Source organism: Actinomadura barringtoniae, assembly GCF_017573505.1.
GTDB lineage: Bacteria > Actinomycetota > Actinomycetes > Streptosporangiales > Streptosporangiaceae > Spirillospora > Spirillospora barringtoniae.
Genome location: NZ_JAGEOJ010000002.1, coordinates 629,860 through 686,612 on the forward strand (window position 1 = coordinate 629,860; position 56,753 = coordinate 686,612).

Annotated in this window: 52 protein-coding genes (2 of these 52 only partly in view); 19 read left to right on the plus strand and 33 right to left on the minus strand. The window is 71.0% G+C overall.

The genetic code is table 11. The features are described 5' to 3' along the window. The 3 genes in view from J4573_RS06735 to J4573_RS06745 are tightly spaced (at most 24 nt apart) and all read left to right on the plus strand, a layout consistent with a single transcriptional unit that may run on beyond the window. Positions 1-466, plus strand: the 3' portion of a protein-coding gene (locus tag J4573_RS06735) for a MerR family transcriptional regulator (RefSeq protein WP_208254356.1). It extends 176 nt beyond the left edge of the window; 466 of the gene's 642 nt are visible here — the last part of the coding sequence; its start codon lies off the left edge, out of view; it ends in the stop codon at positions 464-466. 5 nt (positions 467-471) lie between these two features. Continuing rightward, entirely contained in the window at positions 472-987 is a 516-nt protein-coding gene (locus J4573_RS06740) for a nitroreductase family protein (RefSeq protein WP_208254357.1), read from the plus strand. A 24-nt stretch (positions 988-1,011) separates the two neighbouring features. Beyond that, complete coding sequence (locus J4573_RS06745) at positions 1,012-1,884, plus strand: LLM class flavin-dependent oxidoreductase (protein WP_208254358.1); 873 nt, start codon at positions 1,012-1,014, stop codon at positions 1,882-1,884. Here J4573_RS06745 and J4573_RS06750 read toward each other — a convergent pair. The 3 genes from J4573_RS06750 to J4573_RS06760 form a co-directional block, all read right to left on the minus strand. Continuing rightward, positions 1,881-3,071 (minus strand): chitinase, encoded by a 1,191-nt coding sequence (locus J4573_RS06750; RefSeq protein WP_208254359.1) that lies wholly within the window; start codon positions 3,069-3,071, stop codon positions 1,881-1,883. The two genes, J4573_RS06745 and J4573_RS06750, sit on opposite strands and share 4 nt — an antisense overlap. 116 nt (positions 3,072-3,187) lie before the next feature. Further along, on the minus strand, positions 3,188-4,537 hold the full coding sequence (locus tag J4573_RS06755) for a sensor histidine kinase (RefSeq protein ID WP_208254360.1): 1,350 nt from the start codon (positions 4,535-4,537) through the stop codon (positions 3,188-3,190). After that, positions 4,534-5,253: a response regulator transcription factor gene (locus J4573_RS06760; protein ID WP_208254361.1), complete on the minus strand. Its 720-nt coding sequence runs from the start codon at positions 5,251-5,253 to the stop codon at positions 4,534-4,536. Before J4573_RS06760 ends, J4573_RS06755 begins: the two co-directional genes overlap by 4 nt. A 27-nt stretch (positions 5,254-5,280) precedes the next feature. On the opposite strand from J4573_RS06760, the gene J4573_RS06765 reads away from it, so the two are divergent. Then, positions 5,281-5,799, plus strand: a complete 519-nt coding sequence (locus tag J4573_RS06765) for a hypothetical protein (protein WP_208254362.1) — start codon at positions 5,281-5,283, stop codon at positions 5,797-5,799. Positions 5,800-5,812: 13 nt separating this feature from the next. Here J4573_RS06765 and J4573_RS06770 read toward each other — a convergent pair whose 3' ends face one another. Genes J4573_RS06770 through J4573_RS06790 form a run of 5 tightly spaced genes read right to left on the minus strand, consistent with a single transcriptional unit; the run spans position 5,813 to position 12,401 of the window. Then, positions 5,813-6,661, minus strand: a complete 849-nt coding sequence (locus tag J4573_RS06770) for a TIGR03619 family F420-dependent LLM class oxidoreductase (RefSeq protein WP_208254363.1) — start codon at positions 6,659-6,661, stop codon at positions 5,813-5,815. Then, on the minus strand, positions 6,658-8,205 hold the full coding sequence (locus tag J4573_RS06775) for a hydantoinase B/oxoprolinase family protein (RefSeq protein ID WP_243772505.1): 1,548 nt from the start codon (positions 8,203-8,205) through the stop codon (positions 6,658-6,660). The genes J4573_RS06770 and J4573_RS06775 overlap by 4 nt, the downstream gene beginning before the upstream one ends. A 55-nt stretch (positions 8,206-8,260) precedes the next feature. Continuing rightward, positions 8,261-10,336: a hydantoinase/oxoprolinase family protein gene (locus J4573_RS06780; RefSeq protein ID WP_208254365.1), complete on the minus strand. Its 2,076-nt coding sequence runs from the start codon at positions 10,334-10,336 to the stop codon at positions 8,261-8,263. A gap of 11 nt (positions 10,337-10,347) precedes the next feature. After that, complete coding sequence (locus tag J4573_RS06785) at positions 10,348-11,283, minus strand: acyl-CoA dehydrogenase family protein (RefSeq protein ID WP_208254366.1); 936 nt, start codon at positions 11,281-11,283, stop codon at positions 10,348-10,350. After that, on the minus strand, positions 11,280-12,401 hold the full coding sequence (locus tag J4573_RS06790; protein ID WP_208254367.1) for an acyl-CoA dehydrogenase family protein: 1,122 nt from the start codon (positions 12,399-12,401) through the stop codon (positions 11,280-11,282). The genes J4573_RS06785 and J4573_RS06790 overlap by 4 nt, the downstream gene beginning before the upstream one ends. Positions 12,402-12,450: 49 nt before the next feature. On the opposite strand from J4573_RS06790, the gene J4573_RS06795 reads away from it, so the two are divergent. Continuing rightward, entirely contained in the window at positions 12,451-13,239 is a 789-nt protein-coding gene (locus J4573_RS06795; RefSeq protein ID WP_208254368.1) for an SDR family oxidoreductase, read from the plus strand. A 14-nt stretch (positions 13,240-13,253) separates the two neighbouring features. Here J4573_RS06795 and J4573_RS06800 read toward each other — a convergent pair whose 3' ends face one another. From J4573_RS06800 to J4573_RS06815, 4 genes are read right to left on the minus strand one after another with little or no spacing between them, the layout of a single operon-like run. Next, positions 13,254-13,787: a maleylpyruvate isomerase N-terminal domain-containing protein gene (locus J4573_RS06800; protein WP_208254369.1), complete on the minus strand. Its 534-nt coding sequence runs from the start codon at positions 13,785-13,787 to the stop codon at positions 13,254-13,256. A gap of 38 nt (positions 13,788-13,825) precedes the next feature. Next, positions 13,826-14,728, minus strand: a complete 903-nt coding sequence (gene sigJ / locus J4573_RS06805; protein ID WP_208254370.1) for an RNA polymerase sigma factor SigJ — start codon at positions 14,726-14,728, stop codon at positions 13,826-13,828. A gap of 37 nt (positions 14,729-14,765) precedes the next feature. Continuing rightward, on the minus strand, positions 14,766-15,152 hold the full coding sequence (locus J4573_RS06810) for a DoxX family protein (protein WP_243772506.1): 387 nt from the start codon (positions 15,150-15,152) through the stop codon (positions 14,766-14,768). Positions 15,153-15,187: 35 nt separating this feature from the next. Next, positions 15,188-16,861 (minus strand): tannase/feruloyl esterase family alpha/beta hydrolase, encoded by a 1,674-nt coding sequence (locus J4573_RS06815; RefSeq protein WP_208254371.1) that lies wholly within the window; start codon positions 16,859-16,861, stop codon positions 15,188-15,190. Positions 16,862-17,081: 220 nt separating this feature from the next. Between J4573_RS06815 and J4573_RS06820 the strand changes: the two genes are divergently transcribed. Next, positions 17,082-18,416 (plus strand): MFS transporter, encoded by a 1,335-nt coding sequence (locus J4573_RS06820; RefSeq protein ID WP_208254372.1) that lies wholly within the window; start codon positions 17,082-17,084, stop codon positions 18,414-18,416. Positions 18,417-18,545: 129 nt separating this feature from the next. Continuing rightward, positions 18,546-19,196 (plus strand): TetR/AcrR family transcriptional regulator, encoded by a 651-nt coding sequence (locus J4573_RS06825; RefSeq protein WP_208254373.1) that lies wholly within the window; start codon positions 18,546-18,548, stop codon positions 19,194-19,196. Here the strand turns inward: J4573_RS06825 and J4573_RS06830 are convergent. From J4573_RS06830 to J4573_RS06855, 6 genes are all read right to left on the minus strand, one after another. Further along, positions 19,193-20,182 carry an NlpC/P60 family protein gene (locus tag J4573_RS06830; protein WP_208254374.1) on the minus strand — a complete coding sequence of 330 codons (990 nt, stop codon included), beginning with the start codon at positions 20,180-20,182 and terminating at the stop codon, positions 19,193-19,195. The two genes, J4573_RS06825 and J4573_RS06830, sit on opposite strands and share 4 nt — an antisense overlap. A 108-nt stretch (positions 20,183-20,290) precedes the next feature. Continuing rightward, positions 20,291-20,935 carry a PaaI family thioesterase gene (locus J4573_RS06835; protein ID WP_208254375.1) on the minus strand — a complete coding sequence of 215 codons (645 nt, stop codon included), beginning with the start codon at positions 20,933-20,935 and terminating at the stop codon, positions 20,291-20,293. Positions 20,936-20,977: 42 nt separating this feature from the next. After that, complete coding sequence (locus J4573_RS06840) at positions 20,978-21,622, minus strand: tetratricopeptide repeat protein (protein WP_208254376.1); 645 nt, start codon at positions 21,620-21,622, stop codon at positions 20,978-20,980. 79 nt (positions 21,623-21,701) lie between these two features. Further along, complete coding sequence (locus tag J4573_RS06845; protein ID WP_208254377.1) at positions 21,702-22,442, minus strand: ABC transporter ATP-binding protein; 741 nt, start codon at positions 22,440-22,442, stop codon at positions 21,702-21,704. Further along, complete coding sequence (locus J4573_RS06850; protein WP_208254378.1) at positions 22,439-25,108, minus strand: ABC transporter permease subunit; 2,670 nt, start codon at positions 25,106-25,108, stop codon at positions 22,439-22,441. The genes J4573_RS06845 and J4573_RS06850 overlap by 4 nt, the downstream gene beginning before the upstream one ends. A 15-nt stretch (positions 25,109-25,123) precedes the next feature. After that, positions 25,124-26,362, minus strand: coding sequence for an ABC transporter substrate-binding protein (locus J4573_RS06855; protein ID WP_208254379.1), 1,239 nt, complete (start codon positions 26,360-26,362; stop codon positions 25,124-25,126). A 268-nt stretch (positions 26,363-26,630) separates the two neighbouring features. Here J4573_RS06855 and J4573_RS06860 point away from each other — a divergent pair, with 268 nt between their 5' ends. After that, on the plus strand, positions 26,631-27,728 hold the full coding sequence (locus J4573_RS06860) for an alcohol dehydrogenase catalytic domain-containing protein (protein WP_208254468.1): 1,098 nt from the start codon (positions 26,631-26,633) through the stop codon (positions 27,726-27,728). On the opposite strand, the gene J4573_RS06865 is transcribed toward J4573_RS06860, so the two are convergent. Continuing rightward, complete coding sequence (locus tag J4573_RS06865) at positions 27,712-29,130, minus strand: serine/threonine-protein kinase (protein WP_208254380.1); 1,419 nt, start codon at positions 29,128-29,130, stop codon at positions 27,712-27,714. The genes J4573_RS06860 and J4573_RS06865 overlap by 17 nt on opposite strands. A gap of 97 nt (positions 29,131-29,227) precedes the next feature. Here J4573_RS06865 and J4573_RS55960 point away from each other — a divergent pair, with 97 nt between their 5' ends. Further along, positions 29,228-30,007 carry a DUF4870 domain-containing protein gene (locus tag J4573_RS55960; protein WP_208254381.1) on the plus strand — a complete coding sequence of 260 codons (780 nt, stop codon included), beginning with the start codon at positions 29,228-29,230 and terminating at the stop codon, positions 30,005-30,007. A 3-nt stretch (positions 30,008-30,010) separates the two neighbouring features. Here J4573_RS55960 and J4573_RS06875 read toward each other — a convergent pair whose 3' ends face one another. Next, positions 30,011-30,832, minus strand: coding sequence for an LLM class F420-dependent oxidoreductase (locus J4573_RS06875; protein WP_208254382.1), 822 nt, complete (start codon positions 30,830-30,832; stop codon positions 30,011-30,013). Between the two features lie 150 nt (positions 30,833-30,982). Here J4573_RS06875 and J4573_RS06880 point away from each other — a divergent pair, with 150 nt between their 5' ends. The 3 genes from J4573_RS06880 to J4573_RS06890 are packed head-to-tail and all read left to right on the plus strand — an operon-like array spanning position 30,983 to position 33,920. Continuing rightward, entirely contained in the window at positions 30,983-31,816 is an 834-nt protein-coding gene (locus J4573_RS06880) for an alpha/beta fold hydrolase (protein WP_208254383.1), read from the plus strand. After that, a complete protein-coding gene (locus J4573_RS06885; protein ID WP_208254384.1) occupies positions 31,813-33,063 on the plus strand; it encodes an LLM class flavin-dependent oxidoreductase in 1,251 nt (416 codons plus the stop codon). The genes J4573_RS06880 and J4573_RS06885 overlap by 4 nt, the downstream gene beginning before the upstream one ends. 8 nt (positions 33,064-33,071) lie before the next feature. Then, a complete protein-coding gene (locus J4573_RS06890) occupies positions 33,072-33,920 on the plus strand; it encodes a TIGR03619 family F420-dependent LLM class oxidoreductase (protein WP_208254385.1) in 849 nt (282 codons plus the stop codon). Here the strand turns inward: J4573_RS06890 and J4573_RS06895 are convergent, their stop codons facing one another. After that, a complete protein-coding gene (locus tag J4573_RS06895; protein ID WP_208254386.1) occupies positions 33,921-34,583 on the minus strand; it encodes a cyclase family protein in 663 nt (220 codons plus the stop codon). It abuts the gene before it with no gap. A 46-nt stretch (positions 34,584-34,629) separates the two neighbouring features. Here J4573_RS06895 and J4573_RS06900 point away from each other — a divergent pair, with 46 nt between their 5' ends. Together J4573_RS06900 and J4573_RS06905 are read left to right on the plus strand one after the other, a co-directional pair. Further along, on the plus strand, positions 34,630-35,457 hold the full coding sequence (locus tag J4573_RS06900) for a HipA family kinase (protein WP_208254387.1): 828 nt from the start codon (positions 34,630-34,632) through the stop codon (positions 35,455-35,457). Beyond that, positions 35,454-35,861: a DUF3037 domain-containing protein gene (locus J4573_RS06905; protein ID WP_208254388.1), complete on the plus strand. Its 408-nt coding sequence runs from the start codon at positions 35,454-35,456 to the stop codon at positions 35,859-35,861. Before J4573_RS06900 ends, J4573_RS06905 begins: the two co-directional genes overlap by 4 nt. Here J4573_RS06905 and J4573_RS06910 read toward each other — a convergent pair whose 3' ends face one another. The 11 genes from J4573_RS06910 to dxr form a co-directional block, all read right to left on the minus strand. Beyond that, positions 35,862-36,770 (minus strand): hypothetical protein, encoded by a 909-nt coding sequence (locus J4573_RS06910; RefSeq protein ID WP_208254389.1) that lies wholly within the window; start codon positions 36,768-36,770, stop codon positions 35,862-35,864. Between the two features lie 150 nt (positions 36,771-36,920). Beyond that, on the minus strand, positions 36,921-37,796 hold the full coding sequence (locus J4573_RS06915; protein ID WP_208254390.1) for a helix-turn-helix domain-containing protein: 876 nt from the start codon (positions 37,794-37,796) through the stop codon (positions 36,921-36,923). 112 nt (positions 37,797-37,908) lie between these two features. Beyond that, the gene (locus tag J4573_RS06920) at positions 37,909-38,757 is read right to left on the minus strand and encodes a GNAT family N-acetyltransferase (protein WP_208254391.1); all 849 of its coding nucleotides are present in this window, start codon (positions 38,755-38,757) and stop codon (positions 37,909-37,911) included. 76 nt (positions 38,758-38,833) lie between these two features. Then, the gene (locus tag J4573_RS06925) at positions 38,834-40,450 is read right to left on the minus strand and encodes an alpha/beta hydrolase (protein WP_208254392.1); all 1,617 of its coding nucleotides are present in this window, start codon (positions 40,448-40,450) and stop codon (positions 38,834-38,836) included. A gap of 204 nt (positions 40,451-40,654) precedes the next feature. Further along, complete coding sequence (locus J4573_RS06930; protein WP_208254393.1) at positions 40,655-42,241, minus strand: alpha/beta hydrolase; 1,587 nt, start codon at positions 42,239-42,241, stop codon at positions 40,655-40,657. A 212-nt stretch (positions 42,242-42,453) separates the two neighbouring features. After that, entirely contained in the window at positions 42,454-44,109 is a 1,656-nt protein-coding gene (locus J4573_RS06935) for an alpha/beta hydrolase (RefSeq protein WP_208254394.1), read from the minus strand. A gap of 238 nt (positions 44,110-44,347) precedes the next feature. Continuing rightward, a complete protein-coding gene (locus tag J4573_RS06940; RefSeq protein WP_307796517.1) occupies positions 44,348-45,979 on the minus strand; it encodes an alpha/beta hydrolase in 1,632 nt (543 codons plus the stop codon). Between the two features lie 348 nt (positions 45,980-46,327). Next, a complete protein-coding gene (locus J4573_RS06945) occupies positions 46,328-47,941 on the minus strand; it encodes an alpha/beta hydrolase (RefSeq protein ID WP_208254396.1) in 1,614 nt (537 codons plus the stop codon). 181 nt (positions 47,942-48,122) lie between these two features. Beyond that, positions 48,123-49,307: a flavodoxin-dependent (E)-4-hydroxy-3-methylbut-2-enyl-diphosphate synthase gene (gene ispG, locus J4573_RS06950; RefSeq protein ID WP_208254397.1), complete on the minus strand. Its 1,185-nt coding sequence runs from the start codon at positions 49,305-49,307 to the stop codon at positions 48,123-48,125. A 119-nt stretch (positions 49,308-49,426) separates the two neighbouring features. Continuing rightward, on the minus strand, positions 49,427-50,620 hold the full coding sequence (locus J4573_RS06955) for a M50 family metallopeptidase (RefSeq protein ID WP_208254398.1): 1,194 nt from the start codon (positions 50,618-50,620) through the stop codon (positions 49,427-49,429). Between the two features lie 11 nt (positions 50,621-50,631). Next, on the minus strand, positions 50,632-51,822 hold the full coding sequence (dxr, locus tag J4573_RS06960) for a 1-deoxy-D-xylulose-5-phosphate reductoisomerase (protein ID WP_208254399.1): 1,191 nt from the start codon (positions 51,820-51,822) through the stop codon (positions 50,632-50,634). Positions 51,823-51,984: 162 nt separating this feature from the next. Between dxr and J4573_RS06965 the strand changes: the two genes are divergently transcribed. The 5 genes from J4573_RS06965 to J4573_RS06985 all read left to right on the plus strand — a co-directional run bounded on the left by J4573_RS06965 (position 51,985) and on the right by J4573_RS06985 (position 55,789). Next, positions 51,985-52,974 carry a trypsin-like serine peptidase gene (locus J4573_RS06965; protein WP_208254400.1) on the plus strand — a complete coding sequence of 330 codons (990 nt, stop codon included), beginning with the start codon at positions 51,985-51,987 and terminating at the stop codon, positions 52,972-52,974. Positions 52,975-53,026: 52 nt separating this feature from the next. Next, on the plus strand, positions 53,027-53,893 hold the full coding sequence (locus J4573_RS06970; protein ID WP_243772511.1) for a trypsin-like serine peptidase: 867 nt from the start codon (positions 53,027-53,029) through the stop codon (positions 53,891-53,893). A gap of 158 nt (positions 53,894-54,051) precedes the next feature. Beyond that, positions 54,052-54,975: a S8 family peptidase gene (locus tag J4573_RS06975; RefSeq protein ID WP_208254402.1), complete on the plus strand. Its 924-nt coding sequence runs from the start codon at positions 54,052-54,054 to the stop codon at positions 54,973-54,975. A 30-nt stretch (positions 54,976-55,005) separates the two neighbouring features. Beyond that, positions 55,006-55,509 carry a DUF1269 domain-containing protein gene (locus J4573_RS06980; RefSeq protein WP_208254403.1) on the plus strand — a complete coding sequence of 168 codons (504 nt, stop codon included), beginning with the start codon at positions 55,006-55,008 and terminating at the stop codon, positions 55,507-55,509. A gap of 31 nt (positions 55,510-55,540) precedes the next feature. Continuing rightward, positions 55,541-55,789 (plus strand): lipopolysaccharide assembly protein LapA domain-containing protein, encoded by a 249-nt coding sequence (locus J4573_RS06985; RefSeq protein ID WP_208254404.1) that lies wholly within the window; start codon positions 55,541-55,543, stop codon positions 55,787-55,789. Between the two features lie 74 nt (positions 55,790-55,863). Here J4573_RS06985 and J4573_RS06990 read toward each other — a convergent pair whose 3' ends face one another. Next, positions 55,864-56,753 carry the 3' portion of a sensor histidine kinase gene (locus J4573_RS06990; RefSeq protein WP_208254405.1) on the minus strand. The gene runs 475 nt beyond the window's last position, so only the last 890 of its 1,365 coding nucleotides appear in the window; its start codon lies beyond the right edge, outside the window — the gene reads right to left on this strand; the stop codon is at positions 55,864-55,866.

Consider the following 56,753-nt stretch of genomic DNA (forward strand, 5'->3'; position numbering starts at 1 on the left):
GAGCCTCACCCAGGCGCGGGACGTCCTCGCGGTCGCCGAAGACCCCGCGTTCGGCCGGACCGAACGCATCGGCGCCGCCCAGTACCTGCTGCCACCCCACATCCAGCCTCCCGAGGACGAGGTGGCCCGGCGCGAGTGGGACCAGACCCGCGCCCAGCTCGCCGAGATGCTCCACGGCCTCACGTGGCGCTTCGACGACAGCAGCCCCTCCCTGGACTCCCTGACCAAGGCGGTCCTGGCCCTGCGCTCGCTCGGCTACGGCGACGCCGACCTGCTCCGCCAATACGCCGAACTCGTACGGCAACTGGCCGCCGCCGAATACGGCGGCGCCATCCATCCCCTCACCGACCTGGACAAGGCCATGGAAGGCGTCATCGTCTACACCCTGCTCGCCGAGCCGGTCCTGCTCGCGCTGCGCCGCCTCGCCCACGAGGACACCGCCAGACGCCTCCACGACGGAGAATGATCCCCATGGACCCCGTACTGAAGGCGCTCGGGGCGTTGCGGGCCACGCGGTGGTTCACCGGCGAGCCGGTCGCCGACGAGGCGCTGCACGCGATCCTGGAAGCGGCGCGGTGGACCGGGTCGGCGCGCAACCGGCAGCCGTGGCGGTTCGTCGTGGTCCGCGACCGCGCGCTGCTGACCGGCCTGAGCCGCCTGGGCGCGTACGCGGGCCATCTGGCGCAGGCGCCGCTCGCCGTGCTGCTGGCGGTGAACGCGCAGGACAGCCGGGACGACGCGGAGTTCGACGCGGGCCGGGCGGCGCAGACCATCATGCTCGCCGCGCACGCGTTCGGGCTCGGCAGTTGCCCCGCGTCGTTCTTCCCCGCGGACAACGTCGAGCGCGCCGGGCACCTCGTCGGTGTCGGAGCGCCGTGGCGGATCCGGACCGGGCTGTCGGTCGGGCATCCGGCACCCGCTCCTCTGGGAAGGTCGGCCATTCCTACGGGGCGCCTGGCACTGGACGAACTGGTGATCGATCGTTGAGGAGCCTCGTGATTCCATGGCTTCATGAGTGAGTCACTCTTCGGGCTCGGCATCTCGACGTCCGCGGCGCCCGGGGCCGATCCCGTCCAGGACGCGCAGGCGGCCGAACGGCTGGGGTTCGACTTCGTGTCCGCCTCCGACCATCCGTGCGGCTCGGTGCCGACGCACGAGACGTGGACGATGCTCACGTGGGTGGCCGCGGCGACGTCGCGGATCCGGCTGGCGACGCGGGTGCTGGGCGTGCCGTACCGGCCGCCGGCGATGGTGGCCAAGATGGCCGAGACGCTGGACCGGCTGTCGGGCGGGCGGTTGATTCTGGGGCTCGGCGGCGGTTATGCCGACGAGGAGTTCCGCGCGTTCGGGCTGGGCGTTCCGTCCGCGCGCGACAAGGTCGACGGGATGGCCGAGGCGATCGAGATCGCGCGCGGCCTGTGGACCAAGCCCGCGTTCTCTTACGCCGGGCGGCTCTACAAGACCGAGGACGCCGACCTGGAGCCCAAGCCGAAGGACCACATCCCGATCTGGCTCGGCACGTACGGGCCGCGCGCGCTGGACGCGACCGGGCGCCTGGCCGACGGGTGGATCCCGTCGCTCGGCTTCGCGCCGCCCGACATGATCCCGCCGATGCGCGACCGGATCCTCGCCGCCGCCGAACGCGCGGGCCGCGACCCGGGCGACATCACCTGCGCCTACAACGTGGCCGTACGGGTCGGCGACCATCAGGCGCCGGACGTGAACGTGGTCGCGGGATCTACCGGAGAGATCGCCGAGCGGCTGCTCGGCTTCACCGAGCTGGGCTTCACCTCGATGAACTTCATCCCGTCCGGACCGGACCCCCGCGGCCAGGCAGAGCTCCTGGCCACGGAGGTCCTCCCCGCGTTGCGGGCCGCGGTCTAGTTGAACGCCTTCATGAAGGCGAACGGCTGCTGGTCGATGCTGCTGCACGTGGGGTCGGCCTGGTTCTTCGGGCCGCCGGGGCAGGCCTTGTCGCGGGTCGCCGACCACATCGCCGTCCAGGCCAGGCCCTTGCTCTTGGCGAACGCGGCGACCTTCGACGCGTCGGCCACGGTGAACGTCTCGGTGTTGACGTCGTTCACGCCGATCATCGGCGTCACCGCGACCCGCTTCCAGGCCTCGGCGTCGCTGAGGCCGAGCGCGCCCTTGATCTGCCCCTGCGTGGCGGTCGCCGCGTCGATGGCGTACTGCCCCATCTTCCCGTTCGGGTTCGGCGCGGCGGAGTCGCCGTAGTCCATCGCCATCACGTTGACGGCGTTGACGGCGACGCCGTTGTCCTTGGCGTTCTTGACCAGGTTGACCCCGTCCGGCGTGAGCCCCGAGGGCAGCACCGGCAGGGTGAACGACACGTCCAGCCCGGAGTGCTTCTTCTGCAGCGCCGCGATGGCCTTGGCACGCCGGGTGTTGGCGGCCACGTCGGGCAGCGCGCTCCCCTCGATGTCGAAGTCGACCTTCGTCAGCTTGAACTGGTCGATCACCTTGCCGTACGCGGCCTCCAGCGACGCCTCGTCGGAGCAGGCCAGCCCGAGCTCGCTGCCCGAGGCGCCGCCGAACGACACCCGCACGTCGCCGCCGAGCTTGCGCAGCGCGTCGGTCTGGTTGGCGGTCGTGTTCCCGCCGAGGTCGGTGACACCGCCCCACTTGGGCGTGCAGCCGCCGCCCGAGGTGACGAACGCCAGGTTGAACTGCTTCACGCCCGTCTTGCTGGCCGTGTCGACCAGGTCGTACGCCGGGTACAGGCTCCCGTCCACATACGGCGAGAAGGCGCCGGTGGCGGCGGCCTTGACGGCCTTCTTCGTCTTCTTGGTCTTCTTCGCCTTCTTGGCCTGCGGCTTGGCGGCGGCCTGGCCGATCTGGGCGGCCGGACCGTTCGCGGCGACCCGGTCGGGAGCGGCCACGCCCTGCGCCGCCGAGGCGGTCTTCGCGGCGGTGGCGTCGCCGCCGCCCGAGAACGCGATCGCGGCGCCCGCCGTCACGCCGACGGCGGCGGTCAGGCCGGCCGCCACGAAGAACGGCTTGCCCGCCCGGCGGGGGCGGCGGGGTCCGGGCTGCTGAGGGGTCTGCTTCATGCGGGGTGGTCCTCCATGATCCTTGCTCGGGAGCGAGATCACGCTAAGACCCTGCGAGCCCTCATGGACGGCCCTTAAGCGTCCTTTAAGGACGCACTTATTGTGCGCTAACCCGGTCAGGAACGGGAGCGGGAGTGGCGGCGGCGGACCAGGCGGCGGGAGCGGCGCGTGGGCGGGAGGTACTTGGTCCGGAACCACATCTGGATCTGGGCGCCGCCCAGGACCGAGCGGTGAATGCGCACGTAGCCGCCGGTGGCCTCGGCCGCGCGGCGGGCGATGTCGAGGCCGAGGCCCGTGGAGCCGCCGGTGCTGCGGCCGCGCTGCAGGGCGGCGTCGGGGTCGGCGATGCCGGGGCCCGCGTCGGCGACGAGGATGCCGGTGACGCCCTCGCCGACGTGGAGGGTGACGGCGAAGCTCGTGCCCTCGGCGGTGTGCCGGAAGACGTTGCCCAGGAGGGCGTCCACGGCGGCGGCGAGCTCGCTGCCGGGCAGCGGGAGGGGCGCGGGACGGCCGGCGCCGATCAGCTCGCAGGAACGGCCCTCGTCCTCGGCCAGGACGGACCAGAACGAGATGCGTTCCTTGAGGACCTTGGCGGCGTCGCAGCTGCCGCGGCCGGTGGGGCGGCGGACGGTACGGATGATCAGGTCGACCTCGCGGTCGAGCTTGTCGACGGCCTCGCGGGTCTGGTCGGCGACCGCGCTCTGGCCGAGGGCCTCGGCGTTCAGCCGGAGGGCGGCGAGGGGCGTGCGCAGACGGTGCGAGAGGTCGGCGGCGATCTCACGTTCGGCGGCCAGGAGCTGGACCACGTGGTCGGCCATCGCGTTGAAGGCCAGCCCGGCCTCGACCAGCTCGGGCGGGCCCTCGGGTTCGATCCGGACGCTGAGGTCGCCGTCGCCGAACGCGCCCGCGGCGGCGGCCAGGCGCCGGGTGGAACGGATGACGCGGGCGCCCAGGCGGTCGGCCACGGCCACTGAACCGGCCACGAGGGCTGCGGCCACGGCGGTCATGACCACCCACGCCTTCCACACGCCCTGGGACAGGTCGCCGTCGGGCACGAAGACCTCGACGACGGCGGTACGGCCCGCGTCCAGGGAGACGGGTTGCAGGAGCGCGTAACCGCCCGACACCCGGGCCGTGTAGGAACGGCCGCGCCGACCGGCCTCGGCGAGCTGGTCGGGGCGGGCCTTGGCGGCCTTGGTGCCCGTCTGAGGCACGACCTGACCGCCCGCCAGGTGCACCGCCATCCGCTGGGCGGCGCCGGCCTGCGTGCTGGCCACGGCCTTCTCCAGCGGCCCCGGCTCCTGGGTGACCACCAGGACGGGGCCGAGGGCGCTGGCCTGCCGCTCGGCGGTCGTGAGGGCCCGGTCGCGGGCGATCTCCCGTACGGTCAGGGCGAGCGGGATGAGGAACGCCAGCGCGACCATCGAGGTGACCGCGAGGGACACCAGGACAAGCGTGCGTCTCATGGCGAGTCGGCACCGCCGGAAGCGCCGCCGGAGGCGTCGGACGCGGGTTCGGCGAGCCGGACCCCCACGCCGCGCACGGTGTGCAGGTAGCGGGGCTTGGCCGCGGTCTCCCCGAGCTTGCGGCGCAGCCAGGACAGGTGGACGTCGATGGTCTGATCGTCGCCGTAGGCCTGCCGCCAGACCTCGGCGAGCAGCTCGCGCCGGGCCACCACCCGGCCGGGCCGGGCGGCCAGGTAGGCCAGCAGGTCGAACTCGCGGCGGGTCAGCTCCAGCGACTGGCCCTCCAGGGTGACCTCGCGCCGGTCCAGGTCGATCAGCAGCCCGCCGACGCGCAGCTCGGCGGTGGGCCCGGTCCGCCCGGCGCGGCGCAGCACCGCCGACAGCCGGGCCACCAGGTGCTCGGCGGAGAACGGCTTGATCAAGTAGTCGTCGGCGCCCGCGTTCAGCAGCCGGACGATCTCCGGCTCGTCGTCGCGCGCGGTCGCGATGATCACCGGTACGTCCGAGACGCCGCGCAGCATCTTGAGGACCTCGGCGCCGTCCAGGTCGGGCAGCCCGAGGTCCAGGATCACCACGTCCGGGGGCGCCTGCGTCACCTCGCGCAGCGCGTCCATCGCGGTCCCGACGCTGCGTACCACGTGCGCACGCGCGCTGAGTTCCCTGATCAGGGCGGTACGGACGTTCGCGTCGTCCTCGACCACCAGAACACTCGCCATGCCCGCACCGTATGCCACCATGTGCGAATGCGTCGCACAATGTCCTATGTCGTGCCATGGGCGGGGGTAACGGCACTGGCCGTAACCCTGTCGTGGCTCGGCGTACGGGAGGTCGTGCGCGACGCGGTGTCGGATCGGGGCTCGCCGCCGCCGATCGCGGGCCCGGTGATCCACGGGAGCCCCTCGACGCAGCCCGGCCCGGCGAGCGTGGGGACGCCGACCGCCCGGCCCAGCCCCGACCAGGACGGCAAGCACGGTCCGAGCCCGGCGCCGGGCCCGGCCACCAGGCCCGCCGGAGCGCACGAGGACGACGGGGCCGGCACCGGCAACGTCCGCAGTTACGGCTCGCGGGGCGGCCGCGCCGCGATGGCCCTGGACGGCGACAAGGTCAAGCTCGTCTCGGCGACCCCCAACCAGGGCTATGAGACAAGGGTCACACCGGCCGACGGCTGGCTTCGCGTGGACTTTCTCGGCTCCGACCACACCTCGTCGGTGATCGCCTCCTGGTACGAGCACGACCCGATCGTGAAGGTCTACGAGTACTGAGGGTCTACGAGTGCTAGGACCCGATCAGGCCGTACTGCGCGGCGAACTCGGCGAGCTTGTCGAGGGCCTCGCGGGTCCGGCGCCAGGGCCGCACGATCAGCCGGTCGACCCCCATCGCCTCCCACTCGGCGATCTCGCCGGGCCCCTCCAGCTCGTAGGCGTGCACGGTGATCTCGAACGGCTCGCCCTCGCGGCCCGCGGCCTTGCGGAGCTCGTGCAGCCGCTCGATCTGCGAACGGGCGCCGGCCAGGGTCTGCGGCATGCTGATCCAGCCGTCGCACAGGGTCGCGGCCCGGCGCAGCGCGGCCCCGGACTCGCCTCCGGCGATGATCGGCAGGCGGGCCTGGACCGGCTTGGGCTCGAACGCGACCTCGGGGAAGTCGAAGAACTCGCCGTGATGCTCCACGGCGGGCTCGCTCCACAGCCGCCGCGAGACCTCGATCGCCTCGTCGAGGCGGCGTCCGCGCGTGGCGAAGTCGACCCCGGCGGCGAGCCACTCCCCCTCGTACCATCCGGCGCCGACCCCGACGACGGCCCGGCCGCCCGAGATCTGGTCGAGGGTCGCGAAGGCCCGCGCCGCCACGAACGGATGGCGCAGCCCGTACAGGTACACGGCCGTTCCGAGCCGCACCCGATCGGTGACGGCGGCCAGCGAGCACAGGTACGCGGGCGCGTCGAAGAGCGGCGTCGCGGGTCTGATCCCGGGCTCGCCGGTCCCCGGATAGGTCGCCGTGGACAGGTCGGTCGCGAACACCAGGTGCTCGGGCAGCCACACCGACTCGAATCCGAGCCTGTCGGCCGCGACCGTCAGATCACGCCAGATCGCCGGGTGCACCAGCCCGAGCGGCACTCCGAACTTCACTCCGCCTCCTCCACAACCCCGCCATATCCGCCGCCCCCGGAGGTCTCCACGACCAGAGCCTCCCCCTCGGCCAGCGGCTGACGCGTGGCCTTGGTCCCGAGTGGCTCGCGCGTGCCGTCCGTGCGTTCCCGGTAGTAGCCGCCCGCGCGCCCCGGCGCGCCGCCGGCCGAGCCCGGCGGCGGCCTCATCAGCCGGTCGCCGCGGGTGTCCACGCGGGCCTCCTCCAGCATCCGGATCACGGTCCGGGTGCCGCGCCCGCCACGGTGCCGGCCCTCGCCGCCCGAGCCGGGGATCAGCGAGACCTCCTCGACCCGGACCGGCAGCCGCGCCTCGATCGGCTCGACCTGCGGGATGATGTTGCGCCCGCCGCCGAACAGCGCGCCGGTCGCGTCCGCGCCGTCGTGGTCCTCGCGGGCGCCCGTACCGCCGAGGTCGAACGACATGTGCAGCCACGGCCGCCGCACCCCGCTGATGCTGAACGCCTGCAAGATGCCCGAGGCCGCCACCCCGCTGAACGCCGCGAAGATGGCCTCCTCGGCCGCCGCGACCGTGCCGAAACGGCCTCCGCCCGGGTAGGGCGGCGTGCAGTGCACGAGCGTTCCCCTGGGCATCCGGACGTCCACCGGCGCGAAGCAGCCCTCGTTCATCGGCAGGCTCGGGTCGACGAAGCAGCGCATCGCGTACATCACGCCGCCGTGCGTCTGCGAGAAGCCCGAGTTGATCGGCAGCGGGACCTGCTCGTCGGTGCCCTCGAAGTCGACCAGCACGCCGCCCTCGCCGTCGGCGGTGACCGCGACGCGGACGGTGTTCCCGTCGTCCAGCGTGTACACGCCGCGGTGCGTGCCGGGCGGCAGCGCGGCCAGGCCCTCGCGCATGCGGCGCTCGGTGTGGCCGAGGTAGTCCTCGATGCCCCGCGCGAGCCCGGCCGGGGTGTGCGACTCGACGATCTCGCTCAGCCGCCGCGCCGCGACGTTCACCCCGGCGACCAGCGCGCGGACGTCGCCGACGAGCTTGTCGGGCGTACGGCTGTTGGCCGCCAGCACGCGCACAATGTCGTCGGCCAGTCCGTCGGCCGTCGCGATCCGGATCGGCGGGAGCTGGAGCCCTTCGAGGAAGATGTCGGTCGCGTCGGAGGCCATCCCACCCGCCGACAGCCCGGACAGGTCCGCCACGTGGATCAGCGTCCCTGTGAAATAGGCGGGCGCTCCCTCCACGAACACGGGCCGGAAGACCAGCAGGTCGTTGGCGTGGATCCCGCCCTGGTAGACGTCGTTCAGCACGAAGACGTCGCCGTCGCGCATCGTCTCGGCGGGATAGGCCTTCAGGACGTACGGCAGCGCGCTGCGCAGGCTGGCGCACTGGATCAGCGCGGTGGACAGCGAGTGCGCGATCAGCCGCCCCCGCACGTCGAGGATGGCCGCCGCCGCGTCCGCGCCCTCCACGATGAACGTGGAGTAGGCCGACCGCACGACCACGATGCTGGCCTCCTCCGCCGCCACGCACAGCGCGTTGCGCAGGATCTCGGCCGTCAGGTCATCGCTCATGCCGTGTCGCTTGTGGGGGGACGACCCCCCACACCCCCCGGGACGCTCGCTCCGCTCACTCATTTTTCTCCAGGAGGATCGCGCCGCGCTCGTCGACGGTGCCGTGCCAGCCGGGCGGGATCAGCAGCGAGCACTGCGGCTCGGTGACGACGAGCGGCCCGGCCAGCTCATCGCCGGGCCCGCACCCGTCCCGCTCCAGGACGCCCACCTCGCGGAACTCCCCGTCCAGCCAGATCGGCCGCACACCCGCCGGGCCCCGTTCCGCCCGGTCGCCGCGAGGCAGCTGGTCCGCTCCTGACGGGAGAACGACCCGGACCCGCGCGGTCGTCAGCTCGACGGGATCGCGCAGGTCGATGCCGTACGACTCGTGGTAGCGCTTGTAGAACTCGTCGGCGGCGCGCTGGATGATCTCGGGCGTGATCTGGCCCGCGGGCAGCTCGATGGTGAACGCGTGCGCCTGCCCGACGAACCGCGCCCCGACCGACCGCAGCGCTTCGCCCGCGCCGCCGAGGTCGGCCCGCGCGGCGCGTTCCAGCTCGGCGAAGATGTCGGCCAGCTCGCCCAGCGACTCGCGGCTGGCCGAGCAGGACGTGAGTGTTGAGACGGGCGCGAGGAAGGTCCGGGCCCGTTCGATCGCCAGGTCGGCGTGCAGCAGCCCGACCGCCGAGCCGACGCCGGCCTGAGGCGGTACGAGCACACGCGCGATCCCGAACTGTTCAGCCAGCCGGACCACGTGCGTCGGGGCGGCTCCGCCGAGGGCGACCAGCGTGAAGCCGCGCGGGTCGATGCCGCGCCGCACCGTCACCACGTGCACGGCCGCGCCCATCTGCGCGTTCGCGATGTCGTGGACGGCCGCCGCCGCCTCGATCACTCCCACGCCCAGCGGGTCGGCGACGTGCTCGCGGATCGCTTCGCGCGCCAGCTCGGCCGACAGCGTGAACTCGCCGAAGCCGCCGGGATCGAGGTAGCCGAGGACGAGGTTGGCGTCGGTGACGGTCGGGTGCGTTCCGCCGCGTCCGTAGCAGGCCGGGCCGGGGTCGGCGCCCGCCGAACGGGGCCCGACGCGCAACGTTCCGCCGTCCACCCATGCGATCGAACCACCACCCGAACCCACCTCGGCGAGGTCGATCGCGGGCACCTTGATGGGCACGCCGGTGCCCGGCCGCCGCCCGCCGAAGCTGCCCTTGCCGCCGACCTGGAACTCGTGCGTGATCCCCGGCCTGCCGCCGCGCACCAGCCCGGCCTTGGCGGTCGTCCCGCCCATGTCGAACGAGATGAGATCGGCCAGCCCGCGTTCCGCGCCCTGCCGGGCCGCCGCGATCACACCGGCCGCGGGCCCGGACTCGATCGTGTAGACGGCCCGGGACGCGGCGAGAGCGGCGGGCAGCACGCCGCCCGCCGACTCCATGACGTGCACGGGTGCGTCGATCCCGAGGTCGCGGAGCCGTTCGCCGAGCCGGCTCAGGTAGGACGCCATGACCGGGCCGACGTAGGCCGACATCAGCGTGGTCGTGGCGCGCTCGTACTCCCCCAGTTCGGGCCAGACCGCCGAGGACACCACGACCGGCGTGCCCTCCGGCAGCCGCGCCGCGACGATCTCCGCGAGGCGGTTCTCGTGCACCGGGTTCATGTAGGAGTGCAGCAGGCAGATCGCGACGGCCGAGACCCCGAGCGCGGCGATCTCGCCGGCGATCCGTTCGGCCGCCTCCTCGTCCAGCGCGCGCAGCACCTCGCCGCCCGCGCCGATGCGCTCGGGCGCCGCGAAGGTGTGCGTCAGCGGAACGGGCGGGTCGGGCTGAACGTAGGCGAGGTCGTACCGTTCCTCCTCCACCCGCGCCTGCCGCCCGAGTTCGAGCATCGACCCGAATCCCTCGGTCGTGACGAACGCGACCGGGACGCCGGTCCGCTCCAGGATCACGTTGGTGGCGAGCGTGGTGGCGTGCACGAACCGGTCCACCTCGCCCGGCGGAACCCCCGCGCCCGCCAGCACCTGCTCGACGCCGCGCAGCAGCCCCTCGGTCGGGTCGCCGGGCGTGGTCAGGGTCTTGGCGACCTCGACCCGTCCGTCCGGCCCGGTGAGGACGACGTCGGTGAACGTGCCGCCGACGTCGCTGGCGAGGGTGTGACCCATCGTTCCCCTCTCTAGAGCAGCGCGTCCCGGAGCCGGGCCCGGTGGAAGCCGTCGTCTCCCCAGGCCGGGCGCAGCCCCCAGACCCGGTTGAGCCACAGCTGCAGGTCGAGCTCGTCGGTGTAGCCGATCGCACCGTGCACCTGGAGTGCTGTGCGTGCGGCTCGGTGCGCGGCTCCGCTCGCCGCGTTCTTGGCCGCCGACACGTCCCGCGAGGCGGCCGGATCGCCGTGCGCCAGCGAATAGGCCGCCCGGTAGACCAGCGGCGCGGCGAACTCCAGCGCGATCGCCACGTCGGCGAGCTGGTGCTTGAGCGCCTGGAACGAGCCGATGACCTTGCCGAACTGGCGCCGCTGGCCCGCGTAGCCCACCGCCTCCTCGCGCAGCCGCCGGCCGAGCCCGACCAGCTGGGCCGCGGTCGCGAGCGCCGCCTGGTCGAACGCCGCCGGGTCGTCCGGCGCCGCCTCCAGCTCGGCGGTGAACAGCCGCCGCGCGGCGTCGGCCGAACCGTGCGGGGTCAGCGCGACACCGTCCGCAGGAGCCAGCGCCGAGCCCGCGACCAGCAGCGCGGCCAGGTCGGCGTCGGGAAGGTAGGGGTCGGCCGCCGGACGCGCGGACACGATCAGCGAGCCGGTCGCGATCTCCGGCAGCTGCCCGACCGCGACCACCAGCGGCGCCGCGACGGCGGTCTCCACGATCGGGCCGGGCGCCGCGAACCAGCCGGTCTGCTCGTACGCCAGCACGGTGTCCAGCGGCGTCAGGCCGAGACCGCCGTGCTCCTCGGCGATGTGCGCGCCGAACAGCCCGACCTCGGCCAGGGCGCGCCAGGCGGGCCCCGGCCGGTCGTCGCGCGTCGCGGCCCGTACGGCCTCGGGCGTGCAGGCCTTCTCCAGGACCTCGCGGACGGTGTCGGCGAGCAGCCGCTGGTCTTCGGTGAATGAGAACTTCATCGAGGCAGCCCCAGAACACGCTCGGCGATGATGTTGCGCTGGATCTCGTTCGTTCCGGCGTAGATGGGGCCGGCCAGCGCGAACAGGAACCCGTCCAGCCAGCGTCCGGCCACCGGGCCGCGCGGGCCCAGCAGTTCCAGGGCCAGCTCGTGCATCCGCAGGTCCAGTTCGGACCAGAAGACCTTCATCAGGCTCGAGTCTGCGCCGAGCTCGATGCCGTCCTCAAGCCGTGCGGCGGCCTGGAAGGTGTAGAGCCGGTAGGCCTCGGCGTCCGACCACGCCTGGACGGCCGCGTCGCGCAGGGTCTGGTCGCCGCTCTGCCTGGCGAGCTCCAGCAGCCGCCCGGCGGTGGCGACGAAGCGGCCCGGGCTGCGCAGCGTCAGGCCGCGTTCGGAGCTGGTGGTGGCCATGGCGACCTTCCAGCCCTGCCCGAGCTCGCCGAGGACACCGTCGCCGGGCACGTAGACGTCGTCGAAGAAGATCTCCGCGAAGCCCGCCTCGCCGTCGAGCTGGGCGATCGGCCGTACGGTCACGCCCTCGCTGTCCAGCGGCAGCATGAAGTAGGTGAGGCCCCGGTGGCGCTCGGACTCGGGATCGGTCCGGAAGAGCCCGAAGCACCAGTCGGCGTAGACGGCCCGCGAGCTCCAGGTCTTCTGCCCGTTCAGCCGCCAGCCGTCGCCGTCGGGCCGCGCGGTCGCGCGCAGCGAGGCCAGGTCGCTCCCGGACTCCGGCTCGGACCAGGCCTGCGCCCACACGTCGTCGGCCCGCGCCATCCGCGCCAGGTGCCGGGCCTTCTGCTCGCCCGTCCCGTACGCCATCAGGGTCGGCGCGAGCAGGAAGATCCCGTTCTGGCTGACCCGGCCCGGCGCGCCCGAGGCCCAGTACTCCTCCTCGAAGATCAGCCAGTCGATCAGCCCGGCCTGCCGGCCGCCGTAGGACTCGGGCCACGAGACGACCGAGAGCCGCGCCTCGGCGAGCCTGCGCTCCCACTGGCGGTGGAGCTCGAACCCCTCCTCGGTGTCCATCGACGGCAGCGGCTCGGCCGGCACGTTGTCCGCCAGCCACGCACGGACCTCGGCGCGGAACGCGTCCTGCTCCGGGGTGAAGGTGAGATCCACACGACCTCCGACATCGGCAACCTAACTAGCGCTTGGTACGCTAATGGCCATGCTTCTGAAGGGCAAGGTCGCGGTCATCACAGGTGCGGGCCCCGGTCTCGGCCGGACGCTCTCGGTCCTCATGGCCCGGGAGGGCGCGAGCCTCGTCGTCGCCGCCCGCAGCAGGGACACCCTGGAGAAGATCGCCACTGAGGTGAGCGCCGAGGTGGACGGCGAGGTCCTGCCGGTCCCGACCGACGTCACCGACGCCGCCCAGGTCAAGGCCCTCGCCGACGCCACCATCGAGCGCTTCGGCAAGGTCGACGTCCTGGTGACCGCCGCGTTCCCCGGCACGCACCGCAAGAACGTGCTGGACATGGACGACGCCTACCTCGCGCGATGGCGGCAGGCGGTCGACATCGCCGCCTACGGCACGCTCCTGGCCTGCCGCCACATCGCCCCGCACATGCTGGAACGAGGCGGGTCCATCGTGAACCTCACCTCGATGTCCAGCCGCATGGGGTACGGCGGCCGTTCCGACTACGCCGCCGGAAAGGCCGCCGTCCACCTGCTCTCGCACGCCCTGGCCGACGAACTCGGGCCGCAGGGCGTCCGCGTCAACTGCGTCGCCCCGGGCTGGATCGCCAGCGACGTCCTCGAGGACTGGATGCGCACCCGGGCCGCCGCCGAGGGCACCACCTACGAGGACATCCTGGCCCGCGACACCGGCGCCATGGCCCTGCGCCGCATCGCCACCGAGGAGGACGTGGCCCGGGCCGTGATCTTCCTCGCCTCCGACCAGGCCAAGGCCACGACCGGCGCCACCATCGATGTGAACGCCGGCCAGCACTTCACCTGAGCGGCCGGGGCCGTCTACGCCAGGCGGTCCTTGCGGAAGGTGGCGATGGGTTCGTCGAGTTCCACCTTGGCGAACCAGTCGGGCCAGTCGTCGGGGCCGTAGCCGATGCCCAGGTCGGTGTGGTGCAGCACCACCTCGGAGGCGCGCTTGAGGAGGACCCCCTCGGCGGGGAATTCCGCGCTGTCGAGGATCTTCACCTTGACGTCCCAGGTCTCCTCGGGCATGACCTCGACCGCGGCGGCGAACGCGGCGGCCGACCCCGACAGGTCGGCCAGCAGCCCGATCACGCTGCGGTCCGCGCCCTCGGCGATGCCGGCCTCGCGGGCCTCGGCGCTCTCGTAGGCGGGGGTCTCGATGCCGGTCCTGGCCCAGTTGAGCAGGTTGCGCAAGGCGTCCGCGTTGCGGGCGACGTGGGTGATGACATGGCCGCGCGTCCACCCCGGGAGCTGGGAGTCTTCCCGTACGTCGGCGTCGGAGAGGTTGCCCACCGCCGCGACCAGACGTTCGGTGACCTCATCGACGCGCTGCACGAGCTCGCTTCGTTCCATCCCCCCATCTCACCAGAGGTGGCGATAAGCCACATCCGCTACAACGCCCAGGCCCGGAGTTTCTCGGGGTTGCGCACCGCCCAGATGCGCCTGATCCGGGGCCCTGCGACCTCGAACGCGAGCACGGTCACGACATCGCCGTCCTGACGGAAGACCAGGCCAGGACGCCCGTTGACCATGCGTTCCAGGACCTCCACGCCGCCCGGCGCCCGTGCGGCCAGGTCGGCGAAGTGACGTGCGATCCGTTCGCCGCCTTCGATCGGCTCCAGCGCCGCGCCGACCACGCCGCCGCCGTCCGCGGTCGCCGTGGCGCCGGGGTCGAGCAGGCCGATCAGGGCGCCGATGTCCTTGGCCTCCCAGGCCCGCTTGAAGTCCCGGACCACGCTCGCCTGCCCGGCCGCCGGGGTCTCGGGAGGCCGCGCCGCGCGCAGGCGGCCCCGCGCCGAGGACGCCAGCTGCCTGCACGCCGCCGGTGTACGGCCGACGATCTCGGCCACCTCGGCGAAGGGGTAGCCGAACACGTCGTGCAGGATGAACGCCACCCGTTCGGCCGGGGTCATCGCCTCCAGCACGATCAGGAACGCCATGTCGACCGACTCGTCGAGCGTCACCCGTTCCGCCGGATCATCGGCGCTCCCCGGGACACCGTCGGGCAGCGGCTCGGGCAGCCACTCCCCCACGTAGCGCTCCCGCCGGGCCCGCGCCGACCCGAGCAGGTCCAGGCAGAGGCGCCCGGTGACCTTGTTCAGCCAGGCGCCCCGCGACTCGATGGCGTCCCGCCGCCGTCGCGGCAGGGCGTACCAGCGGGCGTAGGCCTCCTGAACGACGTCCTCGGCCTCGGTCAGGGAGCCCAGCAGCCGGTACGCGATATTGATCAGCTGCCGCCGCTCGCCCGGGCCCGGCTCGGCCAGATCCTCGCGCGGCAGGTACTGGATGGTCATACCCCTATGACGACGCCGGGCCCGCGCACGTGACACGTCACGACAGGCCGTGCCGAGCCAGGTTCACGATCAGCGCCGCCACGCAGAGGGCGAGGAACGTGCCGACGGCGGTCAGCTTGAAGTCCCGCACCCTGAGGTGAGCGCCCACGGCACACACGAAGTAGAGGACCAGCCCGATGGCGGCGGCCGTCCCGATCGGCGGGACCACGAACCCGGCGAGCAGGCCGATCGCACCGGCGGCCAGCACCACGCCCAGCGGATACATCCACGACCGGGGCGTTCCGACGGTGTCGGCGGCGCCGACGGCCACAGGATGGCGGACGAAGTCCATCCAGGCCGCGCCCGCGACGGCGAGCGCGGCCAGGACGTTGACGACGGCGTACACAGCGAACATGAGCTCCTCCACGGTTAGTTCGGCTCTCATGCCCCCTGACGCCGGTCCTCCGGCAAAGGTGACCGTCAGCGGGCCACGGGACCCGGGACGTCGTACAGGTAGTCGCCCGCCCAGTGGATGACGTTGCGCGGCGGGGTGAGGGGCGGCGCCGAGACGAAGTTGCGGGCGTCGTCGATGCTGCCGGTGCCGAGGTAGCGGGCGCGTTCCGGATAGGCGAAGACCGGCCGGGTCGCGACGACCTTGCCCGCGTCACGCTGCTCGGCGATCACCTTGGCCGGCGCCTGCCCGTTCTCGACCCACCGGACCAGCCCGGGCAGCGGGTCGAAGGCGTTCAGCTTGTAGCCGGGCAGGAACTCGGCCGCGCAGTGGTACACCGCGGGGACCAGGAACATCCGGGCGAACTGCCGGGTCCGGGCCAGGCCTCCGTTGCGCTCCCACAGCCGCTGGTAGTAGTCGAGCGTGCTCGCGGGCGGGATCGACTGGTCGGCGGCGCCGTGCCACATGATCAGCTTGCCGCCCGCCTGCCGGAAGCGGCGCAGGTCGAGGCCGAGCGCGTTGCCCCGCGAGGTCTCGGCGGTCAGCCGGTTGAGCTCGGCCACGGTGAACGTGAAGTCGGCGACCGAGGACGCGGGCTTGCCGATCGGGTAGCCGAGGTACTTCAGGAACGAGTCGGCCAGCGGGGACACGGTCGCGCCGTTCACGGGCACGCTCGCTCCCGCCCAGCCCTCCTCCGAACCGTACGGCTCGCCGCCGGGGTAGAGCCGCCGCCCCTTGGCGTCCGTCGGCCCGGCGTACAGCTTCCGTACGACCGTGACCTGGGCGGGCGTCAGGCAGGTGGGCCGGTCGGTTCCGGGCGGGCAGGCCACCGACGCCGGATCGAAGGTGCACGCGGCCGGGTCGTCGATCATCCCGTCCTTGAGGCCGTCGCGGGCGTCGCAGGCCTTGAGAACGGCCTGGTGAAGCGGGCTCAGCTTGTCCTGAGTGAGGATCGGGCCGCCCTTGCCGTCGAGGTTGGACCTGACCATCCAGGTGAAGTAGACGCCGTTCAGGGCCCCGTTGTAGTTGGTCGGGTCGCCCGCGATGATCCCGTTGAAGTCATGCGGGTAGCGCTGCGCGAGCAGCAGCCCCTCGCGCCCGCCGGTGGAGCAGCCCTTGAAGTACGAGCGGACCGGGGCCGAGCCGTAGTAGGCCTTGATGATCTCCTTGGAGGCCCGGGACACCACGTGCGGCGCCCGGAACTCGTAGTCGTCACGCGCGGCGCGGTCGTTGGCCGCCCACTTGCCGTCGAAGAGGTTGAGGGGGAACGGCAGGTCACTGTGGTGCCCGTCGTCGGTGACCGCCAGCGCCATGTCGCCCGGGACGCCACCGGTGCACCGGCTCGGGAACAGGTCCTCCCGGAAGATCCCGCACAGCCCGTCGCACCCGTACTGCAGGTACCGGCCGTTGTAGGTGGACGGGAGCCGGAGCACGAACCTGACGTGCGGCTCCACGTAGCCCTCAACCCTGCAGTAGGTCGTGCCGTTCTCCTGCGTCGGCCCGGTCGACGTCACGTGGGTGACCGCCCCGGGCAGGTCGAGCGTCTTCCCCGCCAGATCAGCGCACTGCATCGCCGTCGCCTGCCGCGCTGGTCTTGCCTCCTGAGCTGGTCTTGCCTGTTGTGCCAGGCCGGGCGGGGCCAGCACCGCCAGCGCGAACACCAGCCCGCCGAGCGCCGCCACGATCCGCATCGTGAACCGCATCGCCGTGTCCCTTCATCCGTGAGGGCCGCGCCGTGCGGCCCTTCACAGACGCCTCGAACGGGCGGGGCCGGATTCGACACCGGCCGGAGCAGAATTTCCGACCCGGTTCCTCACCCCGGACAATTCGCTCAGTAAGCGGTTTCTGGACCGTCCATCCGGGCAGACCTGAGCGGACGGACCGAAACGTGATCGGCGGGGGCGGTCGGGAAAGGACACCCCCGTGGTTCTGGATGCGGACGACGCCGGTCGTGCCCGCGACGTCGATGACGACGGACGGCGGCAGCAGATTCGGAAGGCGGCGCTGGCGAGCATCGTCGGCACCTCGATCGAGTGGTACGACTTCTTCCTCTACAACACGGCCGCGGCGATCGTGTTCAAGGACGTCTTCTTCCCGAAGTCGACCGACTACGCGGGCACGCTGTCGGCGTTCGCCACCTACGCGGTCGGCTTCGCGGCGCGGCCGGTGGGCGCGGCGATCTTCGGGCACTGGGGCGACCGGCTGGGTCGCAAGGCGACGCTGATCGTCACGCTGCTGCTGATGGGCGTCTCGTCCGCGGCGATCGGGCTGCTGCCGGGGACCAACACGATCGGGGTGGCGGCGCCGATCCTGCTGGTGCTGCTGCGCGTGCTGCAGGGCATCGCGGTCGGCGGCGAGTGGAGCGGCTCGGTGCTGCTCTCGATGGAGTGGGGCGACCAGCGCAAACGGGGGCTGATGGCGAGCCTGCCGCAGATCGGGGTGCCGATCGGGCTGATCCTCGGGACCGGCGCGATGACCTCGATCGCCCTCACGGCCGAGGACGCGTTCACCAACTGGGCGTGGCGCATCCCGTTCCTGCTCAGCCTGGTGCTGGTGGCCATCGGCCTGTGGGTGCGGATCCAGGTCATGGAGACGCCGCTGTTCGCCGAGATCGTGGAACGGCGCGAGGTCGCGGAGGTCCCGGTCTCAGAGGTCATCCGCAAGCATCCGAAGGAGATCCTGCTCAGCGCGTTCCTGCGCACGTCCGAGCAGATGCCGTTCTACATCTTCACCTCGTTCGCGCTCACCTACATCCACAAGCACCTGAACCTGGCGCAGGGCCTCGCGCTGTTCGCGGTGACGGCGGCGTCGGTGGTCGAGCTGTTCGTGATCCCGGCGGCCGGGCATCTGGGCGACCGCGTCGGCAGCAGACGGGTGTACGCGGTGGGCTCGATCCTGGTCGCCGCGGTCGCGTTCCCCTACTTCGGGATGCTCAACACCAAACAGTCGGCGGTCGTGGTGCTGGCGGTGATCCTGGCGCAGATCCCGCACGCCCTGCAGTACGGGCCGCAGGCGTCGCTGATCGCCGAGAGCTTCCCGACCCGGCTCCGGTACGGCGGGGCCGGGATCGGCTACCAGCTCGCCTCGGTGATCGCCGGTGGACCCGCGCCGCTGCTGGCGACCTGGCTGCTGCACGACTACGGCTGGTGGGCGATCGCGCTCGCCATGGTGGTGTCGAGCGCGATCACCCTGACCGCGTTGTCGCTGATGCCGGACCGGTCAGGTGACCGGGTTCTCCACCAGGTAGGCAGTGGGTGAGGGACTGACGGAGGGCGCCGCGTCTTCACGTGAGGCCGCCCACACCGTCCCTGAACAGCACTGTCGCGGCGGCGTGAGCGTCCTAGGATTTCCGTTATCGACCGTTCTGACGGGCTCAGGCTCGCCGAGGTGTACGCCCCCGACCGGCCCGGGCTGCCGCGGGGGCGCGCCAGCCTGCCCGCCGACCAGGTTCGGCGGGCCCAGCGCGACCGGCTGCTCCGCGCGGTGATCGCGGCGGTCGCCGAGGACGGGTACGCGCAGACCACGGTGGCCCGGGTGGTGGCCCGCGCCCGCGTGTCCCGCAAGGCGTTCTACGACCACTTCGCGGGCCTGGAGGACTGCTTCCTGTCGGCGATGGCCGCGGCGCAGGACGTCATCGTCCGCGACCTGATGGCGGCCCCGGTGGAGCAGGGCGCGTCCTCACGCGACCGCCTGCGCGCCGGGATCGGCGTCTACCTGGCGCTCTGCGCACAGGAGCCGGAGTACGCGCGCTGCATCCTCGTCGAGTTGCCCGCCGTCAGCCGGAAGGCGTTGAAGGGCCGCAACCTCGGCTACCGCGCGGTGGCCGACGTGATGCGCGCCTGGCGTACGGCATCCGCCAAGCGCCACCCCGAATGGCCCGAGGTCTCCGACATCGTCTACCCGGCCGCGGTCGGCGCCATCGCCGAGATGATCCTGCTCTACGTGGGCAGGGGCGACTGCGCGAGCCTGCCGGAGCTCCGCGACGACCTGACCGACCTGGTCCTGCGGATGCTGGCCGTTCCTCCTGTGGACGGTTAGATGCGCTTGGCGGAACGGAACGTGTCGCTGTAGAGCGAGCCCTTGCGGTTGAGGACCGAGCGGCCGCCGGTGTCGCCCAGCGTCGGGCCGTCGGCGGTCTTGCGGCTGGAGATGAACCGGTAGTAGCCGAGCGAGTCCTTGCCCAGGAAGATGCCGACGTGGTCGACCGCCTTGCCGTCGCCCTTGTCTGCGTCCCAGAAGAGCAGGTCACCGGCCTGGAGCTGCGCCAGGGACGCGGGCTTGCTCCCCTTGTTCGGGATGACCACGCGGCCCGGCGCGTACTTCTCGATCTCCACTGCCCGGCGCGGGAGCCGCTGACGGGTGAACTGCTTGTTCTCCAGCGGCCAGCCCATCCGGTAGCCCGCGACCATGCGCACGAAGCCCGAGCAGTCGAGCGAGCCGTACTGCGCCTTCTCGGGCTTGTCGGTGCTGCCGTCGAAGTACTTCCAGGTCAGGCCCAGGTAGTCGTTGAAGTCCGAGCCCTCCTGGCGCTTGCCGCCCGCCATCGGCCCATAGTGGGCGTCGCCCGCGTACCGCACGCCGTGGGAGTCCTTCTTGGCGGGCGCGCCGCTCACGTACTGCATCGCGATCGCCAGCATGTCGGGCGCCTTGCTGCCGAGGACCCCGGCGAGCTCCTTGCGGAACGCCGCCGACTTGATCTTCGACGAGGCGAACGGGTCGCGCAGCTTGCGCACCCAGGCGTCGGTCGTGACCGTGGCCTTGGTCGTCTTCTCCTTGAACACGCGCTTGGTGCCGTGCACCAGGACCGTCCGCGTACCGACGTTCAGCTCGGCCACCTGGCGTTTGCGGGCGTTGTACACGTGGTACTGCCCGTCGCCCTTGGAGTAGACGAACCGGTAGCCCTTCAGCGGGTCGGCCGCGCTCGCCGCCCCCGCCTGCGATGCGTGACCCGTGCTCCCGCACGCGGCGGCCAGCGAGGCGACGACGGGGAGGGCGACCAGCCCGAGGCGGCGAATCGAAGACATGATCCCGACCTTATCGATCATGCCCGGTGATTCAGGACCACCCTCGCCAATTGGGGCGAGAACGCGCGCGCCATGCGCCACTCCATGATCGATCCCCAGCACCAAGGATCACCGCATCGGCATCACGAACATCGCGGTCGCCTCCACGGTGACCTGCCCGTCCGGCCCGAGGATCCGCGCGTCCGCGAACGTGCGCCGCCCCTCCGACCGCGTGACCTTCCCCTCGGCCACCAGCGGCACCCCGTGCGGCGTCGGCCGCCGGTACCGCAGCTCCAGGGTGGCCGTCATCCCGGGCGTCCCGTTCGCCGACGCCGCCATGCCCAGCACCTGGTCGAGGATCATCGCCGACACCCCGCCGTGAACGAACGAGGGCGGCCCCTCGTAGATCGGCCCGATCTGGAACTCGGCCCGCGCCGTCCCGTCCGGCAGCGTCTGGATGTGCACCGGCGGCGCGATCGGGTTCACGACCCCGCTCACCGGGCTGGCGAGCTGCCGCGTCATCCCGCCGATCCGCGCCTCCGCGAGCGGCGGATGCTCCCGCCGCACCACCGACAGCCGCGCGGTGAGCGCCGCCACCTCGTCCCGCACCGCCGCGATCTCGTCGACGTCGACCCCGGTGAAGACCACGGCCTCGTTCAGCTCACGCACCCGCTCGGCGAGCTCGGCCAGCACGTCGACCTCGGCCTCTCCGAGCGGAGCGACCCCCGCCCGTGCCTCCAGTACCCGCCGCATCGCCGCCCCAGCCCCGGTCATCCAACCTCCACTGCCACAGAAAGACCAGAACTGAATTCTAATTCAGGCGCCGGAGACCTCGTGGAGGCGGGCCAGCCTGTGCAGGCACGCCAGATGCAGCGGGTGGTCCTCGTCGACCAGGGAGAGGCAGTGCCGGTGAACGGCCTCGGCCTCGTGGTCGCCGGAACAGACCTCGGCCTCGAAGACCGCGAGGACCTCGTTGAGCAGGCGAGTCGCCTCGGCAGGCTTGCCCGCGTCGACGAGGACGGCCGCCAGGGCCGCCTTGTCCGCCGCCACCTCGATGTGGCCGGGGCCGAGGCTGCGCTCGCGGATGGCGACCGAACGCCGGCCGAGTCGTTCGGCCTCCGGCCAGTTGCGGCGAGAATGCTCCAGCCCCGCAAGGTTGTGGTAAATGCTCGCGATCTGCGGATGGTCGGGGCCGAGGATGCGTTCGAAGATCTCCAAGGCGTGCCAGTAGCAGGGCTCGGCCTCGTCGATGCGGCCGGTCGCCTTGTAGAGCACGCCGAGCTCGTTGCTGACGCCGGCGGCGAGCATGGCACCGCCCTCACCGAGGTCCCAGCAGAGCGCCAGCGCCTCCAGGAGGAGCTTCTCCGCCTGCGGGTACTGGCCCTGGGACATGTGGAACGCGCCCTGGCCCTGAAACTCCTGAACGCGCAGAACGAAAGCATCCGTCTCGTGAACGGCCACGGCGTGTCCCTTCCGCCCCGGGGACGGACCCCGTTTGCCATTTCACGGAGGCGGGGGCGGGCCGGTTCAACGCGTTCGTTCACCCCAGGTAGGCGGCTCGGACGGCGGGGTCCTCGCGGATCTCGGCGGGGACGGCGTCGGCGATGACCTTGCCGAGGTCGAGCACGACGATGCGTTCGCAGGCGTCCATGACGAAGCCGACGTCGTGCTCGACGAGCAGGATCGTGGCGTCCAGGCCGCGGATGACCGAGGCGAACAGCCCGGCCTGGTCGGCGTCCAGGCCCGAGGTCGGCTCGTCGAGGAGGAGGACGGACGGCGCGTCGACGATGGCGCGGGCGAGTTCGACCATGCGGCGGCGGCCGATCGGCAGGTCGGCGGCGTAGGCGTCGCGCAGGTCGGCGATGCCGCAGCGGTCGAGGGCGTCGGTGGCGCGTTCGCGGCGACGGGCCTCGAGCCTGCGGCGGGAACGCCAGCCGACCAGGTCCGCGGCCAGTCCGCCGCCTCCGCCGTGCCATTCCAGGGCCGACAGGACGTTGTCCATCACGGTGAGGCGGCCGAAGACCTGCGGGCGCTGGAACGTGCGGCGCACCCCGAGGCGGGCGCGCCGTACGGCGGACGCGGACGTCACGTCGGCGTCGCGGAGGCGGACCGACCCCGCGGTGGGGCGGCGCAGTCCGGTCACCACGTCGAAGAGGGTGGTCTTGCCCGCGCCGTTCGGCCCGATCACGCCGCAGGTCTGGCCCTCGGCGACGGCGAAGCTGACGTCGGTGAGGGCGTGCACGCCGCCGAAGCGGACGGAGACGCCGGTGATGTCGATCATTGGTCTCCCACTCCAGCCAGGCCCAGGTAGGCCGAGGTCAGCCGGTCGTCGTCCACGTCGGCGCGCGGTCCGGTCCAGGAGATGCGGCCGAGGCCCATGAACGCGACCGTGTCGGCCAGCGCCAGGACCTCGGTGGCCTTCTCCTCGACCACCAGGATCGCCACGCCCCGGTCGCGGAGCTCGCCGAAGAGCTCGAAGATCTGCTCGACGACCAGCGGGGCGAGGCCGAGCGAGGGCTCGTCGGCGATCAGCACGCGGGGCGGGCGGATCAGCGCGGGCGCGAGGGCGAGGATCTGCTGCTCGCCGCCCGACAGCGCCCCGGCCGGGATCGTGCGGCGTTCGGCCAGTTTGGGCAGCCGTTCGTAGACCTGTGCGCGGTCGGCGGCCGAGGGCAGCCAGGTGGTGAGGTTCTCGTCCACGGTCAGGGCCGGGAAGACTCCGCGCCCCTCGGGCGCCAGGTAGATGCCCGCGCGGGCGCGCTTGTGGGCGGGCCAGGAAGTGATGTCCTGTCCGTCCAGCAGGACCCGGCCGGACGTCGGGCGCATCGAGGCCGCCACGGCGCACGTGGTCGACTTGCCCGCGCCGTTCGCGCCGAGCAGCGCGACGACCGTCCCGGCGGGCACCTCCAGGTCCACGCCGCGCAGCACGGTCGCGTCGCCGTAGCCAGCGACGATCCCCTCCAGCCGCAGCACCGCGTCGGAGTCCGTCGCGGCGGCTGCGGATTCGATGGGCTTCTCGCCCGTGGGGCGTTCGGCGCGCTTGCGGCGGCGGTAGCGGCGTTCGGCCATCTGGGCGAGCACGCCGTCGGGGTGGCGGGCGAGGATCATGCCGCCGAGCCCGAAGAGGATCATCCCGACGTACGGCGAGTCGGTGAAGTTGTCGAGGACCTCGGGGAACAGCGCCATGACCAGGCCGCCGAGCACCGCGCCGCCGATCCGGCGGACGCCCTGCAGCACGACGACGGCGAGCCAGACGAAGCCGGTCAGCGCGGGCAGGTCGGTGGCGGTGATCTGCCCGTTGAACGTCGCGTACAGCACCCCGCCGAGCCCTGCGATCCCGGACGCGAGGGCGAAGAGCGTGATCTTGGCGCGGGTGGCCGAGATGCCGACCGACAGCGCGGCGGTCGGCGCGGACCGTACGGCCAGGATGGCCCGCCCGGACGCGGACCGCTCCAGGTTGCGGATCAGCAGCCCGACCAGGCCGATGACCACGAGCAGCAGCACGACGCGCACGCGCGGGTCGTTGGTGTCGGCGAAGCCGAGCGAGAACGCGGGCAGCTTCCACCCGACGGTCCCGTTGCTGAACGCGTCGATCTGGAACAGCACCTGGTCGGCCAGCAGCGCCATCGCCAGCGTCGCCAGCGCGAGGACGCGCCCGCCGAGCCGCAGTGCCGGGAGCGCGACCAGCACCCCGGCGGCCACGGCGGCGAGCACGCCGATGACCAGCGCGAGCGGGAACGGCAGGCCCTTGTCGAAGGCCAGCCCGGCGGCCAGCGCGGCGAGGGCGGCGAAGGTGGCCTGCGCCAGGTTGACCATCCCGCCGATGCCCGTGACCACCACGAACGAGCAGAAGATGAGCGCGAGGACGAGCCCCTGCGCGACCAGCCCCACCCAGTAGTCGTCGCCGAACGCGAACGTCCAGACCAGCAGCGCGACGACCGACACGCTCCATGGCAGCACCCGCCGCCAGCGCGGCAGGTCGGCCAGGTAGTCGGGCGGCGGCGCGTCCTCGGCGATCGAGCCCGCCGCCCGCGCCTTCGACCGGCCCAGCACCAGCAGCCCGGCGAGCAGCAGGATCGCCGGGACCGCCGTACGGAAGCCGGTGACCTTCTCGGCGAAGTCGGCGTAGCCCGCGACGAGGTTCTGGACGACGCCGAGCGCGAGGCCCGCGGCGAACGTCAGCGGGATCGACTGCAGCCGCCCGAAGACCGCCGCGGTCGCCGACGCGAACAGCAGCACGGTGAACGCGTTGGAGTCGAGCCCGAGCGCGGGCACCGCCAGCACCCCCGCGAGCCCGGCCAGCGTGGAGCTCAGCATCCACGCCTGCGCCGAGGCCGCGTCCACGTCGATGCCGCGCATGGTCGCGAGGCCGCGCCGGTCGACGGTCGCGCGCATCCGCAGGCCGAGCGGGGTGTGCCGCATGAGGACCCACAGCAGCCCGGCGGCCAGCACCGCGAACGCGAACGTGGTGAGCTGGTCGGAGTCCAGCGTCACGCCGTCCATCGGGTGCCAGGTGTGCATCGGGCGTGGCCCGAGACCGCGCGCCGACGCACCCTCGGTGATCTTCGGCAGGTCGGCGCCGAACGTCTCCACCAGCACGTCCACGACCCACAGGCCGAGGGCGGGCAGCGCGATCGTCAGCCCGATGGTCGCGACGATCTGCGCGGTCTCCCCCGCCGACGCCAGGCCCCGGAACATCACCCGGTGCAGCACGTACCCGAGCGCGGGCGCGACGACCCCGATCGTCACCAGCCCGGCGAGCCAGGTCGGCCAGCCGAGCCCGGACGTCAGCTCGAAGAACACCAGCGCGGCGAGGAAGCCGACGGCGCCGTGCGCGAAGTTGAACACGCCCGTCGCGGAGTAGGACAGCGTGAGCCCCGAGGCCATCAGCGCGAAGATCGCGCCGGTGACCAGCCCGCTCAGGATGTAACCGACGAACTCAGCCACTTGAGAAGCCCGTCGTCAGAGGGTGGTGTTGTCGTAGCACTTGAGGTGCTGGGCGACGACGAACTTGCCGCCCTCGATCTTCACCAGCGCGCCGCAGCCGTTGGACTCGGTCTTGCCCGCCGGGAACTGGATGCGGCCGAAGCCCTTGTTCTCGTAGGAGAAACCGGTCGTGGCCTTGAAGAACGAGTCACGGGTGAGGTCCTTGCCCGCCTTCTCCAGCATCTTCAGGAAGACGTCCGCCGACCAGTAGCCGGTGGCCGCGTGCTGGTCCATCGGCGCGCCGACCTTCTGCATGTCGGCCTTCATCCGCGCGACCTCGGGCGCGTCCGACTCGTACGGCTCGAACTGCGGCGCCGCGTAGACGCCGTCCAGCGCCTGCGCGGCCTGCGGGTCGGCGATCGCCTTCGGGTCGTAGGAGGTCGCGTCGGTGATGAGGCCCTTGTAGCCGGCCTTCTTCAGCGCCCCGTACAGCCCGGTGTTGAACTTGCCGCCCGCCATGACCGAGACGACCACGTCCGGCGCCTTGCCGCCCGCGCTCTTCATGATCTTGTTGACGTACGGCGACCAGTCCTGCGGCGGCGCCTGCGAGGGCAGCGCGGCCGACGAGCCGGCCAGGTCGAAGCCCGCGGCGGTGAACGACTTGGAGATCGTCGAGATGGCGTACTTGCTGGCGGTCGAGTCGGTCGCCTGCACCCAGAGCTTCTTGCCCTTGGCGCCGCCGAGTTGCGCGCCGACCTGGTTGCCCCACCAGGTCTGGGTCTTCTGCCCGGGCTTCGGCGCGAGGCAGCCGTTGAACCCGAACGCGCTCTCCTTGCCGCACCAGAACGGCCCGGTCGCCCACCCGACCCACGGCACCTTCTGCTGCTCGAGGAACTCCGCGCCGCCGAACTGCGGCGCGCTGACCGGCAGGACCGCGAAGACCTTCTCCTTCTGGACCAGCTTCTTGGCCGCGGCGGCGCCCTTGTCGGGCGTCATCCCGTCGTCCTCGACCCCGATGAAGTCGATCTTCCGCCCGTTCACCCCGCCCTCGGCGTTCGCGCGCTCGAAGCGGGCCTTGGCGCCGAGGTTGGCGCCGCCGGTCGAGTAGCCGGTGGCGCTCGTCACGGTCAGCACCCCGCCGACCTTGATCTTGTCCTTGGTGACCCCGGCGGTGTCGCCGCCGCCCGAGGAGGAGTCGTTGCTGGTCGCACAGCCCGCGAGCAGGGCGGCCGCCCCGGCGATGGCGACGGCGCGGAGCGTCGTTGATGTCTTCATGGCGCGCCTCCAGGCACGTTGCATCTCTCTGAGGGGCGACCCCTCAGACTCCTCGGCAAAGCAGGTCTGACCGCTGTCCGGCATTCCGCTGCGCTCCATGCCGGACAGCGGTCAGACGGGCAGGAACGCGGGCAACGCCACCCCATGTGACCTAGCGCTCGCTTGGTCGTGAGGGTAAGTTCGTGACGAACACGGTGTCAACGGATGACCTTGAACCGCGGTTCTGAACACCGGCACACGGAGGGTGGACGACTTGACCAGCACGACCATGCGCGCGGCACTGCTGCGGGAGTTCGGCAAGCCGATGGAGATCGCCGAGGTGACGGTCGAGGCACCGAAGGCCGGCGAGGTGCTGGTCAAGGTGGCCGCCTCCGGCGTCTGCGGCTCCGACATCAAGGCGATCGACGGCAAGAGCCCGGTCGTGTCGCATCTGCCGTGCGTGCTCGGGCACGAGAGCGCCGGCGTGGTCGAGCAGGTCGGACCGGGCGTGACCTCGGTGAAGCCCGGCGACCACGTGATCATCGCGATGAACGGCCCGTGCGGCCGCTGCCGCAACTGCTCGCGCGGCAACGCGCACCTGTGCAGCGGCGCCGGCCGGATGATGGCGATCATGGGCCTGATGGGCGACAAGACCACCCGCATGTCGGCCGGCGGCGAGGTCGTGCGCCCCTACATCGGCATCGGCTCGTTCGCCGAGAAGGCCGTCGTCAGCGAGGCGATGTGCGTCAAGGTCGCCAAGGACGCGCCACTGGACCTGCTCGCGCTCACCGCGTGCGGCGTCGTGACCGGCGTCGGCGCCGTGCTGAACACCGCGCGGGTCGAGCCCGGCTCCACCGTGCTGGTCGTCGGCGCGGGCGGCGTGGGCCTGAACGTGATCCAGGGCGCGGTGCTGGCGGGCGCCACCACGATCATCGCCGCCGACGTGGTCGAGTCGAAGCTGAAACTCGCCGAGCAGTTCGGCGCCACCCACACGGTCCTGTCCGACGACCTCCCGAAGCAGGTCGGCGAGATCGTGCGCGGCGGCACCGACTACGCGTTCGACGTCACCGGCATCGCCGAGGTGCTGACCACGGCGTTCGCCTCCACCCAGCCCGGCGGCACCACGGTCATGGTCGGCAGCCCCGCCGCCGGCAAGAACCTGGAGATCCCGCCCGGCCAGCTGTTCGGCTCACGGCGGCTCATGGGCACCCAGGGCGGCGACGCCACCCCGGCGCGCGACCTGCCGCTGCTGGTGGACCTCTACCGCCGCGGCCGCCTCAACCTGGAGGGCCTGGTCAGCGAGCGGGTGCCGCTGGACAGCGTGAATGACGCCGTCGCGCACGTCCGGTCGGGCGCGGTCGCCCGCTCGGTCATCGTGTTCGAGTGAGCTCGCCCTTCACCCCGTAGGTCCTGGTCTTCTCACCGCCCACGTAGGTGAAGAACAGCGTGTCGGCGTTCTGCCAGGTCAGCGTGACCGTCCCGGTGTCGACGCAGTGGTCGGCCCCCTGGGTGATCTCCTCCTTCATCGACAGAGTCGGGCCACCACCGGCCCCGAGCAGCTTCTCCATGCCCGAGCACCGCTGCAGGGGGTAGTTGATATGCCCCTTCAGCTTGCCTTCCTTCAGCGTCAGGACGGCCTTGAGCGCCTTGCCGTCGCTTTGGATCACCGTGCCGGCCCACTCGCCGGCGAAGGCCCGTGAGAAGCCCTTACCGTGAGGGCGGCCAGGGGACGGCGAGACCGTGTTCTGGCCCGCTCCGCCCTTGTCGTCGCCGTTCAGCGCCATGATCGAGATCGCGGTGGCCGCCACCGCCGCGACGGCGACGCCCGCCACCACGGCGACCACGTTCCGCCGCTTCTTCCCGCCGAGCCCGGCGGGCGGTGCGGGCGGCGGGAAGGACCTGGTGCCGCCAAGGTCGCCGGTGTCGCTCGGCCTGGCCGCGGCATCGCTGCCCTCGGCTGCCAGGGCGGTCGCGTCCGGCTGCGTGTGCCCGAGCAGGCGCCCGAGCACCTCGTTGGCCGTCGGACGTGCGGAGGGATCCTTGACCAGGCACGCCTGGGCGACCTCGCGCAGCTTGCCGTCCAGTGAGCCGAGGTCGGGCTCCTCGTGCATGATCCGCGTCGCGACCGCCATCATCGTGTCGTCGCCGAACGGCGGGCGGCCGGTCGCGGCGAAGACCAGCGTCGCGGCCCAGGAGAAGACGTCGGCCGGCGGCCCGGCGCGCTCTCCGAGCACCTGCTCGGGGGCCATGTACGACGGCGTCCCCATCGGCCCGCTCGTGGTCGCCGACGTCCCGTCCAGCGCCCGCGCGATGCCGAAGTCGATCACCCGCGGCCCGTCCGGGCCGAGGAGCACGTTGTGCGGCTTGAAGTCGCGGTGGACGACGCCCGCCTCGTGGATGGCGACCAGCGCGGTCGCCGTCCCGACGGCCAGCCGGACCAGCGCCCCGCCCCGCCGCACCCCGTCGGTGCTCACGACGTGCTTCAGCGACGGCCCGTTGACGTACTCGCTGACGATGTAGGGCTGATCACCGGCCACGTCCGCGTCGAGCACGGCGGCGGTGCAGAACTGGGCGACCCGCTTGGCGGTCGCCAGCTCCCGCATGAACCGCGCGCGGGGCTCGGGATCGGAGCCCAGGCCCGACCGCAGCAGCTTGACCGCGACCTGCGTCCCGTCATCCTCGCCGAGGAAGACGATCCCCTGACCGCCCTCCCCGAGCCTGGCGATCAGCCTGTACCGTCCCAGATACTCGGGATCGCCAGAACGCAACGCCTCGGCCGCAGCCGTCATGAACACCCCTTTCCGCTGCACATGAGACGCCCGCGACGCTGATCCAGTTCAAGTAGATTCTGGGAAATTATCCACGTAGGAGCGATGGGGAAGATCAGTGACCGACCAGCCGCCGCCCGACCCCAAGTCCTCCGACGACCCGCCACCGGACGCCAAGGCGCCTGAACCCCCGTCCGACACGCCGCCGCCGGTCGATGCCCCACCACCGGTCGATGCCCCACCGCCGGTCGATGCCCCACCACCGTCCGACACCCCGCCGCCTCCAGGGCAGCCGGGTTTCGAGCGTCCGCAGGGAGGCCAGCCGCCGTACGGACCGCCGCCGGGCCAGCCGCCGGGGCAGCCGCCGGGGCAGCCGCCGTACGGGACTCCCCCGGGCCAGCCGCCGTACGGAGGCCAGCCGCCCTACCCGCCCGGTGGGCAGCCGCCGCCGTTCAACTCTCCCTACGGAGAGGCGCCGGGCTACAACGCTCAGTGGGGTTACGGTCCGCCCGGAGTCCCGTACGGGCCGAACACCCAGGTGCGCAACGACGACACGACCTGGGCGATCTTCGCCTACGTCGGGATGCTGGTCATCGGGTTCCTGGCACCGCTGGTCATCTACTTCGTCAAGAAGAAGGAGTCCGGCTTCGTCCGCTACCACGCCGCGCAGGCGCTGAACTTCCAGATCACCCTGCTGATCCACCTGGCCGCGACGGCGGTCGTCTGCGTGCCGCTCTACCTGCTGACCAAGTCCGGGTTCGCCTTCGTCCCGTTCATCTTCGTGTACCTGGAGCTGCTCATCGGGCAGTGGGTCTTCCTGATCATGGGCGCGGTCAAGGCCGGGAAGGGCAACTACTGGCGCATCCCGACCTTCTGGTGCTTCCGCATGATCCGCTAGCGGCTAGAGATAGGTGTTCGCGTACTCGTCCAGCACGGGCAGGACCTCGTCGCGCCCGGCCGACGGCAGCCGGAGCACGACCTCGTCGACTCCGAGCGAGGCGTAGTAGTCCAGCTTCTTCGCCGTCGGCAGGGTGCCGAACGGGACGATCCGCGCCGTCTCCCGGCCCTGAGCCTCGCAGGCCTCGCGCAGCTTGGGCAGCGCGTCCTTGATCCCCGCGCCGCCGATCGGGATCCACCCGTCGGCGTACTCGGCGATGGCGGCGAAGAGCTTCGGCCCCGGCGCGCCGCCGACGAGGATCGGCACTCGCTGCGGCTTGGGCCATGACCAGCTGGGCTCGAACTGCACGAACTCGCCCTTGAACCCGGCCTCTTCCTTCTCCCAGAGCTCCCGCATGGCGAGGACGTTCTCCCGTACGCGCTCCCTGCGCGTCGACCACTCGACCCCGTGGTCGGCGGCCTCCTCGCGGTTCCACCCGTACCCGATGCCCAGCACGAACCGCCCGCCCGAGATCTGATCCAAGGTCGCGATCGCCTTGGCGGTCACGATCGGCTCCCGCTGCGCCGGCAGGCAGACACCGGTCCCCAGCAGGATCCGTTCGGTCACCGCCGCCGCGGCGGCCAGCGCAACGAACGGATCGGGCGTCCGCGCGTACTCCTCGGGCAGCGTGTCCACCCCGGTAGGCGGCGGCGTGGCCCGCGACACCGGTATATGAGTGTGCTCGGGCACGTAGAACGACCCGAAGCCTCGCGCCTCGGCCTCTCGGGCCAGCTCGTGGACAGCGAGAGCCCGATCCGTCGCGAACATTGTGATCCCCAGGCGCATGAGCCCACCCTAACAACCAAGCATTTGCTCGGCTACTCTCGGGTTTCGGCGACCTGAATCACATCGGCCGGACTCGACCAAGCGATTGCTCGGCTCGCCGCAATTGATGTAGCGTGCGCTTGTTCGGTCAGTCCGCCGAGAGGGGTGCCCATGCCATTCGCTGACCTGGGAGATGTGCGCCTGTTCTATACGGACGACGCCCCCGCGGAGGCCAAGGACACGCTCCTTCTGGTGCACGGGTACGCGGCCGACTCCCAGGACTGGCTGTGGCACATCCCCGCTCTGGTCGAGGCCGGGTACCGGGTCATCGCCCCGGACCTGCGAGGCCACGGGCACTCGTCGGCGCCCGAGACCGGCTACCGGCCGGAGGACACCGCCGGCGACCTCGTCCTGCTGCTCGACCATCTGGGCCTGGACCGGGTCATCGCGTTCGGCCACTCGATGGGCGGAATGGTGGTGACCGCGCTGGCCGTCGAGCATCCCGAACGCGTCCGGGCCCTGGTCTGCGTGGACCCCGCGTACGGGCTGCCCCAGCAGGTCGCACAGTTCATGCCGTCGATGATCGATGGGCTGGCCAAGGACCCGTACGCCGCCGTGCTCGCGTGGGAGGCCGTCCTCTACACCCCGGCGACGCCCGAGCACGTCCTGTCCGCGCACTCCCGGAAGATCCAGGCCACCGCCGAGCCCGCGCTCCGGCAGGCCTTCCCGGCGCTGTTCACCGGCGCGGACCAGTGGGGCTGCCGCCCCGAGTCCGACGCCTACGTGTCCCGCCGCACCTGTCCCGTGCTCGTCCACTGGGCCGACGCCGAACGCGCCGGCTGGGAGAACGAACTGCTCAAGCATCCCGTCTCCAAGGCCATCGCGTGGCCGGGAGCCGGGCACCGGCTGCACGAAGAGCGGCCGGCCGAATTCCTGCACGTCGTCAAGAACTGGCTCGAGGAACTCGAGAAGCTCGCCGAGCTCGACAAGGAGAAGTCCGCGTGAAGTTTTCCATCTTCCTGAACCCGCAGATCCCCGGGTCGGGCTGGGCCGCCGAGGAGAACGCCAAGGCCAAGCGGCCGATCGGACGGGACGTCGAGTCGTACCAGAAGCTGCTGCACGAGGTCCGCGAGATCGCGGTGCACGCCGACCAGGTCGGCTTCGACGCGCTCATGATGACCGAGCACCACTTCCATTCCGAAGGCTTCGAGTTCTCGGTCAACCCGCTGATGTTCCTGACCGACCTCGCCGCCCGGACCGAGCGGATCCTGCTCGCGCCGCTCGGCATCGTGCTGCCGGCCTGGGACCCGATCCGCGCCGCCGAGGACGTGGCCCTCCTCGACCAGTTCTCCAAGGGCCGGCTGCGCCTCGGCGTCGCCCGCGGCTACCAGAACCGCTGGATGAACGTGCTGGGCCAGCGCTGGCACGCCGCCGCCGCGCGCTCGGACGGCTCCAAGTCCGACAACCGCAACTTCGACGTCTTCGGCGAAGTCCTGAAGATCATGAAGATGGCGTGGGAGCAGGACTCGCTCCGCTACAAGAGCGACGTGCTGGACTACGAGATCCCCGCCCCGTTCTCCGGCATCGAGGGCTGGCCCGCGCAGGAGTGGACGCAGACGTTCGGCGCGCCCGGCGAGATCGACGAGAACGGCGTGATCCAGTCCGTCTCGGTCTGCCCGAAGCCGTACCAGTACCCGCACCCCGAGCTGTGGCAGCCGTTCACCGTGTCCGACCGCAGCGTCATCCGGGCGGCGCAGGAGGGCATCATGCCCTGGATGTTCACGCCGAACCCCGACGACCACGCGGCCAAGGCCAAGCTCTACCAGGAGGAGTGCGCCAAGCAGGGCAAGGACTACAAGCTCGGCGAGCACACCGGCATCCTGAAGATCGTGGGCATGGCCGACACCCGCGAGGAGGCCATCGAGACCTACGGCAAGGGCATGCAGAAGGACTTCGCCTCCTTCTTCGGCCCGTTCGGCTACCTCGAGGTGCTGCGCAAGAAGGAGGACGACAGCCACAAGCCCATCTCTCCGGAGAAGGGCGACTTCAAGCGCATGAACGACGTCGAGATGGCCCTCCTCGGCACCCCTGACGACGTCAAGCGCGGCATCCAGCGCATGCTCGACCGGATGCCCGACCTGGAGTGGTTCGGCCTGTTCATGCAGGGCCAGCAGGGCGTGCTGCCGCTCGACACGGTGAAGCGCAACCTGGAGATGTTCGCCACCAAGGTCATCCCCGAGTTCCAGGACTGACCCCGGCGATGGAGTTCTGGCTGGCGGCGACCTTCGCCGAGACCCACGAGTACCTCGGCCTCGCACAGGCGGCCGACCGGCTCGGGTACGACGCGTTCGCGGTGTCGGATCACATCTTCTACACCGACTACGACGCGTCGTACCCCTACTCCGACGACGGCTCACCCCCGTACACCCCCGACACGCACTGGCCGGACGCCTGGGTGACCATCGGCGCCATGTCGTCGGTGACCGAACGCCTCCGCTTCGCCACCAACGTCTACATCCCCCCGGCCCGCGACCTGTTCACCGTCGCCAAGGCCGTGTCGACGGCCGCCGTCCTCTCCGGCGACCGCGCCATCTTCGGCGTGGGCGTCGGCTGGTGCAAGGACGAGTTCCTCCAGACGGGCCAGGACTTCCACACCCGAGGCAAGCGCCTGGACGAGATGATCCCCGCCCTCCGCACCCTCTGGCAGGGCGGCATGGTCGAGCACCACGGCCGGCACTACGACTTCGGCCCCCTGAGCATCTCCCCCACGCCCTCGAAGCCCGTCCCCGTCTTCATCGGCGGCGACAGCGACGCGGCCCTCCGCCGCGCCGCCCGCATGGGCGACGGCTGGATCGGCAACCGCATCTACTCCGAAGACCGGCTGTCCGAACTCCTGGAGCGCCTCACCGGCCACCTCAAGGACAACGGCCGCACCCTCGACGACCTCGACGTGGTGGCCCCCATCGGCGCCGTCCCCAGCGTCGACCTCTACCGCAAGTGGTCCGACCGGGGCGTCACCGCCACCCTCGCCCAACCCTGGTGGTCCACCCCCACCGAGAAGATCGCCGGCATGGAGCGCTTCGCCGAAAAGATCATCTCAAGGCTGTGATCAGCGCGGGCTGATGCTCGCGACCGCACGGACGGGTGCGCCATCCGCGGCAAGGCGCAACGGGAACAGATAGGCCTCGATGCGCTGGCCGCGGACGGCCAGCAGGCGCTCCAGGCCGGTGAGGTTCTCGGCTATGACGGCGCCTGCTCGGCAGAGGACTTGGTGGGCGGCCAGGGAGAAGTCGTCGGAGCCGGGCTCTGGGGTGCGGTCGACGCTGAGGGCGTCGATTCCCACTGTGCGGACTCCGCTGTCGATGATGGCCTGCGCCAGGTCCGGGGTCGGGTAGGGGTGGGCGAGGTAGTCGCCGGTGCCCCAGTGGGACGACCAGCCGGTGACCATGAGGAGGATGTCGCCTGGCTTGAGGCCGTGCGGGAGACGGTCTGGGCCTATGGGCGTGCGGGGAGGCAGGCCTCGGGCGTCCAGGAGCTTGGCCGGGCCTGTGAAGCGGGAGAGCGGGAGCTCGTCGAGGCGGGGCAGGGCGGGGTCGATGTGGAACGGGGCGTCGACGTGGGTGCCGGTCTGGGAGCCCAGGTGTACGCGCTGCACGTTGACGCCGTCGGTGTCGGCGGTGAGGGCGGGCGTGATCTCGACCTCGGGGTCGCCGGGATAGACCGGCATGCCGGTGACGATGGGGACGGACAGGTCGACCAGGTCAGCTGCCATGGCGCCGATTATCGCGGCGGGCACGGCAGCCGATAGCGTGATCGGCGTGTTGCCTCTTGTCACCGCCATCCGGTACGTGACGCCGCTGCGCGAGGGCGGCTCGCTGCCGGGGATCGTCGAGGCCGACGATCTGGGCACGTACGTCATGAAGTTCCATGGCGCGGGCCAGGGCCGCAAGGCCCTGATCGCCGAGATCATCGCGGGCGAGCTGGCCCGGCGCCTCGGGTTCCGCGTGCCCGAGCAGGTGATCATCGACCTGGACCCGGTCATCGGGCGGCACGAACCCGATCCCGATGTGCAGGACCTGCTGAAGGCCAGCACGGGGTGGAATCTCGGCGTCGACTTCCTGCCGGGGTCGCTGGGTTTCGATCCGCTGGGGTGGAAGCCGGACCGCGAGTGGGCGGCGCGGGTGCTGTGGTTCGACGCGTTCATCGGGAACGTGGACCGCAGCTGGCGCAACCCCAACATGCTGGTCTGGCACGGTCAGACCTGGCTGATCGACCATGGGGCAAGCTTGATCTTCCATCACGCGTGGGCGAACGCGGCGCGGCTGTTCTCGGGGCCCTACGACGTCGACGACCATGTGCTGACGCCGTTCGTCGGCGATCTGGGCGCGGCGGAGGCGGAGCTGGCGCCGAAGATCACGCGGGCGTTGCTGCAGGAGGTCACCGGGCTGGTCCCGGACCGGTGGCTGGAGAACGAGCCCGGGTTCGACGGACCGGAGTCCCTGCGCGAGGCGTACGTCGACATCCTGGCGACGCGGGCGGAGAAGCCCCGCGACTGGCTGCCGGATCTGGACATGAGCGGTCACAGGCCCGACACCGGCTCGCGGCGCGGCGAGAAGCGGCCCGGTTGGCTGGGTGGTCCGGCATGAGCGACAACATCTCGGGCCGTGACGACGGCAAGAAGGCGTTCGAGTACGCGGCGCTGCGCGTGATCCCGCGGGTCGAGCGGGGCGAGTTCATGAACGTGGGCGTCGTCGTCTACTGCCGCGCCCTGGACTACCTCGGCTGCCGCACGCACGTCGATGAGACCCGCTTGCGAGCCCTCAACCCGGCGCTGGACCTGGATGGCGTGCGCAAGGCGCTGGACGCCGTCGACGCCGTGTGCTGCGGCGGCGAACGGGCCGGGCAGGCCGCCTCCGAGCCGCCGGGCTCGCGCTTCCGCTGGCTCACCGCGCCGCGCAGCACGATCGTTCAGCCGGGCCCGGTGCACGCCGGACTGACGACCGACCCGGCCGCCGAGCTCGACCGGCTCCTGGAGCTCCTGGTCAAATAGTCAGTCCCACTCCCACCTGATGCCGTGGTAGCCGGTGGACATGCCGAACTCGATGAAGTGGACGCTCTGGTAGCTCGACATGCGCAGGTCGGCCAGGTCCTTCAGCGCCGTCTGCGCGTCCGGGCGCCACGTCCGGTAGCAGCGGGCCGGGAGCGTCCCCGGATGGAAGCGCACCTCGATCAGGTACTCGTGCTGCGGGGTGCGGAAGCCGCGGCCCTCCTCGGTCACCTCCGGGCCGCGTTCGTCGAAGCCGAAGCCGTACTCCAGCAGGTAGGTCTCGCCGCGTGCGAGCGCACGGTCGAACAGCAGCTCCGCGGCGATCAGCCCTGAGCTCTCGTCCATCCGCACCCGCCCGAAGCGGCAGCCGCTGGCCGTACGCGAGGAGGGCAGGACGCGGTGCGGGTGGTGGTAGACGGCGATCCAGCGGTCCACGCCGCGCTGCTGGGCCTGGAAGACCGCGCGGGTGCGGATCTCGCGCAGCTCCCGGCCGCGGCCGAGCACGTGCTGGTCGTGCAGGCTGAGGCCGGTGAGCTGGCGTTCACCGCGCTCGCCTATCTCGTCGATGAGGGCGCGTACGCCGGGTTCGGGACACAGTTCCTCGACCGGCAGCCAGGGTCCGCTGGAACGTTCGCCGGACGGTTTGAGGAGGGTGAGGAGCGAGTGCCGCGGCAGGTCGAGGATCACCTCGAGGCCGCGCACCGCGCGCAGCGAGTCGGCCCGCTCGGGGCGGGTGCGTCCACGCTGCCAGTAGCTGAGGGTGGACAGGCTGACCGCGATGCCCTGCTGTTCGAGCCGGCGTCGCAGGGATTCGAGGCTCAGCCCACGGGCTTGGATCGCCGCATGCAGGGCCACGTTGAAGGGGCCGTACTGCAGCATCTGGAGGAGATCGTCCTCCGTGACGCTCTGCACCACTGTCGGCCTCCGAGGGGATCGGGCCGTGCCCCCGTCGTCTCCGGCCTTGACAACAGCACTTGCTCTACTGGCGCTCACTGTAAGATCCCGGGCCCGAAAAGCCAAGCGCCGGAGTCCCCCGACCCGTTCAGTTTCTAGAGAGCCCGTTCAGTCCCACTCCCATTCGATGCCGAGGATGCCGTGGCGGACGTCGGCCATCGCCAGGTGTGCGCTGCCGGACGTGCCGATCCACAGCTCGTCCAGGCGCTCGTGGCGGCCGTGCCTGGTCTCCTGTGAGAAGCCGTAGCACCGGGCCGGGTAGGTCTCCGGGTGGAACTGCACGACCGCCAGGTAGTCGCGCACGGGCCGGGGGAAGCGCCGGTCGTAGTGGTCGGCGACCGGGCCGCCGCCGGGCAGCCTCAGCTCGTACTCGATCACGGCGGTGTCGCCCACGGCCAGCACCCGGTCGAAGACCAGCTCGAACGCCAGCAGCCCGCCGGCCTCGCGGACGCGGCCCGGCCGGCAGTACCGGAGCGTGGTCAGCTCGGCGCCCTCCCCCGCCGGGTGAACGCACACGACCCGGTCCACGTCGTCCCCCGCCGCCCGCAGGACGTTCCGTACCGCCAGCCCGCGCGGCCTGCGGTCGGCGCCGAGCTGGTGCACGTCATGGGTGCTGAGCCGTTCCAGCCGGTGCTCGCCCGAGCGGTCCAGCTCGCCGACGACCCGCGCGTACAGGTCCGGGTCCGGCCACAGCTCGGCGGGTGAACGCCCGCGCTCCAGCCGTCCGATAGCGGCCTGGCCGGAACCCGCCGCACCCGGCTCGGTGGTGTCGAGCGGGCCGGTCAGCGTCCCCGACGGAACGCCGAGGACCTCCTCCAGCGCCGCCACGACCGCGCGCGAACGGGGACGGCTGCGCCCGCGCTGCCAGTAGCTCAGTGTCGCGACGCTGACCGAGAGTCCGCGCTGGCCGAGCCGGTGCCGGATGCGCTCCAGGGTCAGGCCGCTCGCCTGAACGGCCTGGCGCAGCGCACCGGCGAAGTCCACGGCCGGATCGTATCGATCTCTGGAAGGAATGTTTGCAAAAGATTCCGAAACGGGGCCGATATCCAGGACCAAACCGATTCAGAACAACTCGGGCACCAGACCGTTCCACCGCTCAGAAGAGCACGGACATGAAGGTGTCGATCTCGGCGAGGCCGACGCGGCGGTAGGCGGCCCGCGCCCGCGTGTTGAAGTCGTTGACGTACAGCGAGACGGTCGGCGCGATCGAGCGCAGCGCCTCCTCCACCAGGGCGGCCATCCCGGTCACCGACCGGCCCTGCCCCCGCTCGTCCGGCGGCACCCAGACACCCTGCACCTGGCAGGCGTACGGCGTGACGGCGCCGACCTCGGCCTTGAACAGCACCCGGCCGTCCTCGATCCGGGCGAACGCGCGCCCGGCGCGGATCAGCTCGGCGACCCGGGCCCGGTAGAGCACTCCCCCGTCGCCCGCGTTCGGCGAGACGCCGACCTCCTCGGTGAACATCGCCACGCACGCGGGGTAGATCACGTCGAACTCGTCCATGCGGACCCGCCGCACGCCCGGGTCGGCGGAGATCGCGACCGGCGGCACCGCCGAGGTGGCCATGACCGGCTGCGCGGCGCGGATCGCCCGCGCCGGGCCCCAGTAGGGCTCCAGGAACTCCCACAGCTCGCGGACGGGCCCGACCGGGCCGACGATCGACGAGCAGCGCCGCCCTTGGGCCTGCGCCCGCTCACCGAACGCCCGTACGGCGTCGGGCCCCGCGTTCACCGGGATCAGGTTGGCCCCGGCGTAGCAGAGCGAGGACAGCCGCCCGTCACGCATGTAGCCCCACATCTGGGCGCCGAGCCGGCCCGGGTCGAGCCCGACGGCGTGCACGCGGGAGCTGACGAACACGTTCGCCACCGGGTCGGCGTCCAGGATCGCCAGGACCTCGTTCCGGTGCCGGTCGTCCAATACCCGCACCGGCAACGAACCCAGCATGCGCATGGTCTACCGGCCCTTGAACGCGGCCGTGGACCGGCGCACCATCAGCACTGTCAGCACCACGCCAACAAGCCTATGACGTCCGCCGGGCGCTCGCCGCCACTGGCTCCCCCGGATTGGACAGACGCTGCGTTCCGGGGTTGGAGGAACGCTGCGCGCGGCGCTCCGCCGGAGGCGGCGGGCCGACCGGGCAGGCGGCGTCCGGGCCGGGCTTGGAGGGCGGCATGGAGCCGTTGCGGAAGTAGGCCGCGACGGCCCCGTCGACGCACTCGTCGCCGTTCATCGCGACCCCGTGGTTACCCCCGCCGGTCTGCACGACCAGGCTGGAGCCCGGGAACAGGCGATGTGTCTCCAGCGCTCCGGGGTAGGGCGTCGCGGCGTCCTGGGTGCCCTGGATCAGCATGATCCGAGGCCCTCCCGGGGCGCCGTGGACGGCGGGCGGCGGGCCGCTCGGCACGCCCCAGTACGCGCACGGGGCGTTGTACCAAGCGTTACTCCACGTCTCGAAACGGTTACCCGCGCGGTACAGCCTCCAGTTGTCGCGGTGCCAGACCGCCCAGTTGCGCGGCCAGGCGGCGTCCTTGCACTGAACGGCGTTGTAGACCGCGTAGTTGTTCTGGTCGAGCCATGTCGGAGGCTTCCAGACCCGGCCCAGCGGCTTCGGGTCGTGCTTGACCAGGTAGGCCGACAGGGCCTTGGCGTGAGCGGGCCAGCCGTAGTCGCCGTAGCCGTCGGCGAGGAACAGGTCGTCCAGCTCCGAGCCGCCCATCTTGCCGCCGTCGATCGGCTTGGCGCTCAGCGATGTCCGCGCCTTGGCGTAGGCGGCGGCGACGGCCTTGGCCGTACGGCCCAGGCTGTAGACGCGGTCGTGCTTGGCCATCCAGGCGTAGTAGGCCTGGATGCGCTTCTCGAACGCCACGTCCTGGTCGAGGTTGTCGTCGTACCAGACGCCGCTCGGGCGGACGACGCTGTCGAGCACCATCCGCCGGACGTTGCGCGGGTACATGGTGGCGTAGACGGCGCCGAGGTAGGTGCCGTACGAGTAGCCGAAGTAGTTGATCTGCTGCTGGCCGAGCGCGACGCGGATCGAGTCCATGTCGCGCGCCCAGTTGGCCGAGCCCATGTGCGGCAGGACCGTCGGGTACTTGCGGGCGCAGTCGGCGGCGTACGCCCGGGCCTTGGCCTGCCAGTCCAGCTCGGCCTTGGCGCTGGCCGGAACGGTGTCGGGACGCGGGTGACCGGGGTTCTGGTAGCTCTCGTCGCAGGTCAGAGCGGGCTTGCTGGCCCCCACGCCGCGCGGGTCGAACCCGATCCAGTCGTAGGAGGCGAACACCTTCTCCGGCAGCCCGGCCTGGAAGATCCCCGGCATGTCCCGTCCGTGCGCGCCGGGCCCGCCCCGGTTGAGCAGCACGACGCCCTGGGACTTCTTGGCGGTGTGCCGGGCGCGGCTGAGCGCGAGCGTGATCTTCTCGCCGTCGGGCCGGTTGTAGTCGAGCGGAACGGTCAGGGAGCCGCATTCGAGCCCCTTCAGCCGGTCCTCCTCCACCGGATCGTTGTCCGGGCAGGACGACCAGGAGATCGCTCCGGGTACCTTGGGGGGTTTCTCGGCTTCGGCTGGCTTGGCGGCGGCTGTTCCGGCGAGGGCTCCGAGGACGGCGGCTACGGCCGTCCCGGCGACTACGTTGCGCACCCATGTGTTCTACCGAGGGTTGCCGTTCTGTAACCGGAACCTGCGCATCCCGCGATTCCCGCCGGAAAACGACGAATGGCTGCCGGGAAGGGGCGAACGGTCGCCCGGAAACGACGAACGGCCGCGCGAGTGAGGTCGCACGGCCGTTCGCCGCTGAGCGGATCGAACGATCCGATCCTTACGGGTGAAGCTACGGGTGAAGCGTTACGGGCGGCCGACCGGGAGGTCCTTGCCGGCCGTGTGAGCCACCGCGGACTTGGCCGCGTTCGGGTTCGGGTCGTTCAGGCTCGGGTCGGCCTTGCAGGTGGCGTCGGCGCCGGGCTTGCTCTTGGGGAGCCAGCCGGTGTCGAGGTAGGCCGCCACCTTGTCGTCCAGGCACTTGTTGCCGTTGAGCGTGTTGGCGTGGGTCTTGCCGCCGAGCTCGACGACCAGGCGCGAGGTGGGCAGGACCTTGTGCAGGTTGAAGCCGCCCGCGACCGGGGTCGCGGCGTCGAGCGTGCCCTGGACCATCAGGATGCCCGGCAGGCCCTTCTTGCCCTGCAGTTTCAGCGCCGGGCCGCCCTTGACCGGCCAGGTGGCGACCGGGGCGTTGAACCAGACGTTGCTCCAGGTGTTGAAGCGGTAGCCCTGCTTGTAGAGCTTGGCCGCGTCGTTGTGCCACTTCTTCCAGTTCCGCGGCCACTTGGCGTCCGCGCCCTGGACGGCGTTGTAGACGGCGAAGCCGTTGTCGTCGCCGCCGGGGTTGAGGTTCTCCAGCAGCGCGGCCGGGTCCTTCTTGGTGACCCAGGCGGACAGCGCCTGCGCGTAGGGGATGTAGTAGCCGGTGTTGTAACCGGCGTTCAGGACGATGTCGTCCAGCTCATCCGGGCCGATCTTGCCGCCGATCGGGGCCTTCTTGGCGGCGTTGCGGGCCTTGTAGTAGTTCGCCTCGACCGCCTTCTGGGTCTTGCCCAGGTGGTAGAGCGAGTCGTACTTGGCGGTCCACTTGAACCAGAACTTGATGTTGCGCTCGAACGCCTTGTCCTGCTCGAGCTGCGCGTCGTACCAGACGGTCTTGGGGTTGACGTTGCCGTCCAGGACCATGCGGCGCACGTGGTTCGGGAACAGCGTCGCGTAGGTGGCGCCGAAGTAGGTGCCGTACGAGAAGCCGTACCAGCTGATCTTCTTCTGGCCGAGCGCGGCGCGGATGTGGTCGACGTCCTTGGCGGCGTCGGTGGTGCGCATGTGCGGCAGCAGCCAGCCGAACTTCTTCTTGCAGGCGGCGGTGTACTTGGCCGACTTGGCGCGCCAGGCGTTCTCTTCCTTGACCGAGTGCGGCACGTAGTCGGGCCGGATCGGGTTCTGGAAGTTGGGGTCGCAGCTGAGGGCCGGCTTGCTGTCGCCGACGCCGCGCGGGTCGAAGCCGATGATGTCGTACTTGGCCGCGGTGGCCGCGTGGCCGACGCCGCCGAGCCAGCGCGACAGGCCCGCCGAGTAGGCCAGGCCGGAGCCGCCCGGGCCGCCCGGGTTCACGAACAGGACGCCCTGGTAGTGCTTCTTGTCCGTCGCCTTCACACGGGAGACAGCGATGGAGATCTTCTTGCCCTTGGGCTTGCTGTAGTCCACCGGAAGCTGGATCTGCGCGCACTCGGCCTTGCCGGCGAGCGAGCCAGTGCAGTTCTTCCAGGCGATGCCCTTGGCCGCGACCGGGCTGACGTCGTTGGACGCTCCTCCGGTGTTCGCCGCGACGGCGACGGCTGTACCGCCGAAGGCCGTCGCGACGGCGGCCGTGATGAGAACGAGCCTCTTCACAGAACCCCCATGCTGCTATTCGTGTGCAATAGGTGGAGATTGTGGCGGTAGCGGCCTGCTTGACGACAGAGGTTCGCGATCAGGGATGCGAAATCGTGACAAGGTTCGCGGAACTCTGTTACCACCCCAAACGTCGAGAGGCCCCTGTCCCGTGGGGACAGGGGCCTCCCTGACTTCAGTGCGGTGACTTCAGCCGGTACGCGAGGGGATCGTTACCGGATGACGTCGTTCACCGCGGCCTGGCTCTGACCGGCGTTCAGGGTGTTGGCCTGAGCGGCGGGCGGAGTCGGGTCGCCCAGCTGCGGGACGTGGACGGTGCTCTTGTTCGGCAGCTTCCCGTTGAGGAAGTAGGCGTCGAAGTAGGCGTCCACGGCGGCGGAACCACGGTGCACGATGCAGTGCGTGCGGTCGCCGTCCTGCACGACCAGGTGCGAGCCGCGCAGCGTCTTGTGGAGCTCGAGGGCCCCGGCGTACGGCGTGGCGGCGTCGTTGGTCGACTGGAACATCAGGATGTTCTTCGGCAGGTTCTTGGTGGCACCGATCTTGGTCGGCTTACCGGCCTTGGCGCCCCAGAACAGGCAGGGGGCGTTGTACCACGCGTTGCCCCACGTCAGGAACGGGTGCTTCTTGTTGATCGTGGTGTTGTCCCGCTGCCACTTGGCCCAGCTGGTCGGCCACTGCACGTCGGTGCACTGGACGCCGCTGTAGATGGCGTAGCCGTTGTCGTCGACCGGGACACCGGAGGCCTTGGTGGGAGCGCCGAAGGTGTCGAGGAGGGCCTTGACGTCACCGGCCTTGTAGGCCGAGAGACCGGCGGCGTAGGAGTGCCACACCGCCTGGCTGCGCCGGTAGCCGGCGTTCTGGATGTTGTCGGTCAGGTCGTCCGAGCCGACCACGGTCTTGGTGCCGTCGGAGTTGGCGCCGAAGACCGGCTTCTTGGCCAGCTTGTTGCGCAGACCGTAGAAGTACGCGCGGACGGCCTTCTGGGTCTTGCCCAGGTGGTAGACCGAGTCGTACTTGGCGATCCAGCCGAAGTAGTAGTTGATGTTGGTGTCGAAGGCCACGTCCTGGCTCAGGTTGGCCTTGTACCAGACACCGCTCGGGCCGACGTTGCCGTCGAGCACCATGCGGCCGACCTTCTTCGGGAAGAGGGTCGCGTACACCTGGCCGATGTAGGTGCCGTACGAGGCGCCGTAGTAGTCGAGCTTCTGGCGGCCGAGGGCGCCGCGGATGGCGTCCACGTCCTTGACCACGTCGACCGTCTTGATGTGGTCGAGCATGTTGATCTTGGAGCCCTTGCCGTACTTCTTGGCACAGGCCTTGGCGTAGCCCTTGGACTTGGCGAGCCAGGTCTTCACGCTCTTGCGGTCACCGGTGCCGTAGTCGGGGCGCGGGCCCTGGCTGTAGCTGGTGTCGCAGGTGATGGCGGGCTTGCTCATGCCGACGCCACGCGGGTCGAACCCGATGACGTTGTAGGCGGCGCGCATCGGCGCGGAGTTCTGGGCGAAGACGCGCGGGCCGAACAGGGCCCCGCCGCCGCCCGGGCCACCCGGGTTCACGACGATGTCACCCTTGGCCGGGCCCTTCGCCGTGTGCGGCGTGCGGGTCAGCTGGAGGGTGATCTTCTGGCCCTTGGGCTTGGACCAGTCGAGCGGAACCGACAGCTCGCCGCACTGCACGATCTTGGAGACCGGGTAGAGGGCGTCGTAGTTGTCGTGGACCGTCTTGACGAAGTCCGCCGGACAGGCGTGCCACTTGACGATCGACGGCTTGAACGCAGCGGCCGGGGTGGCGGCCTGCGCTCCAGCGGCCCCCAGCCCGGTGAGGCTCAGGCCGGCCGTCGCGGCCACGACGACGAGTTTCTTCACATATCCCCCTTCATCAGCTTCATCAACCCGGACAGGCATGTGTCCGGCTTGTGACAGATGAGGAAGATATTTGTCAACGAGGACCCCGTGGCGGGAGATCTGGCCCCCAGTGGATGCGCAATCGTGACAATTTGGACGGAACTCCGTGACCATTGCGAACGTTCCAAGAGCGCCGATCTTGCTCTCAGCGCCCTGTTTCGGTGCGCGAAAGGGCGCTGAGAGCAAGATCGGCGCAGTTTCAGCGCAGCGCGGGGGTGTCCCAGGCCGCAGAGGCCGAGGTCGTGGCGGTGGCCTTGGTGGGGTCGGGCAGCGGGCTGGCCTTGCAGGTCGCGTCCACGCCCTTCCTCGACTTCGGCAGCGCGCCGGTGTCGAAGTACCTGGCCACGTAGGCGTTGGCGCAGGCGTCGGCGTTCGGGCTGATCGAGATCCCGTGGTTCATGCCGCCCACCTCGTGCAGCAGGCGGGAGGTCGGGAAGCGGCGGTGCGCCTCGACGGCGCCGGGGAACGGGGTCGCGCCATCGTAGGTGGCCCCTAGCAGGAGCATGCTGTCCAGCTTCTTGCCCACGCCGATCTTGGGCTTGGGTCCCTGCTGGGTCGGCCAGAACGCGCACTGGGCGTTGAACCAGGCGTTGTACCAGGTGAAGGCCCTGATTCCGCGCTTCTGCTGGCCGGCGAAGTCGCGGTGCCAGGTCTTCCAGTTCTTCGGCCAGGCCGCGTCACGGCACTGGACGGCGGAGTAGACCGAGAAGAAGTTCTGGCCCGCGTCGTCCAGCGGCGCCCACAGCTTGAGCAGGGCCGCCGGGTCGTTCTTGACGACGTAGTCGGAGATCGCCTTGGCGTGGTCGATCCAGGTGTAGTTGCGGTAGCCGTCGGAGTTGGCGAAGAAGTCGTCCCACTCCGACGGGCCGATCTGGCCGTTGATGGGCGTGCGCTTGGCCTTGGCACGTCCCTGGTAGTACTTGCGCTCGACCGCCTTGGCGTTCTTGCCCAGGTGGTAGAGCGAGTCGTACTTGGCCATCCAGGCGAAGAACCGCTTCATGTTCTTGTCGACGGCCACGTTCTGGTCCAGCTGCGTGCCGTACCAGAAGCGCGCCGGGTTCACGACGCTGTCCAGCACGATGCGGCGCACGTGCGTGGGGAACATCGAGGCGTACACCTGGCCGAGGAACGTGCCGTAGGAGTAGCCGAAGTAGCTGGTCTTCCGCTGCCCCAGCGCCTTGCGGATGGCGTCCATGTCGCGGGCGACGTTCTCGGTCTTGATGTGCTGCAGAACGCCCTTGTAGCGGCGACCGCAGTCGGTGGCGAACTTCTTGGCCTTGCGCAGCCAGGCGTTCTCCTCGGCCTTGTCGCGCGGGACGAAGTCGGCGCGGGCGTGGCCCGGCCACTGGTAGCTCGGGTCGCAGATCAGCGAGGGCTCGCTCGCCTGGACGCCGCGCGGGTCGAAGCCGATCCAGTCGTACTTGGCGCTGACCTCGCGCGGCAGGCCGCGGGCGGGATTGGTGAAGCGCAGCGGCAGGTCGCGTCCGGCACCGCCGGGTCCGCCGCGGTTCAGCAGCACGATGCCCTGGTAGTGCGCGGTGTCGGTCGCCTTCGACCGGGTCAGGGCCAGCTTGAGCTTCTTGCCGTTCGGCTTGCGGTAGTCCAGCGGCACCTGCAGCGTGCCGCACTCCAGGCCCTTCAGCGCCGAGCCCTGCCACTTGTCGCCGTCCGGGCAGGGAGCCCAGGCGATCCTCCCGACCGCCGCGGCCGACTCGGCCCCCGAGGGCGCGGACGACGCGGACGGCGCGGCTGGCGCCGACCTCGGCGCCGCGGCGGCCGTGCCGGTGAGCCCGAGGCTCACGGCGGCGGTGATCAGTACGAGTCTCCTCACGGATACCCCTTCGTCGCGCGCGGGCTCGCCAGTGAGCCCGGCTTGCGGCTTTTCGGGGGAAATATTGGCGATCACGACGCCCGGATCGGGAGACTTGATCATCAGAGGATGCCGAATCGTAACAAGATCGACATATTTCAGAGTCCGGACATGCCACAAGACGGAAAAGCCCCCACCCGAATCGGGTGGGGGCTTCTTCTTCCGGGCTGGGGCCGGTCGCCTGACGTTCACTGGCCTCAGCCACCGCGCGAGCGCGTTACCTGAGCCAGGAGCAAGCGAAGCGAGGCTCCTGGCTCAGATCGCGAAGCGATTTCGCGCTCGCCTCCTTTGCGGTTCGGGTCCGAGCCGCTAGGCGAGGGCCCGAGGCCGCGAAGGCTGAGCAGACACAGCCTGGGTGGTCGGGGTCGGCAGCGGGCTCGCCTTGCAGGTGGCGTCCACGCCCTTCCGCGACTTCGGCAGGGCGCCGGTGTCGAGGTAGGCGGCGGTGAGCGCGTTGATGCAGGCGTTCTTGTTCGGGGTGAACGCGATGGTGTGGTTCACGCCGCCCAGCTCCTCGACCAGACGCGAGGTCGGGAACGCCTTGTGGGCCGCGAAGGCGCCCGGGCGCGGCGTCGCCGCGTCGAGGGTGGCCTGCAGGATCAGCATGCTGTTCAGGCTCTTGCCCGCGCCCACCTTCGGCGCCGGACCGCCCTTGACCGGCCAGTACGCGCACGGGGCGTTGAACCAGGCGTTGTTCCAGGTCAGAGCGCGCAGACCCTGGTTGTACTGGCGCGTGTAGTCCTTGTGCCACTTGGCCCAGTCGCGCGGCCAGGCGGCGTCACGGCACTGGGTGGCCAGGTAGATGGCGTTCTGGTTCTGGCCCGCGTCGTCCGGCGGCCCGAACTCCGACAGCAGGCCCTTCGGGTCGTTCTTCACGACGAAGTCCGACAGCTCCTGGGCGTGCGCCAGCCAGGTGTAGTCGCGGTAGCCGTCGGTGCCGACGAAGAAGTCGTCCCACTCCGACGGGCCGAGCTGCCCGTTCAGCGGCGCCTTCTTCACCTTGGCGCGGCCCTTGTAGTAGTTGCGCTCGACCGCCTTCTCGGTCTTGCCGAGGTGGTAGACCGAGTCGTACTTGGCGATCCAGCGGAAGAAGATCTTCATCCGGACCTCGAACGCGGCGTTCTGGTCCAGCTGGGTGTCGTACCAGGCGCGCTTGGCGTTCACCACGCTGTCGATGACGATCCGGCGCACGTGCGTCGGGAACATCGAGGCGTACACCTGGCCCAGGTAGGTGCCGTAGGAGTAGCCGAAGTAGCTCATCTTGCGCTGGCCGAGCGCGGCACGGATCGAGTCCATGTCGCGGGCCACGCTCTTGGTGTTGATGAACGGCAGGTACTTGCCGTACTTGCGGCCGCAGTCGGCTGCGTACTTCTTGGCCTTGCGCTTCCAGGCCTCTTCCTGCGCCCTGTTGGCCGGCACGTAGTCGGCGCGCGCGTGGCCGGGCCAGGCGTAGGACGGGTCGCAGATCATCGACGGCTCGGTGGCCTGGACCCCGCGGGGGTCGAAGCCGATCCAGTCATAGCGGGCGCTGACGGCCTTCGGGAGGCCGTTGGCCGGGTTGATGAAGCGCTGCGGCAGATCGCGGCCGCGACCCCCGGGGCCGCCGCGGTTCAGCAGGATGATGCCCGCGTAGTGCTTGGTGTCGGTGGCCTTGGCCCGCGACACCGCGACGCTGATCTTCTTGCCGTTCGGGTGCGCGTAGTCCAGCGGCACCTGGATCGTGCCGCACTCGAGCCCCTTGAGCGCGGCACCCTGCCACTTGTCGTTGTCCGGGCACGGTGACCAGGCGATGCTGCCCGCGGCCGCGGCGACCGTCTCCGCCGGCTGCTTCGGCGGGGACGACGTCGTCCCCGCCCAGGCCGCCACCCCCGCGCCGGCGAGCGTGGTGCTCGCGGCGGCTGTGATGAGTACGAGTTTCCTCACGGAATCCCCTTCAGTGCGCGCGGGCTCTCCGCCGAGCCCACATGCGGCATGCGGGGGCAATCCTGACGATCGAGACAGATGGGGTGTACGGGTTGACTGCGACAGTTGCTCAATCGTGACGCAAGCAACGCGAAGGCCCCCGGAGATCACCCCGGGGGCCCTCGCGTTCATGGTCCATTGGTCAGCTGACGGTCACCTCGGCGCCGGGACCGCTCACTTCGCCGTCCTCGCCGATCTCGATGCCCATCTCCTCGGCGATGCGCATCGCCTCTTCGATGAGGGTCTCGACGATCGCGGCCTCGGGCACGGTCTTGATGACCTCGCCCTTGACGAAGATCTGGCCCTTGCCGTTGCCGGAGGCGACGCCGAGGTCGGCCTCGCGGGCCTCGCCCGGACCGTTCACCACGCAGCCCATCACGGCCACCCGCAGCGGCACCGGGAAGTCCTTCAGGCCCGCGGTCACCTGCTCGGCGAGCGTGTAGACGTCCACCTGGGCACGGCCACAGGACGGGCAGGAGACGATCTCCAGGCCGCGCTCGCGCAGCCCGAGCGACTCCAGGATCTGCGCGCCGACCTTGACCTCCTCGACCGGAGGGGCCGACAGCGAGACCCGGATCGTGTCGCCGATGCCCTGCGACAGCAGCGCGCCGAACGCGACCGAGGACTTGATCGTGCCCTGGAACGCCGGGCCCGCCTCGGTGACGCCGAGGTGCAGCGGGTACTCGCAGGCGGCGGCGAGCTGGCGGTACGCCTCGATCATCACGACCGGGTCGTTGTGCTTGACCGAGATCTTGATGTCGCGGAAGTCGTGCTCCTCGAACAGCGAGCACTCCCACAGCGCCGACTCGACCAGCGCCTCCGGGGTCGCCTTGCCGTACTTCTCCAGCAGGCGCTTGTCGAGCGACCCGGCGTTGACGCCGATCCGGATCGGCACGCCCGCGTCCTTGGCCGCCTTGGCGATCTCGCCGACCTTGTCGTCGAACTTCTTGATGTTGCCCGGGTTGACCCGGACGGCCGCACAGCCTGCGTCGATCGCGGCGAACACGTACTTCGGCTGGAAGTGAATGTCGGCGATCACGGGGATCGGCGACTTGCGGGCGATCGCCGGCAGCGCCTCCGCGTCGTCCTGCGACGGGCAGGCGACCCGGACGATCTGGCAGCCGGCCGCGGTCAGCTCCGCGATCTGCTGAAGCGTCGAGTTGACGTCGGCGGTGAGGGTCGTGGTCATCGACTGCACCGACACCGGGGCGTCGCCGCCCACCGGCACACTGCCGACCATGATCTTCCGGGACTTCCGGCGCGGTGCCAGCGGGGCCACCGCGTCACCCCCGCCGCGGATCGTCGGAATACCGAGTGAAACGCTCATCCCTCTCCCTCTTACTGGCCCCTACTACCCTAAGCGCCCCGCAGGCATGGCATGGCGCCGACGTGGGTCAAATCACGTGAACGGATGGTTACGTGCGGTTACTGAGGGCGTCTCCGTGGTCACTGGGGAAGTTTCAGCGGATTGACGAGATCGGCCAGGATCAGCAGCACGCCGAGACCGATGAGCAGCACGACGGCCAGGTAGGTGATCGGCAGCAGCTTGGTCATGTCGACCGTGCCGGGGTCGGGACGGCCGCGCCGCCGCGCCCACCAGGCCCGCAGCCGCTCGTACGCGACGACCGCCAGGTGCCCGCCGTCCAGCGGCAGCAGGGGCAGCACGTTCAGCGCCCCGAGGAAGATGTTCACCGAGACGACCAGCGACAGGTAGAGGGCGATCTTGTCCTTCGTCGTGTTGTCAGAGGAGAAGATCTGCCCCGACACCTCGGTCGCGCCGACCACGCTGCCGACCTGGCCGCCCGGCGTCTCGGCGCGGTCCGGTGAGAAGAGCTTGGGCACGGCGGCGGGCAGGTCGACGGCGATCTGGCCGATGCCCCGCAGCGTCTCGCCGATGCCGCGTACGGCGAACGCGGCGGCGCCGACCAGTCCCTTCCGGTCATAGCCCTGGCCGACGACCTTCGCGGACATGCCGAGGAACGTCTCGCCGCCCACCGACGCCAGCGTGATCTGCAGCGGCACCCGCGTGCCGGACCGGTCGACCACGACCGTCACGCTCTGGCCGGGCCGCGCGCCCTCGATCGCCTTGCGCAGCTGCGACCAGTCGCCCACGGGCGTTCCGTTGAACACGACCACCCGGTCGCCGACGCGCAGGCCCGCCCGTGCGGCGGGCGACTGCGGCCGGTCATGGCCACATGAGGCGGCGATGCTGGTCGGGACGCACGAGCTGACCTCGTCCACGGTCGTGGTGGCCGTCCCGGGGTCGCGGACGCCGATGGCCATCGCCAGCACGATCAGCAGCACGAACGCGATGACGAAGTTCATCACCACGCCACCCGCGATCACCACCGCGCGGCGGCGAGCGGGCTGCAGGTAGAACGCGCGCGGCCGGTCGGCCTCGTCGATCTCCTCCAGCGGCGTGTAGCCGACGATCTTGACGAAGCCGCCGAGCAGCACCGCCTTGATCCCGTACTCGGTCTCGCCGCGCCGCCAGGACCACAGCGTCGGGCCGAACCCCACGAAGTACTGGGAGGCCTTCATGCCGAAGCGCTTGGCCGGGATCAGGTGCCCGGCCTCGTGCAGCATCACCGACACCAGCAGCGCGAAGACGAACGCCACCGCGCCCAGCAGAAAGGCCATCCGACCTCCGTCTACTCGCTGGTCAGCTCCCCGGCCCGTACGCGGGCCCAGTCGTCGGCGGCCAGGACGTCGTCCAGACTGCCGGCGGCTTGAACGCCGTGCTCCTCCATTACCCGCGAGATCGTGTCGACTATCCCCAGGAACGGGAGCCGTCCCGCGCGGAAGGCGTCGACGCACACCTCGTTGGCCGCGTTGTAGACGGCGGGCACGGTCCCGCCGAGGTCTCCGGCGCGCCGGGCGAGGGCGACCGCGGGGAACGCCTCGTCGTCCAGCGGGAACAGCTCCCAGGTGTGGGCCTTGGTCCAGTCGACGCCGGGCGCGGCGTCCGGCACCCGGTCGGGCCAGTTCAGGCCGAGCGCGATCGGCAGCCGCATGTCGGGCGGGCTCGCCTGGGCGAGCGTCGAGCCGTCGAAGAACTCCACCATCGAGTGGATCACCGACTGCGGGTGCACCATGACCTCGATCGCGCTCATCGGCACGTCGAAGAGCAGGTGCGCCTCGATGACCTCCAGGCCCTTGTTGACCAGGGTGGCCGAGTTGATCGTGATGACCGGGCCCATGTCCCAGGTCGGGTGGTTCATCGCCTGCTCGGGCGTCACGTCGCCGAGCTCGGCGCGGCTCCGGCCGCGGAACGGCCCGCCGCTGGCGGTCAGCACCAGCCGCCGGACCTCGTCGGCCCGCCCGCCGCGCAGGCACTGCGCGAGCGCCGAGTGCTCGGAGTCGACCGGGACGATCTGGCCGGGCCGCGCGCGCTCCTTGACCAGCGGGCCGCCGATGATGAGCGACTCCTTGTTGGCGAGGGCGAGCGTGCGGCCGGCGTCCAGGGCGGCCAGCGTGGAGGCGAGCCCGAGCGCGCCGGTGACCCCGTTCAGCACCACGTCGCACCGCCAGGCGGCGACCTCGGCGACCGCCTCGGGACCGGCGATGATCTTCGGGATGGCGTAGTCGCCGGAGGAGAACCCGCGCCGCTGCGCCTCGGCGTAGAAGGCCAGCTGCAGGTCCTGCGCGGCCGAGGCCTTGGCGACCGCGACGACCTCGGGCTGGAACTCCAGGGCCTGCGCGGCCAGCAGGTCGACCCGGCCGCCGCCCGCGGCGAGGCCGGTCACCGTGAACCGGCCGGGGTTGTCGCGGATCACGTCCAGCGCCTGCGTGCCGATCGAGCCGGTCGAGCCGAGCACGACGATCTCTGAGGAGGAGGTCACCGCTCCATTGTCTCGCGCACGCCGTCACGTGGGCGAACGGGCACGGGACGCGGATCTTTCTCACACCCTTTGTCCAGATCTGCCACTAGCCAGGTCAAGGCGCCGAACATAGTTTCCGGGCAGCGCGAACCGTCTCCACCCCCATCGAATCTTGGAGACCGTATGAGACGAGTCCCCTCGCTCCGCTCTCTGGCCCTGGTCACGGCCGCCACCGCCGCTCTGGTGGTGCCGCTGGTCGCCGTCCCGGCCCAGGCCGCCCCCGCCGCTCCCCACTCCCCCGCCCTCGCCGCCCCGGCCGCAGTGGCCCAGGCCGCCGACACCGCGGACCAGCAGCGCGTGCTGCGCTTCTGGACACCCGCGAGGATGCGCTCCGCGACCCCGATGGAACGGATCTTCAAGCCGTCCAACGCCGCCGCGACGAGCGTTCGGCGCGGGCTGCCACACACCGTCCAGGGCGTCGCGGTCAAGTCGATCCCGAACGGCGGCGGCCCCTGGACCGGCGGCGGCGCGGTCACCAAGACGATCGGCCGGGTCTTCTTCACCTACCAGGGCCGTACGGCGTCGTGCTCGGGCGACGCGCTCACCAGCGCCAACAAGAGCACGGTCATCACGGCCGGGCACTGCGTGAAGCTGGACGGCGCCTGGCACACCAATTGGGTGTTCGTGCCGGGCTACACCAACGGCAACGCCCCGTACGGCACCTGGACCGCGAGCAAGACGCTGTCCACGCCGCAGTGGACCGCGAGCGAGGACATCAACTACGACGTCGGCGCCGCGGTGGTCAACCAGCTGAACGGGCAGCGCCTCACCGACGTCGTCGGCGGGCAGGGCATCGGGTTCAACCAGGCGCGCGGCCAGGCCATGTACGCCTTCGGGTACCCGGCGGCGGCGCCGTACGACGGCACCAAGCTGATCTACTGCAGCGGAACGGTCATCAACGACTTCCTGCTGAGCGGCGACATCGGCATGAACTGCAACATGACCGGTGGGGCCAGCGGCGGGCCGTGGTTCCTGAAGTTCACCGAGTCCAGCGGCACCGGAACGCAGAACTCGGTCAACAGCTTCAAGTACAACTTCCTGCCGAACTACATGTTCGGCCCCTACTTCGGGGCCGACGCCCAGAACCTCTACAACACCGCCCAGAACACCTAATCATTTACGCGATGTGACAGCGTGCCGACGGCGCGTGCTGGACACTGCGGGCATGCGTCTCCGCAGGACCGCAGGGGTCATCGGACCGGCCGCCGTCGTCGTCATCGCCGTCTCTCCGAGTTCGGCGGCCGGTGCGCGCCCACCGGTCGCCGAGCCTGCCGTCCACAGCGTGCAGGCGACCGCCGCCCGGATCCGCGCCTACTGGACGCCGGAGCGCAGGGCGGCGGCCGCCGCCGGCCAGGCGGGCGCGCTCTGGACCGGCGGCGGCGCGGTCGCCCGTACGACCGGCAAGGTCTTCTTCACCATCGGCGGGCGCGACTTCCTGTGCTCGGGCAGCACGGTCCGCAGCGCCAACCGGGACGTGGTCGTCACCGCGGGCCACTGCGTCAAGGACGGCAAGGGCGCCTGGGCCGACAACTGGATCTTCGTGCCCGGCTACCGGGACGGCGACTCCCCGTACGGCGGCTACACCGCGCGCCGGATGTTCACGCCCGACCAGTGGTCCGAGCACGCCGACGGCGACTTCGACGTCGCCATGGTCGCGGTCGCGCAGGCCGACGGGCGGCACGTGGTGGACGTGGCCGGCGGGCAGCGCCTGGCGTTCGGCGGCCCGCGCGAGGCCCACACCCACGCGTTCGGCTACCCGGCCTCCGGGCGCTGGAACGGCAAGCGCCTGGCCTACTGCGACGGCACCCCGGCCCCCGACCGGCACGCCGGAACGACCGGGCGCGGCCTGCGCTGCGACCTGACGACCGGGTCCAGCGGCGGGCCGTGGCTCACCGGCCTCGACCCCGCGACCGGCCTCGGAACGGTCGTCTCGGTCAACAGCTTCAAGTACGCCGACGACCACGCCACGATGTACGGCCCCCATTTCGGCGACGCCGTCCGCCGCGCCTACGACCAGGCACAGAACGCCTGAAGCCAGACAAGACCGGCCCTTTACTCACACCTGATCCGCCCATTGACCTGCACGGGTAGACCAGGATCTACGGCGCGACGGGCGCCGCAGGAGTAGTGGCCGGGGGGCACGTGCACGGGGGAACTCTGCGTTCCGGGGCCGCGGTGGCGGTGGCCGGGATGGTTCTGGCGACGCTGGTGGCCTGCGGGTCGGACGACAAGGCCGATCCGATGGCGGGCAAGCAATGGGGCCTGGACGCCATGAAGCTGCCCGACGCCTGGAAGACGACAAAGGGCAAGGACGTCGTGATCGCGGTGGTGGACACCGGGACCGACACCGGCCACCCCGACCTGAAGGATCACATCGTCAAGGGCTACGACTTCGTGTCCGGCGACGACGATCCGAAGGACCAGAACGGCCACGGCACGCACGTGTCGGGGATCGCGGCGGCGGTGACCGACAACGGCGTCGGCATCGCCGGGGACGCCCCGGACGCCAAGATCATGCCGGTGCGGGCGCTCGACACGCTGGGCTCGGGCGACAACCAGACGATCACCAAGGCCATCATGTGGGCCGCCGACCACGGGGCGAAGGTCATCAACCTCTCGCTCGGTGAGAGCGGGCTGATGTCGCGGTTCCTCAAGGGCGGCGTGCTGAACGCCGCGTTCACCTACGCCTACGGCAAGGGCGCCGTGGTGGTGGCCGCGGCCGGCAACGACAGCACCTTCAAGCAGCCCTACCAGGTGACCACGCCGGTGCTGATCGTGGGCGCCAGCGACCAGGACGGCAAGCCCGCCTCGTTCTCCAACTTCGGCGCCCAGCAGGCCGTGAGCGCACCGGGCGTGCACATCCTGTCCACGCTCCCGACCTACAAGACGCAGGAGACACTGAAGAACACCTCGGGCTACGGCTACCTCGACGGCACGTCGATGGCGGCCCCGCAGGTGTCGGGCCTCGCCGCGCTGCTCATCGCGCAGGGCCGCTCCCCCGCGCAGACCATGCAGATCATCAGGCAGACCGCCAAGAACCCGTCCGGCGACGCCCGGCTCGGCCTCGGCATCGTCGACGCCGCCGCGGCCGTCGGCGCGCCCAAGGACAAGTAAGCGCAAGCACCGAACGACACGGGAGAACCCATGAGTGACCTGATCGCCATCGCCTACAACGACGTCCCGACCGCCGAGCAGGTGCGCAAGCGCGCGCTCGAGCTCCAGAAGGAGCACATCATCGAGCTCTCCGACATCGTCGTCGTGGAGCGCAAGGAGGACGGCAAGATCAAGCTGCACCAGGCCCGCAACATGACCGCGGGCGGCGCCATGGGCGGCGCGCTGTGGGGCGGCCTGATCGGGCTGATCTTCTTCATGCCGCTGCTCGGCATGGCCATCGGCGGCGCGACCGGCGCGGCCGTCGGCTCGGCGACCGACATCGGCGTCGACGACAACTTCATGCGCGACCTCGGCCAGGGCCTGCAGCCCGGCGCGGCGGCCGTGTTCATGCTGGTGGAGAAGGCCACGCCGGACAAGGCCATCCCCGAGCTCGCGCAGTTCGGCGGCCAGCTGATCAAGACCTCGCTCAGCGCCGAGCAGGAGGACCACCTGCGCGAGGCCGTCCAGGCCTCGAAGGCGGAACAGCCCGCCTGACGCACCGCGACGTGAGTGATCGGGGGACCCGATGACCGAGCAGACGACCAAGCCCGCCACCGGACGCGGCGGCATGCTGGGCAAGGTGCCGACGAGGGCGTGGGTGGCGATCGCGCTCGCCGTCCTGGTGCTGGTCTTCATCTTCCAGAACCGGCAGAACGCGCGCGTGCACTTCCTGTTCGTGTCGGTGACGTCGCCGATGTGGACCGCGCTGCTGATCGCCGCCGGTGTCGGCGTCCTCATCGGCATCCTCGCCGCCGGCCGCCGCAAGTCCGGCTGACCAACCGCGCCGATCTTGCTCTCAGCGCCCTCCGATCGGCCTTCGGAGGGCGCTGAGAGCAAGATCGGCGTGTTTCAGGGGTGGAGGGGGAGGCGGAGGATCAGGCGGGCGCCGGTGAGCGCGCCGTCCGCCCGGTCCCCCACGTACAGGCGGCCGCCGTGCGCCGCCGCGATGTCGCGGGCGATCGGCAGGCCGAGCCCGGTGCCGCCCGCGTCGCGGCTGCGCGCGGCGTCCAGCCGGGTGAACCGCTCGAAGATCCGTTCGCGGTCGGCCTCGGCGATGCCGGGGCCGTCGTCGCGCACCTCCAGTACGGCCTCGTCGCCGTCGGCCCGCACGACGACCTCCACCGCGCGGGCGGCGTGCCGGTCGGCGTTGGCGAGCAGGTTGACCAGCAGCCGCGCCAGCTGCAGCCGGTTGCCCTCGACCATCACGCCCGGATCGAGCCGCGTCGTGACCGGCACCCGGGCGGGCCGCCGGTCCACCTCGGCGGCGGCGACCGCGCCGAGATCCAGCGGCTCGCGGGCCGGCGCCACGCCCGAGTCGAGCCGGGCGAGGGCGAGCAGGTCCTCCACGATCCCGTGCAGCCGTTCGGCGTCGAGCAGCGCCTCCTTCAGCGTCCCCACCAGATCGGTGTCGTCCGGGTCCTCCAGCGCGAACTCGACCCGGGTGCGCAGCCCGGTGATCGGCGTGCGCAGCTCGTGCGAGGCGTCGGAGACGAAGCGGCGCTGCTGGCCGACCGCCGCCTCCAGCCGGTCCAGGGTGGCGTTCAGCGTGCTCGCGAGCCGCGCCACCTCGTCGTCGCTGTCGGGCACCGGCATCCGGCGGCTCAGGTCCGAGGCGGTGATCTCGGCCATCTCGCCCTCGATCTGCGCCACCGGCCGCAACGTACGGCCGACCGCCGCCCAGATCGCCCAGCCGACCAGGCAGAGCACGACGAGGCAGAGGCCGCCCATCACGCCCTCCA

Excerpts from the sequence above, each read along its gene's own strand:
- J4573_RS06740 (WP_208254357.1), top strand. The coding sequence starts at position 472 with ATGGACCCCGTACTGAAGGCGCTCGGGGCGTTGCGGGCCACGCGGTGG.
- J4573_RS06745 (WP_208254358.1), top strand. The coding sequence starts at position 1,012 with ATGAGTGAGTCACTCTTCGGGCTCGGCATCTCGACGTCCGCGGCGCCC.
- J4573_RS06750 (WP_208254359.1), bottom strand. The coding sequence starts at position 3,071 with ATGAAGCAGACCCCTCAGCAGCCCGGACCCCGCCGCCCCCGCCGGGCG.
- J4573_RS06755 (WP_208254360.1), bottom strand. The coding sequence starts at position 4,537 with ATGAGACGCACGCTTGTCCTGGTGTCCCTCGCGGTCACCTCGATGGTC.
- J4573_RS06760 (WP_208254361.1), bottom strand. The coding sequence starts at position 5,253 with ATGGCGAGTGTTCTGGTGGTCGAGGACGACGCGAACGTCCGTACCGCC.
- J4573_RS06765 (WP_208254362.1), top strand. The coding sequence starts at position 5,281 with ATGCGTCGCACAATGTCCTATGTCGTGCCATGGGCGGGGGTAACGGCA.
- J4573_RS06775 (WP_243772505.1), bottom strand. The coding sequence starts at position 8,205 with ATGAGCGATGACCTGACGGCCGAGATCCTGCGCAACGCGCTGTGCGTG.
- J4573_RS06780 (WP_208254365.1), bottom strand. The coding sequence starts at position 10,336 with ATGGGTCACACCCTCGCCAGCGACGTCGGCGGCACGTTCACCGACGTC.
- J4573_RS06785 (WP_208254366.1), bottom strand. The coding sequence starts at position 11,283 with ATGAAGTTCTCATTCACCGAAGACCAGCGGCTGCTCGCCGACACCGTC.
- J4573_RS06795 (WP_208254368.1), top strand. The coding sequence starts at position 12,451 with ATGCTTCTGAAGGGCAAGGTCGCGGTCATCACAGGTGCGGGCCCCGGT.
- J4573_RS06800 (WP_208254369.1), bottom strand. The coding sequence starts at position 13,787 with ATGGAACGAAGCGAGCTCGTGCAGCGCGTCGATGAGGTCACCGAACGT.
- sigJ (WP_208254370.1), bottom strand. The coding sequence starts at position 14,728 with ATGACCATCCAGTACCTGCCGCGCGAGGATCTGGCCGAGCCGGGCCCG.
- J4573_RS06810 (WP_243772506.1), bottom strand. The coding sequence starts at position 15,152 with ATGAGAGCCGAACTAACCGTGGAGGAGCTCATGTTCGCTGTGTACGCC.
- J4573_RS06815 (WP_208254371.1), bottom strand. The coding sequence starts at position 16,861 with ATGCGGTTCACGATGCGGATCGTGGCGGCGCTCGGCGGGCTGGTGTTC.
- J4573_RS06830 (WP_208254374.1), bottom strand. The coding sequence starts at position 20,182 with ATGTCTTCGATTCGCCGCCTCGGGCTGGTCGCCCTCCCCGTCGTCGCC.
- J4573_RS06835 (WP_208254375.1), bottom strand. The coding sequence starts at position 20,935 with ATGACCGGGGCTGGGGCGGCGATGCGGCGGGTACTGGAGGCACGGGCG.
- J4573_RS06845 (WP_208254377.1), bottom strand. The coding sequence starts at position 22,442 with ATGATCGACATCACCGGCGTCTCCGTCCGCTTCGGCGGCGTGCACGCC.
- J4573_RS06855 (WP_208254379.1), bottom strand. The coding sequence starts at position 26,362 with ATGAAGACATCAACGACGCTCCGCGCCGTCGCCATCGCCGGGGCGGCC.
- J4573_RS06860 (WP_208254468.1), top strand. The coding sequence starts at position 26,631 with ATGCGCGCGGCACTGCTGCGGGAGTTCGGCAAGCCGATGGAGATCGCC.
- J4573_RS06865 (WP_208254380.1), bottom strand. The coding sequence starts at position 29,130 with ATGACGGCTGCGGCCGAGGCGTTGCGTTCTGGCGATCCCGAGTATCTG.
- J4573_RS06875 (WP_208254382.1), bottom strand. The coding sequence starts at position 30,832 with ATGCGCCTGGGGATCACAATGTTCGCGACGGATCGGGCTCTCGCTGTC.
- J4573_RS06880 (WP_208254383.1), top strand. The coding sequence starts at position 30,983 with ATGCCATTCGCTGACCTGGGAGATGTGCGCCTGTTCTATACGGACGAC.
- J4573_RS06890 (WP_208254385.1), top strand. The coding sequence starts at position 33,072 with ATGGAGTTCTGGCTGGCGGCGACCTTCGCCGAGACCCACGAGTACCTC.
- J4573_RS06895 (WP_208254386.1), bottom strand. The coding sequence starts at position 34,583 with ATGGCAGCTGACCTGGTCGACCTGTCCGTCCCCATCGTCACCGGCATG.
- J4573_RS06905 (WP_208254388.1), top strand. The coding sequence starts at position 35,454 with ATGAGCGACAACATCTCGGGCCGTGACGACGGCAAGAAGGCGTTCGAG.
- J4573_RS06920 (WP_208254391.1), bottom strand. The coding sequence starts at position 38,757 with ATGCTGGGTTCGTTGCCGGTGCGGGTATTGGACGACCGGCACCGGAAC.
- ispG (WP_208254397.1), bottom strand. The coding sequence starts at position 49,307 with ATGAGCGTTTCACTCGGTATTCCGACGATCCGCGGCGGGGGTGACGCG.
- J4573_RS06955 (WP_208254398.1), bottom strand. The coding sequence starts at position 50,620 with ATGGCCTTTCTGCTGGGCGCGGTGGCGTTCGTCTTCGCGCTGCTGGTG.
- J4573_RS06965 (WP_208254400.1), top strand. The coding sequence starts at position 51,985 with ATGAGACGAGTCCCCTCGCTCCGCTCTCTGGCCCTGGTCACGGCCGCC.
- J4573_RS06970 (WP_243772511.1), top strand. The coding sequence starts at position 53,027 with ATGCGTCTCCGCAGGACCGCAGGGGTCATCGGACCGGCCGCCGTCGTC.
- J4573_RS06975 (WP_208254402.1), top strand. The coding sequence starts at position 54,052 with ATGGTTCTGGCGACGCTGGTGGCCTGCGGGTCGGACGACAAGGCCGAT.
- J4573_RS06980 (WP_208254403.1), top strand. The coding sequence starts at position 55,006 with ATGAGTGACCTGATCGCCATCGCCTACAACGACGTCCCGACCGCCGAG.
- J4573_RS06985 (WP_208254404.1), top strand. The coding sequence starts at position 55,541 with ATGACCGAGCAGACGACCAAGCCCGCCACCGGACGCGGCGGCATGCTG.